Annotated in this window: 51 protein-coding genes and 4 pseudogenes (1 of these 55 running past the window's edge); 38 read left to right on the top strand and 17 right to left on the bottom strand. The window is 63.0% G+C overall.

Going from position 1 to position 56,429, the window contains the following annotated elements; all coding sequences use genetic code 11:
• The 4 genes in view from gmd to HDG37_RS32980 are tightly spaced (at most 45 nt apart) and all read left to right on the top strand, a layout consistent with a single transcriptional unit that may run on beyond the window.
• Positions 1-112: the final stretch of a GDP-mannose 4,6-dehydratase gene (gmd, locus tag HDG37_RS32995; protein WP_184054973.1), read on the top strand. Its footprint begins 1,007 nt before the window's first position; the window shows 112 of its 1,119 coding nt (coding positions 1,008-1,119); its start codon lies off the left edge, out of view; it ends in the stop codon at positions 110-112.
• Between the two features lie 45 nt (positions 113-157).
• Positions 158-1,540, top strand: coding sequence for a hypothetical protein (locus HDG37_RS32990; protein WP_184054971.1), 1,383 nt, complete (start codon positions 158-160; stop codon positions 1,538-1,540).
• Positions 1,525-2,691: a glycosyltransferase gene (locus HDG37_RS32985; protein WP_184054969.1), complete on the top strand. Its 1,167-nt coding sequence runs from the start codon at positions 1,525-1,527 to the stop codon at positions 2,689-2,691. The genes HDG37_RS32990 and HDG37_RS32985 overlap by 16 nt, the downstream gene beginning before the upstream one ends.
• Before the next feature lie 38 nt (positions 2,692-2,729).
• Complete coding sequence (locus tag HDG37_RS32980; protein ID WP_184054967.1) at positions 2,730-3,788, top strand: IS630 family transposase; 1,059 nt, start codon at positions 2,730-2,732, stop codon at positions 3,786-3,788.
• 170 nt (positions 3,789-3,958) lie between these two features.
• On the opposite strand, the gene HDG37_RS32975 is transcribed toward HDG37_RS32980, so the two are convergent.
• Positions 3,959-4,909, bottom strand: coding sequence for a GDP-L-fucose synthase (locus HDG37_RS32975; RefSeq protein WP_184054965.1), 951 nt, complete (start codon positions 4,907-4,909; stop codon positions 3,959-3,961).
• Positions 4,910-5,308: 399 nt separating this feature from the next.
• Between HDG37_RS32975 and HDG37_RS32970 the strand changes: the two genes are divergently transcribed.
• A complete protein-coding gene (locus HDG37_RS32970; protein ID WP_184054963.1) occupies positions 5,309-5,830 on the top strand; it encodes a hypothetical protein in 522 nt (173 codons plus the stop codon).
• Positions 5,827-6,987, top strand: coding sequence for a DegT/DnrJ/EryC1/StrS aminotransferase family protein (locus tag HDG37_RS32965; RefSeq protein ID WP_184054961.1), 1,161 nt, complete (start codon positions 5,827-5,829; stop codon positions 6,985-6,987). The genes HDG37_RS32970 and HDG37_RS32965 overlap by 4 nt, the downstream gene beginning before the upstream one ends.
• Positions 6,988-7,210: 223 nt before the next feature.
• Here HDG37_RS32965 and HDG37_RS32960 read toward each other — a convergent pair whose 3' ends face one another.
• Entirely contained in the window at positions 7,211-7,978 is a 768-nt protein-coding gene (locus HDG37_RS32960) for a class I SAM-dependent methyltransferase (protein ID WP_184054959.1), read from the bottom strand.
• A gap of 490 nt (positions 7,979-8,468) precedes the next feature.
• On the opposite strand from HDG37_RS32960, the gene HDG37_RS32955 reads away from it, so the two are divergent.
• The 3 genes from HDG37_RS32955 to HDG37_RS39745 all read left to right on the top strand — a co-directional run bounded on the left by HDG37_RS32955 (position 8,469) and on the right by HDG37_RS39745 (position 11,008).
• Positions 8,469-9,479: a GlxA family transcriptional regulator gene (locus HDG37_RS32955; RefSeq protein ID WP_184054957.1), complete on the top strand. Its 1,011-nt coding sequence runs from the start codon at positions 8,469-8,471 to the stop codon at positions 9,477-9,479.
• A gap of 434 nt (positions 9,480-9,913) precedes the next feature.
• Entirely contained in the window at positions 9,914-10,438 is a 525-nt protein-coding gene (locus tag HDG37_RS39750; RefSeq protein ID WP_260335192.1) for a hypothetical protein, read from the top strand.
• Positions 10,439-10,480: 42 nt separating this feature from the next.
• The gene (locus HDG37_RS39745) at positions 10,481-11,008 is read left to right on the top strand and encodes a glycosyltransferase (RefSeq protein WP_311541724.1); all 528 of its coding nucleotides are present in this window, start codon (positions 10,481-10,483) and stop codon (positions 11,006-11,008) included.
• A 12-nt stretch (positions 11,009-11,020) separates the two neighbouring features.
• On the opposite strand, the gene HDG37_RS32945 is transcribed toward HDG37_RS39745, so the two are convergent.
• Entirely contained in the window at positions 11,021-11,281 is a 261-nt protein-coding gene (locus tag HDG37_RS32945) for an NAD-dependent epimerase/dehydratase family protein (protein ID WP_260335191.1), read from the bottom strand.
• Positions 11,282-11,431: 150 nt separating this feature from the next.
• On the opposite strand from HDG37_RS32945, the gene HDG37_RS32940 reads away from it, so the two are divergent.
• A complete protein-coding gene (locus HDG37_RS32940; protein ID WP_260335190.1) occupies positions 11,432-11,782 on the top strand; it encodes a hypothetical protein in 351 nt (116 codons plus the stop codon).
• On the opposite strand, the gene HDG37_RS32935 is transcribed toward HDG37_RS32940, so the two are convergent.
• Positions 11,772-12,992, bottom strand: coding sequence for a glycosyltransferase (locus tag HDG37_RS32935; RefSeq protein WP_184054955.1), 1,221 nt, complete (start codon positions 12,990-12,992; stop codon positions 11,772-11,774). The genes HDG37_RS32940 and HDG37_RS32935 overlap by 11 nt on opposite strands.
• Positions 12,993-13,357: 365 nt before the next feature.
• Here HDG37_RS32935 and HDG37_RS32930 point away from each other — a divergent pair.
• Positions 13,358-13,657, top strand: a pseudogene (locus HDG37_RS32930) (IS30 family transposase); the annotation flags it as partial.
• A gap of 802 nt (positions 13,658-14,459) precedes the next feature.
• A complete protein-coding gene (locus HDG37_RS32925) occupies positions 14,460-14,714 on the top strand; it encodes a hypothetical protein (protein WP_184054953.1) in 255 nt (84 codons plus the stop codon).
• A gap of 155 nt (positions 14,715-14,869) precedes the next feature.
• Here the strand turns inward: HDG37_RS32925 and HDG37_RS39740 are convergent.
• Positions 14,870-15,025: pseudogene (locus HDG37_RS39740) on the bottom strand (FAD-binding oxidoreductase); the annotation flags it as partial.
• Between the two features lie 18 nt (positions 15,026-15,043).
• Positions 15,044-15,308: pseudogene (locus HDG37_RS39735) on the bottom strand (NAD-dependent epimerase/dehydratase family protein); the annotation flags it as partial.
• Between the two features lie 352 nt (positions 15,309-15,660).
• On the opposite strand from HDG37_RS39735, the gene HDG37_RS32915 reads away from it, so the two are divergent.
• On the top strand, positions 15,661-15,825 hold the full coding sequence (locus HDG37_RS32915) for a hypothetical protein (RefSeq protein WP_184054951.1): 165 nt from the start codon (positions 15,661-15,663) through the stop codon (positions 15,823-15,825).
• Positions 15,826-15,877: 52 nt separating this feature from the next.
• Entirely contained in the window at positions 15,878-17,395 is a 1,518-nt protein-coding gene (locus HDG37_RS32910; protein WP_409260261.1) for a mannose-1-phosphate guanylyltransferase/mannose-6-phosphate isomerase, read from the top strand.
• A gap of 307 nt (positions 17,396-17,702) precedes the next feature.
• Here the strand turns inward: HDG37_RS32910 and HDG37_RS32905 are convergent, their stop codons facing one another.
• A complete protein-coding gene (locus tag HDG37_RS32905; RefSeq protein ID WP_184054949.1) occupies positions 17,703-18,491 on the bottom strand; it encodes an IclR family transcriptional regulator in 789 nt (262 codons plus the stop codon).
• A gap of 141 nt (positions 18,492-18,632) precedes the next feature.
• Between HDG37_RS32905 and HDG37_RS32900 the strand changes: the two genes are divergently transcribed.
• From HDG37_RS32900 to HDG37_RS32880, 5 genes are all read left to right on the top strand, one after another.
• Positions 18,633-19,907, top strand: a complete 1,275-nt coding sequence (locus HDG37_RS32900) for an aromatic ring-hydroxylating dioxygenase subunit alpha (protein WP_184054993.1) — start codon at positions 18,633-18,635, stop codon at positions 19,905-19,907.
• Positions 19,908-20,008: 101 nt separating this feature from the next.
• Positions 20,009-20,791 carry an SDR family NAD(P)-dependent oxidoreductase gene (locus HDG37_RS32895; protein ID WP_184054947.1) on the top strand — a complete coding sequence of 261 codons (783 nt, stop codon included), beginning with the start codon at positions 20,009-20,011 and terminating at the stop codon, positions 20,789-20,791.
• Between the two features lie 14 nt (positions 20,792-20,805).
• A complete protein-coding gene (locus HDG37_RS32890; protein ID WP_184054945.1) occupies positions 20,806-21,768 on the top strand; it encodes a PDR/VanB family oxidoreductase in 963 nt (320 codons plus the stop codon).
• A 92-nt stretch (positions 21,769-21,860) separates the two neighbouring features.
• Complete coding sequence (locus HDG37_RS32885) at positions 21,861-23,120, top strand: nitrate/nitrite transporter (RefSeq protein ID WP_184054943.1); 1,260 nt, start codon at positions 21,861-21,863, stop codon at positions 23,118-23,120.
• Positions 23,121-23,227: 107 nt separating this feature from the next.
• On the top strand, positions 23,228-24,334 hold the full coding sequence (locus HDG37_RS32880; protein WP_184054941.1) for a porin: 1,107 nt from the start codon (positions 23,228-23,230) through the stop codon (positions 24,332-24,334).
• A gap of 36 nt (positions 24,335-24,370) precedes the next feature.
• Here the strand turns inward: HDG37_RS32880 and HDG37_RS32875 are convergent, their stop codons facing one another.
• The 4 genes from HDG37_RS32875 to HDG37_RS32860 form a co-directional block, all read right to left on the bottom strand.
• The gene (locus tag HDG37_RS32875) at positions 24,371-26,968 is read right to left on the bottom strand and encodes a response regulator (RefSeq protein WP_184054939.1); all 2,598 of its coding nucleotides are present in this window, start codon (positions 26,966-26,968) and stop codon (positions 24,371-24,373) included.
• A gap of 16 nt (positions 26,969-26,984) precedes the next feature.
• A complete protein-coding gene (locus HDG37_RS32870) occupies positions 26,985-28,217 on the bottom strand; it encodes a hypothetical protein (protein WP_184054937.1) in 1,233 nt (410 codons plus the stop codon).
• 297 nt (positions 28,218-28,514) lie between these two features.
• Positions 28,515-29,756, bottom strand: a complete 1,242-nt coding sequence (locus tag HDG37_RS32865; protein ID WP_184054934.1) for a phospholipase A — start codon at positions 29,754-29,756, stop codon at positions 28,515-28,517.
• Positions 29,757-30,545: 789 nt separating this feature from the next.
• Complete coding sequence (locus HDG37_RS32860; protein WP_184054932.1) at positions 30,546-32,549, bottom strand: bifunctional DedA family/phosphatase PAP2 family protein; 2,004 nt, start codon at positions 32,547-32,549, stop codon at positions 30,546-30,548.
• A gap of 151 nt (positions 32,550-32,700) precedes the next feature.
• Between HDG37_RS32860 and HDG37_RS32855 the strand changes: the two genes are divergently transcribed.
• On the top strand, positions 32,701-33,084 hold the full coding sequence (locus HDG37_RS32855; RefSeq protein ID WP_184054930.1) for a hypothetical protein: 384 nt from the start codon (positions 32,701-32,703) through the stop codon (positions 33,082-33,084).
• A 47-nt stretch (positions 33,085-33,131) separates the two neighbouring features.
• The gene (locus HDG37_RS32850) at positions 33,132-33,608 is read left to right on the top strand and encodes an OsmC family protein (RefSeq protein WP_184054928.1); all 477 of its coding nucleotides are present in this window, start codon (positions 33,132-33,134) and stop codon (positions 33,606-33,608) included.
• 70 nt (positions 33,609-33,678) lie between these two features.
• Here the strand turns inward: HDG37_RS32850 and HDG37_RS32845 are convergent, their stop codons facing one another.
• Entirely contained in the window at positions 33,679-33,912 is a 234-nt protein-coding gene (locus tag HDG37_RS32845) for a hypothetical protein (protein ID WP_013091435.1), read from the bottom strand.
• Positions 33,913-33,999: 87 nt separating this feature from the next.
• The gene (locus tag HDG37_RS32840; protein ID WP_018425024.1) at positions 34,000-34,470 is read right to left on the bottom strand and encodes an Lrp/AsnC family transcriptional regulator; all 471 of its coding nucleotides are present in this window, start codon (positions 34,468-34,470) and stop codon (positions 34,000-34,002) included.
• A 153-nt stretch (positions 34,471-34,623) separates the two neighbouring features.
• Here HDG37_RS32840 and HDG37_RS32835 point away from each other — a divergent pair, with 153 nt between their 5' ends.
• Both HDG37_RS32835 and HDG37_RS32830 read left to right on the top strand, forming a co-directional pair.
• Positions 34,624-35,304 carry a LysE family translocator gene (locus tag HDG37_RS32835; protein WP_184054926.1) on the top strand — a complete coding sequence of 227 codons (681 nt, stop codon included), beginning with the start codon at positions 34,624-34,626 and terminating at the stop codon, positions 35,302-35,304.
• A 145-nt stretch (positions 35,305-35,449) separates the two neighbouring features.
• Positions 35,450-35,776 (top strand): YnfA family protein, encoded by a 327-nt coding sequence (locus HDG37_RS32830; RefSeq protein ID WP_184054925.1) that lies wholly within the window; start codon positions 35,450-35,452, stop codon positions 35,774-35,776.
• 35 nt (positions 35,777-35,811) lie between these two features.
• Here the strand turns inward: HDG37_RS32830 and HDG37_RS32825 are convergent, their stop codons facing one another.
• Positions 35,812-36,324: a DUF1993 family protein gene (locus HDG37_RS32825; RefSeq protein WP_090810096.1), complete on the bottom strand. Its 513-nt coding sequence runs from the start codon at positions 36,322-36,324 to the stop codon at positions 35,812-35,814.
• A 311-nt stretch (positions 36,325-36,635) separates the two neighbouring features.
• Here HDG37_RS32825 and HDG37_RS32820 point away from each other — a divergent pair, with 311 nt between their 5' ends.
• The 5 genes from HDG37_RS32820 to HDG37_RS32800 all read left to right on the top strand — a co-directional run bounded on the left by HDG37_RS32820 (position 36,636) and on the right by HDG37_RS32800 (position 41,943).
• Complete coding sequence (locus tag HDG37_RS32820) at positions 36,636-38,195, top strand: protease pro-enzyme activation domain-containing protein (RefSeq protein WP_184054923.1); 1,560 nt, start codon at positions 36,636-36,638, stop codon at positions 38,193-38,195.
• Positions 38,196-38,275: 80 nt separating this feature from the next.
• Positions 38,276-39,940 carry a S10 family peptidase gene (locus tag HDG37_RS32815; RefSeq protein ID WP_184054921.1) on the top strand — a complete coding sequence of 555 codons (1,665 nt, stop codon included), beginning with the start codon at positions 38,276-38,278 and terminating at the stop codon, positions 39,938-39,940.
• A gap of 183 nt (positions 39,941-40,123) precedes the next feature.
• Positions 40,124-40,807: a hypothetical protein gene (locus HDG37_RS32810; RefSeq protein ID WP_184054919.1), complete on the top strand. Its 684-nt coding sequence runs from the start codon at positions 40,124-40,126 to the stop codon at positions 40,805-40,807.
• A 79-nt stretch (positions 40,808-40,886) separates the two neighbouring features.
• The gene (locus HDG37_RS32805) at positions 40,887-41,249 is read left to right on the top strand and encodes a hypothetical protein (RefSeq protein WP_184054917.1); all 363 of its coding nucleotides are present in this window, start codon (positions 40,887-40,889) and stop codon (positions 41,247-41,249) included.
• Between the two features lie 427 nt (positions 41,250-41,676).
• Entirely contained in the window at positions 41,677-41,943 is a 267-nt protein-coding gene (locus tag HDG37_RS32800; protein ID WP_184054915.1) for an RNA-binding protein, read from the top strand.
• A gap of 111 nt (positions 41,944-42,054) precedes the next feature.
• On the opposite strand, the gene nadE is transcribed toward HDG37_RS32800, so the two are convergent.
• Positions 42,055-42,915, bottom strand: a complete 861-nt coding sequence (gene nadE / locus HDG37_RS32795) for an ammonia-dependent NAD(+) synthetase (protein ID WP_184054913.1) — start codon at positions 42,913-42,915, stop codon at positions 42,055-42,057.
• Between the two features lie 450 nt (positions 42,916-43,365).
• On the opposite strand from nadE, the gene HDG37_RS32790 reads away from it, so the two are divergent.
• Positions 43,366-44,313 (top strand): L,D-transpeptidase, encoded by a 948-nt coding sequence (locus HDG37_RS32790; RefSeq protein WP_184054911.1) that lies wholly within the window; start codon positions 43,366-43,368, stop codon positions 44,311-44,313.
• Between the two features lie 36 nt (positions 44,314-44,349).
• Here the strand turns inward: HDG37_RS32790 and HDG37_RS32785 are convergent, their stop codons facing one another.
• Positions 44,350-45,219, bottom strand: coding sequence for a DMT family transporter (locus HDG37_RS32785; RefSeq protein WP_184054909.1), 870 nt, complete (start codon positions 45,217-45,219; stop codon positions 44,350-44,352).
• A gap of 86 nt (positions 45,220-45,305) precedes the next feature.
• On the bottom strand, positions 45,306-46,862 hold the full coding sequence (locus HDG37_RS32780; protein WP_184054907.1) for an AarF/ABC1/UbiB kinase family protein: 1,557 nt from the start codon (positions 46,860-46,862) through the stop codon (positions 45,306-45,308).
• 317 nt (positions 46,863-47,179) lie between these two features.
• Between HDG37_RS32780 and HDG37_RS32775 the strand changes: the two genes are divergently transcribed.
• The 9 genes and pseudogenes from HDG37_RS32775 (at position 47,180) to HDG37_RS32735 (ending at position 56,218) form a co-directional block, all read left to right on the top strand.
• Positions 47,180-47,935, top strand: a complete 756-nt coding sequence (locus HDG37_RS32775) for a DeoR/GlpR family DNA-binding transcription regulator (RefSeq protein ID WP_184054905.1) — start codon at positions 47,180-47,182, stop codon at positions 47,933-47,935.
• Positions 47,936-48,443: 508 nt separating this feature from the next.
• Complete coding sequence (gene phnS, locus HDG37_RS32770) at positions 48,444-49,535, top strand: 2-aminoethylphosphonate ABC transporter substrate-binding protein (RefSeq protein WP_184054903.1); 1,092 nt, start codon at positions 48,444-48,446, stop codon at positions 49,533-49,535.
• A gap of 73 nt (positions 49,536-49,608) precedes the next feature.
• Positions 49,609-50,709, top strand: a complete 1,101-nt coding sequence (gene phnT / locus HDG37_RS32765) for a 2-aminoethylphosphonate ABC transport system ATP-binding subunit PhnT (protein WP_184054901.1) — start codon at positions 49,609-49,611, stop codon at positions 50,707-50,709.
• Positions 50,687-51,649 carry a 2-aminoethylphosphonate ABC transporter permease subunit gene (locus HDG37_RS32760; RefSeq protein WP_184054899.1) on the top strand — a complete coding sequence of 321 codons (963 nt, stop codon included), beginning with the start codon at positions 50,687-50,689 and terminating at the stop codon, positions 51,647-51,649. The genes phnT and HDG37_RS32760 overlap by 23 nt, the downstream gene beginning before the upstream one ends.
• Positions 51,639-52,502: a 2-aminoethylphosphonate ABC transport system, membrane component PhnV gene (gene phnV, locus HDG37_RS32755; RefSeq protein WP_184054897.1), complete on the top strand. Its 864-nt coding sequence runs from the start codon at positions 51,639-51,641 to the stop codon at positions 52,500-52,502. The genes HDG37_RS32760 and phnV overlap by 11 nt, the downstream gene beginning before the upstream one ends.
• A 94-nt stretch (positions 52,503-52,596) precedes the next feature.
• Positions 52,597-53,352 carry a phosphonate utilization associated transcriptional regulator gene (locus HDG37_RS32750; RefSeq protein WP_184054895.1) on the top strand — a complete coding sequence of 252 codons (756 nt, stop codon included), beginning with the start codon at positions 52,597-52,599 and terminating at the stop codon, positions 53,350-53,352.
• Between the two features lie 123 nt (positions 53,353-53,475).
• The gene (phnA, locus tag HDG37_RS32745; protein WP_260335188.1) at positions 53,476-54,738 is read left to right on the top strand and encodes a phosphonoacetate hydrolase; all 1,263 of its coding nucleotides are present in this window, start codon (positions 53,476-53,478) and stop codon (positions 54,736-54,738) included.
• Positions 54,735-55,654, top strand: a pseudogene (locus tag HDG37_RS32740) (aldehyde dehydrogenase family protein). The gene phnA and the pseudogene HDG37_RS32740 overlap by 4 nt, the downstream one beginning before the upstream one ends.
• A gap of 3 nt (positions 55,655-55,657) precedes the next feature.
• Positions 55,658-56,218: a phosphonate degradation HD-domain oxygenase gene (locus tag HDG37_RS32735; protein WP_184054891.1), complete on the top strand. Its 561-nt coding sequence runs from the start codon at positions 55,658-55,660 to the stop codon at positions 56,216-56,218.
• The last annotated feature ends 211 nt before the right edge of the window (positions 56,219-56,429 follow it).

The raw sequence follows: 56,429 nt of genomic DNA, 5'->3' as shown, positions 1-56,429 counted from the left end.
CGTGACGTTCGGCGCTCTTGTCAGGGAAATGGTGTTGTCCGACTATCAGATCGCCAAGCGGGATGCGCTGATCACGCTGGCTGGCTACAGGGCGTTGGAGCATCACGAGTAAGGACGAAGTTTGGCCGAGTCGGCATGTAACTCAGGAGCGTGTGGAATGTCGCCGCGTTTCGTATTTTCACTCGCAGTCTTCACGGTCTTCGCGGCAGGCTTGGCGCAATACGCGGATCAGGCGCTTGGCGCGCTCGGCACCGGAGCAATCAACGTCTGGAACTTAAATTCGGCCGCCATGGATGAAGCAGGTGCTGTCAAGTACGTGAAGGACGCGAGTATCGCCTTGATCGGAGTCGGGTGGCCTCTTGCGCTCGGTTTGAATCGCTTTCGGGGGGGAATGCGTACGTTTATTCTGATGTTCTTCACGTGGATTCTTTGCATCGTATCGGTGGGACTCGTGCCGTTCATCGCAGGTTGGACGCCATTGTTCTTCCTACCTGCGGGATTGCGCTGGGTTCTGCTGATTCATGCGTCATTCGGCCTGTTTGTGTTCGCGAGTTTGCTGCCGGCCGAGAAGCAGGGACAAACGGCCCTCGTCCTCGCGTTGCTCGCGCTTGCCGCATTGGACTTTTACGTTGTCCTGCGACAATGGATACAACTCGGACAAATACAGCAAGTTCTATTTACGCAGGATCGGTACACGGGCCTGTTCAGTAACGCGGCGCTAGCAGGCATGTATGCGATTTCGCTTGCAAGCATGGTGCTCATTCTGGACCGCGCCCGGCTGTGTTATCGGCTTATATTGCTCTGCCTCGCAGTCGCGATTGCCGTCTCTTCGGGCACGCGATTCGCTATGCTCAGTATCGCGTCCATCGTCGGCGTAGTAGTTTGGGAAACGCTTGCGGGACGGCTGAGCCGTAATGATCGGATGCTGCTTGTGGTGACTGCGCTACCGATTGCTATTTGCCTCGCAATCGTTGGCTATTCTCACATGGTGGAAGCGGTCGGCCGCGGTGATGTGCTGACTGATCAACTCGACGAAGGCGGTCGTTTATCCAACCTCGGGAAGATAGCGGAGCAGTTGTCAGAGGCAACGCCGGGAGAACTATTTTTGGGGCGGGGCCTCGGGGTAGGCACGAACACAGCCGTCATGCTCCTCCAGCGTGCGGGCGTCGACCCTGAGCAATACCGGTTCAATCAGATCATCGATAACGCCTTCGTGACGATGCAGTTTCAAATCGGAATTGTGGGTATGCTAATTTTCGCGACGGGTGCGACGGCGTTTTTCTGGCGCATCCGTCCACGTCATTCGAGGCGTCAGTCAGTTCGATATGTGGTGTTCGTTGGGATCACGATTGCAGCCTGCATGGACGTCAACCTATTCGAGCAGTATCCACTGGTGACGACTCTGATGCTCTGCTTTGGGGACATCTACGGGTGCTCTCTCGGCGCGTATTTGTCCAAGCGTCGATCACGTGGCGTTGACTTGCGTGGCACCGAAGCAGGAGTCGCTGACGTGGAGCAGCAGAAATGCTTGTTTTCATAGCGCCTTACAGCGCCTCTAATCGTGGGGCGAATGTGAATCTGGGCGCCGCACGCAAGGTCGAGTTTTTTCTGGCGTTGGCATCGCAACTTTCCAAGGATGTTCTTTTGATCAATACGGGCCACATAGAGGCAGGATGGTCACGTAGAAAATGTCGGGATTCCGTCATCGGCACGCAACGCATTCGGGAGATTTCGCTTCGCTGCTACCCTGTAAGGCCCATCGGCAAGCTGCTGAACCTCTTCGAAGTCTCGGCGCTGAGCGATGAGATAGCGAAGATCGGCAAGCCCGAAGCCGTATGGATCTATAACGCGTACGCGTTCGAGTCGATGCTCGCTCGCGTGCTGACGCACCGGTTCGGTGCGCGTCTGATCCTGCAGTTCGAAGATTGGCTGCTTTCTCGTCGCCGCTGGCATCCGAAGCCGTTGCTCGACTTCGTCGCATGGCGATATCTGTTACCCGCTCCATCGTTATGTCTTGCGGTTAACGATCACTTATCGACACGCGAACATCAACGCAGCGGTTGTCCCGTGGTGCTGTGTCCGGGCGTGGTGTCGGACGATCTCATTGAGGCTTGTGGACAGCGGCGTCCATTCTCGCGAACGGCAGATGCTAGAACGATGGTTGGCTATTTCGGTGGGCTGAGCGTCGAGAAGGGTGCTGACGTGGTTCTCGACCTGATCCGGAAGTCCGGCGGACGCCTCATGTTTCACGTCTGCGGAACGGGTCCGCTGGCACGCGAGTTCGTCAGGCTGTCCGCCGAAGATTACCCGGTGCACTTCCACGGTCGGGTGGACGAAAGAGTCTTGTTCAAATTGATTTCCGACTGTGACGTGCTGGTGAACCCGCATGTTTCGATAGAGAAAATGGGTAACGGGGTCTTTCCTTTCAAGGTTGTTGAATATGTCGCGTCGGGAAGATTGGTCATTTCCACCGAACTTCCCCCGATGAGCATGAAGGAGATTCACGACGCCATATGCTTTGTTTCCGCGGATGCAAGGTCCATCGCCGATGCGTTGGCAAACGCAGAGCAGACGTATCGCCGCAAACGCATGAACATCGAGCGGGCAATGAAAGCAGCCGCCCAACTTCTGACGCGGGACGCGCTGGAAAGGTCGATTTCCAGGGCTTTGAGCAGTCGAATCAAGGACTAGTCCATTGAACCAATGAAATTGCACTGAGCTAATAGTGCATGGGCAAAATGAATCTGAGTGAAACCGAGCGCGAAGAGCTGATGTCGATGCAGCGCAGCCGCACGATGGCCGTTGGCCAGGTGAGGCGTGCGCGGTTGATCCTGCTGCTCGACGAAGGAGCCTCGCGTGCGGCGATCATGGCGGAATTGCGTTGCGATTCGCGTTTCATTACGACGTGGCAAATGCGTTTCACCTGTGAGCGTTTGGCTGGGTTGTACGGCAGACATCCAGGCCGGGCACCGCGACCTGACCTGGCGGTCCTTGAAGCGAGAGTGCTCGACTACACACTGCGACGTAAGCCGGCCGACGGCTCGACACACTGGAGCAGCCGCAAACTGGCGGCACAGTTGGACATGGCCTTCGTGACGGTGCAGCGTATTTGGCGCAAGCACGACATTCGGCCACATCGTCTCGATACCCACATGGTGTCCAACGATTCCGACTTTGAGGCGAAGGCAGCCGACGTGATCGGGCTGTACCTCAATCCGCCGTTGCATGCGGTGGTGTTCTGCGTGGACGAGAAGACAGCCATCCGGGCGCTGGATCGCAAGGACCGGATGTTGCCGCTGTCGCCTGGACGCGCCGAGAGCCATGGCTTTGAATACAAACGCAACGGCACCCTAAGCCTGTTCGCCGCATTGAATGTTGCCACCGGTGAGGTGTTGGGCAAAACCGCCCCACGCCATACCAGTGCCCAGTTTGTTGCGTTCCTCACGGAGGTGGTATGGGCACAGCCGCGCGGAAAGGAGATTCACGTGATCTGCGACAACGTGAGCAGCCACAAAACCAACGCCGTTCAAACATTTCTGGTCGACCATCCGAAAGTGTCGATACATTACACCCCGACGTATTCGTCATGGCTGAATCAGGTCGAGAACTGGTTTGCACGCATCCAGCGCGACGACATTGCGCGTGGCGTATTCGCCAGCACCAATGATCTCAACAAAAAGCTCGTGCGTTATATCTGTCAATACAACAAGCAGGCGCGCTCATTGAAATGGAAGTACTCCGATCCATCGCGGCGAATCCGGTGCAATTCATCCGGTTCAACGGACTAGGCCGACGCTTTGATCAAGCCGCTCTAGCCGGAATGACCTGTCGCGGCCTTGAAAGGGACATGATTTGCTGGCATCGAGGGACAGGAACCGCAGTCGGCAGACGGGTACCCTGGATACCAGGGGCGGAACTTCAATCCGTGGTGCAGGATCGCGCACGCCGCGTGAATTCGTCAGGCGCTGGCGAGCCCGGTACGCTGCACGTCATTCTCGAAGTCGGCGTAGGTTGAGGCGATGCCCTCTCTGAGCGTAATCGTGGGCGCCCAACCCAGAGCGGCGAGCTTCGATACGTCGAGCAACTTTCGCGGCGTCCCGTCGGGCTTGGACGAGTCGAATCTCAGCGATCCAGAAAAACCGACGACATCGCAGATCAGTCGTGCGAGGTCGGCAATCGCTATGTCCTTTCCATATCCGACATTAAACATGCCCTCGACCAGGTCGTTGCTCAGCAGGACGAGAACCGCGGACGCCAGATCGTCTACATGAAGGAATTCCCGTCTCGGCAATCCGGAGCCCCATACCGAGAGCGATTCGAGTCCGTTCAGCTTTGCCTCGTGCGCCTTGCGGATGAGCGCGGCCAGCACATGGCTGCCTTGAAGATCATAGTTGTCGTTGGGGCCATAGAGATTCGTGGGCATCACCGATATGAAGCGCGTTCCGTATTGCTTGTTATACGTTTCACAAAGCTTGTGACCCGCGATCTTTGAGATGGCATAGGCTTCGTTGGTTTGTTCGAGAGCGCTCGTGAGCAGGTAATCCTCTTTTATGGGCTGAGGGCAAATCTTTGGATAGATGCACGATGAACCGAAAAAGACGAGCTTCTGCGTGTGACTCTTGAATGCTGCATGAATCACATTGGTTTCGATGACGAGGTTCTCGTAGAGAAACGAAGCCGGCTGAGTCGAATTGGCATGAATTCCGCCGACTTTGGCTGCGGCCAGGAGGACGACGTCTATATGCTCTCGAGCGAAAAAATCCATCACGGCGCGCTGATCCAGCAAGTCGAGCGACTGTCTCGAGGCCGTGATCACGTGATCATATCCGGAACTGGCAAGGCGCCGAAGGAGAGCCGAGCCGACCATTCCCTTATGTCCGGCGACATAGATGCGAGAGTTTTTGTTCATGTGAATGGCCAATAGTCGAGAGAGACACGTCGGTCGGAACGTGAGTTGCCCCGCCACTTGATTCAAAGGGCTACGACGTGCGATTTCATCAGCTTAGCAACGCATATGGACCATTCAAGGTCATGGCGGACGGTGCCAATATATTGGCGCGGTCCGTGTGCGCCTCTCCGCGGTCGTTGCCGAGGATATAAAGATGCGCGAGGTGACGCCGCAACGTAATACCCCGGTCAGCCAACTTCATTCCGTATTCGGCCATCTGACCGTGTGAGCGCCGAAGCGATCCTATGCTTCGGGGGGGACGCATGAAGGACCTCCGTGGGCCAATTTATGTCGTAAGCGGCCTTGCTCCCGGAAGGTTCGGTGTGTCGGGATACTACGGGCTCTCTTCGAGGAACAAAAATGGAAGCTCTATCGATAACGGGCAACGCAGAGGTCGTTGATGATTCGAATTTCGAAGTAGTCTCGTTCGAAGGTGAAACGCTCGCCATGATCATCCGGGATTCGTTCTCGAGAAGTGGTGTGAGTTTCTTTACTCCGAAGGAGTTTCCTCAGCAACTCGCGTACATGGAACATCCCGCCGGAAAAGTGATCGACGCGCATCTTCACTGCAAGTTGGTGCGGCAGATCGAATGGACGCAAGAGGTGCTGTTCGTCAAGCGTGGCCGTGTCCTGGTGAAATTCTATACGCCCGATAAGGACTACCTGTCGAGCCGTGTACTGTACGCGGGCGATGTCATCTTGCTGGCGTCGGGCGGTCACGGCTTCGAGATGCTCGAGGACGCGTCTTTCTTCGAAGTCAAACAAGGGCCCTATATGGGAGAGCAGGAAAAATTGCGCTTCGCGTCCGCAGACCTGAGCCGATCCAGTGAAGCGAGCAACGGCCCAGGCGTCGAGCTTGAAGTTAAGGACGGTGCGCGATGATTCCGGTCAACGAACCCCTGCTCGACGGAAAGGAGCGCGTCTATCTGAACGAATGCATTGAAAGCGGGTGGATTTCTTCGGACGGGGCGTTCGTCGAGCGTTTCGAGCGTGCGATGGCGGGTTACGTCGGCCGGAGACACGCGATTGCCGTCGCGAACGGCAGCGCTGCGTTGGACGTGGCGGCGGTGGCTCTGCGGCTCGGTCCCGACGACGAAGTTATCATCCCCACACACACGATCATATCGTGCGCATCGGCCATTGTTCGCACCGGTGCCCGCTTGAGACTGGTCGACTCAAGTCCGGATACGTGGAACATGGACGTGACGAAGATCGAAAGCGCTATCACGAGCCGGACGCGGGCGATCATGGCCGTGCACACTTTCGGTCTGCCGGTGGATATGGCTCCGTTGCTGGATATCGCAAGGAAATACGGCCTCGTTGTGATCGAAGATGCTGCGCAGGCAATCGGACAAACCTATAACGAAGCGAAGTGCGGCAGTTTCGGCGATATATCGTGCTTCAGCTTCTACGCCAACAAGCACATCACGACGGGGGAAGGGGGCATGATCGTCTGCGACGACGACGAGCTGGCTACGCGCGCGAGAAGTTTGCGAAACCTGTGTTTCAAGCCTGAGAGGCGATTCGTCCACGAAGAGCTTGGCTGGAATTATCGGATGAGCAACCTCCAGGCGGCTGTCGGGCTAGCGCAATTCGAGAAGCTAGATGCGCACGTCGCGCGAAAGCGCGAGTTGGGCCGCCGCTACGAAAGCCTTTTGCGGGGAGTGCCGGGAATCGGGCTGGCGCCGGTGGCGTTGCCATATGCCGAGAATATCTATTGGGTCTTCGGTATGGTGTTGGACGACAGCTTGCCCTTTGGTGCCGACGAGCTCCGGTCCATGCTGGCGGAGGCAGGTGTCAGCGCGCGGCCGTTCTTCTGGCCGATGCACGAACAGCCGGTTTTTCTCAAGCAAGGGATGTTCAAGGGAGAGAATTTCCCGATTGCCGAATGCATGAGTCGCAGGGGATTGTATCTGCCGAGTGGTCTCGCGCTTACCGAAGCACAGCAGGACTACACGGTGGGCGTGGTGCGCGACATGCTGGCCACCGCCTTTTCGCGAAGTTTCCGCAACAGCAGGTCAAGTTCTGCGCGGTGCTGACCGACTGCTCGCCGCAGCAAATATGGCCCGTCACGCAACGGAACAAACACTTGATCCTGGTGGCAGGTGGTGGCACGCGGCTTTCGGCGGACCGCTTTGACGCGATGCGCTTAGCCAGCGCAGGACTGCCTGGCGGTTCAGGATCGACTCATCGACGAGGCTGGCTATGACATGCCATTCGTTGTATTTTGCGACGTTCTCCCGCTCGGGCTGTTTCCGAGCATCACCGTTTTCTCGCGACGAATGTCGCTGAGAGATCGGTAGCACTCAACTCGCCGCCCATGCACTTCAAACTGTCCAGGACCTCGAATCCGCTGAGGTCCAGCATCAGTTCGATCTCGGGCTTGAACATGTAGCGCATCACATGCGTCTCGAGGACGGTCTCGACCGACTGCGTTTTCAAATCCGTTAGCAGGACGGTGTAATTGAACGCGACAGTATTGTCATGAGGATGCATCGTGGGCTCGGCGATTCGTATCGCCGCGGTTTCTTCGCTGGAGGCGCGTTTGATGCGTACGTCGGGCGGAGCGGCGAGCACCGCGGGACCGTACCAGCAATCGAACACGAACAGTCCTGATGGCCGCAGGTGCGTCGCGGCGGTGTGACACATCGCCATGAAATCGGAGTTGGTCGTTTGATAGCTCGCAACATGGAAGAGCGAGACGACTGCGTCGTAGAGTTCATTGGTGCGGACGATCCGTGCGTCGCCTTGCTGAAACGTCAGTCGCTTCGCTACTGCGCCTGGCAGAGTGGTACACCTGGCAGCGGCTCGGGCTAGCATATCGGCGCTCATGTCAACGCCAGAAACACAAAATCCCGCGGCTGCGAATTGCGCCGCGTGGCGTCCGGTGCCGCAACCTAGATCCATCACGTGACCTCCAACTATTCCGTACCGCCCGAGCAATCCGGTGACAAACGACGCTTCCGCCTCGTAGTTCTTGTCATGATAGAAAAGATCATAGTATTGCGAATATCTCGTGCTGAAGCTCATGAAGCGACTCCATGTCTGGTCGTATGGCGGTGGCGAAGTCCACGCGTGACGCGAACGCACTCTTGTTTATTCGAAGGCAACCAAAGCCAAAGCCAAAGCCAAAGTCAAAGCTCAGGGTGCTTATGAGAAAGGGTATCTAGCGGGGATTTTCAGACTACATGCATGACCGTTTTCAGCAAGGTGTTGACGGCTCGTTTCCTTGCTGAAGCATTCGCCGTCTGATCGGTCTATCGCTCAGCAAGTCCAGTGGGTCGGGAAACCCTGATGAGCGGCTTTATGGTTTTCACTTTCAGCGCTGAAGAAATCAGACGATGTTTTGGTCTTGTCGATACTGGGAGCGACGTTCTCGGCCAGAAACATGCTTTTGGCGGACATCGCGGCAATTGTGGATCGAATATGGCACTAAGCTCACGAGGTCATACGCTTTCCACAGCGTTCCAACGCAAGCCAGAGCAGCGATCCAGAACCGAAGCAAAATGGAGGTAACGGCATGTCCCACGCTACTAGCTTAGGCGATGCAGGAGATAACGGTATTTTCCACCGATTTAAAGAACACGCAGTCAAGCTCATAGGAATTTTGTTGTACGACGGTTTTTCGCTGCTGGAAGCGGGCACCCTTGCCGAGGTGCTTCATATCGCCAACGAGATTCAGTCTCGCAGTCTGAGAAGAAACGCAACTTACAGCGTCCGTCTAGTCTCTGCCTGCGGTGGGATGATAGCCTGTTCGTCATCCGTTTGCGTTTGGACCGAGCGCCTGGGCGGCCAGCGTTTCCAAGGCTTCGACGCACTGTATATTGCGGGCGGACCCGGCGCAAAGCGTGCAGCCGCCGACGAAGTGCTCATTGGGTTATTGACCATAGCATGTTCGCAGACCGGCGTCGTCAACCCTCTCGGCAACGGCGACTTGCTGCTGGCGGCAGCGGGCATTTCTCGGCGCGATTGGGCTTCGGTCGATTCGGGCATCTGGAGTCCGGAGACGTCTAACGTCGCGGCGTCGACCGAAGGCGGCGATGCGCTGATCAACTCGCTCGCGCTCGTGAAGCGGGACCTCGGATACGACATCGCGACAGCGGTTGCCGATCACTTCACCGTCTCCAAAGATCAGAATTTGACGACCATGCTGAGCACCATGGGAACGAACACGCAGGCGGAAAAGGCACAGGAATCCGCGCGCTGGCTCGAGCGAAATTGCGGACGCCCGGTTTCAATAGGCGACGCGACTCGTACGGTGGCGATGAGCGAGCGGAACTTCCTGCGTCTGTTCAAGCGCGAGATGGGAGTGACACCGTCGCAATATCTTTTGCGAGCGCGCCTCGATCTCAGTTGTGAACTGTTGGTCAGAAGCGACTTGCCGATAGACAAGATCGCTCGCAGGGTTGGACTGACGAATGGCGAGCGGCTTTCGAAAGTGTTCAGGAGGCAATTCTCGATGTCGGCGACGGAATATCGCTGTCAAAAGAAAACCGGCGCCACGGCCGATCCTGTGGAGAGGTCCGCTTAGGAACTGGCCAGGTTTCGTGGAGAAACAGATCTTCACGCATCTGTTCGCCTCGGAAGCTCGATGCCCGAGGGTCGCATGAGCGTTATATGAGCCTTGCACAAGGGCTTTTCTCAGGAAGCCGTCGGACCGGCCAAATACCTGCCTTAATCAGTCACGAACGGCACCAGCAAGCTCGCGCAATCTAAATTCAAGCAGAGCGCGAGAACCGTTGTCGAGCGCTGCAATCGTCATATAGATGGCCAAGAAACATGGAGCGAGGAGTGACGAATTCAAACGGTTCCCTGGAACGGCCTATTCGCATGGTCGCATTTATAGACTATGAACATACCTGTGATGGGGTTATCAGCAGGCGAAGAATGCTACCTTGCTGCTAAAGAGTCTTCCGCCGGAACTTTGCGCGGTTGAGTTTGTGACGACGCGGCGATCCACCATCGATGATCTGCGACGCAGCGGCATTGAGCCTATTTTTTTTCCCGGTGCCCCGCTTGCGCGGACTGGCGGCGAGACTCGGTTCAATATATAACCGTGGAGGCCCGCGCGCGTTTCTGCGGAAACCGGGCAAGAGCGCTTCGGTGGACCGCTTGCTTTCGGTGATGCGCGCGGACATGGCGTACTTCACAACGCCGTCCCACCTCGCACTGGCGATTGATCGATTCAACTACCTGTTCACCGTTTGGGATCTGTCATACCGCGACGACGTCGAGTTTCCCGAAGTCCGGATCAAGCACGAATTCGAGCGTCGCGAATTTCTGTACGGATCTGCCTTGAAGAAGGCCTGCGGCATCTTCGTCGATTCGCAGGCCGGCCGCGAGAAGGTTGTCAGGCGATATGGAGTAGACAGCGAACGCGTGCATTTGATGCCATTCTCGCCCGCCCGCGCGACAGTGCTTTCCGAGGAGGCGTACGTGGAGCACTTCGTCGATCTCAAGACGAAGTACAAAATTCCGCGCGATCTGTAATACGTCTACTATCCCGCGCAGTTCTGATCGCACAAGAACCATGTGTTTCTGTTGAAGGGACTGCACGCGCTGGAGTCCCGCTATGGCATCCGTGTAGGTGCGGTCTTCACAGGAAGCGATTTCGGCAACATGAGATACGTGCGTTCGGTCGCCGCCGATCTCGGTCTGGGCGAGCGTGTGTTCTTTCTCGGTTTCGTTCCGGACGGCGACGTGCCTTACTTGTATCGCGAGTCGATCGCGTTAGTGATGCCCACATATTTCGGCCCGACCAATCTGCCGCCACTCGAGGCGTTCAGTCTGGGCGTACCGGTCCTTTACCCGGACCTCGAGGCGCTGCGCGAGCAAGTCGGCGACGCGGGACTGCTGGTCGATCTGGCTCGGCCCGACAGCATGGCGGATGCGCTTTTCAGTCTGATCGACCAGCCTGCATTGCGCCAGTTGATGATCGAGCGCGGCACGCGGCGTCTTGCGAGCAACGATGACGCAGCCCGCTTGTCGACGCTAGAGCGGGTGCTCGAACGATATCGCACCCGTGCGGTGTGTTGGGGAGAGGAAGCCTGGATGAATTAGAGTACGGTGAGGTCACAGACGAGACGGGCGAGATCCGCGATTGCAGTGTCCCCGTCCGTATCCGATATTGAAGACGCCTTCGGCCCCGTCGGCGTCGAGCAAGGCCAGCGCGGCCGACCCGGGGTCGTTGACGTGCAGGAACTCCCGGTTCGGAGAGTCGGAGCCCCAGACGGAAATCGACTGAACGCTTTGTGCGCCCAGGACGGCGAGATGATGGGCGACCGACGCGCCGATGACACCAGCGCCAATCACGATGAAATCGTAGTGGCTCATGTGGACCTCTGTGTGGGCAATGAGGCGAATTCTAGGAAAACGTTGGCTGCAGCAATTTTGTATTAGGCAAACTTATGCCGAGCCAATGCAATTACTCATCCTGCACACCAACCCTGTGAACCCCGGCACCATGCTGTCGTGCCGCACAGGATGACCGGCAAGTCACCCATGCGAGCGGAGCATTTCAAGAGACGAACCCCGACCCCGATCGATCTGCGCGCGCTACAGGCATTCGTCGCCGTGTGCGAAAGCGGCTCGATGACGTGCCGCGAAGCAGCTCGGCCTGAGCCAGAGCGCGGCCCGAATGTAACGGGGCGCGCGTTGGTGGAGTTGGCGGGGCCATTGATCGAGCATGCGCAGATGGTCAGAGCCCGCATCGGCGATGCCTCGCATACGGGCAAGATGCCGGTGCGGCTGGGTTGCGTCGATTCGTTCGCGGCGACTTTGCCACGATTTCACGATTCTTGCTCGTTCTTCCATAAACAGCAGATCAAGCTATAGCCTGGTTGGATACGAGGCGCTCCAGTGCCTCGTCAAACAACGGCCGAAAGTCAAGAAAGTTGTCAAAGCAACTAAGTGCGCGCCTTCGGTAACCTTCGTAATCTTCTGCGATGCGAGAGAGCGCATCCAGTATCTCGGAGGGCTGACTGACAGCGATTCCGCATCCGCTGACATCCATCATTCGCTGTAGCGAAGGCAGATTTCGCACTACGACCGGGATCCCGTTTCGCAGGCAAAATGCCAACTTCCCAGATGCCGCTGCCATCTGGTGAAAGTTTGGCCCTATATCGTCCGCGTAATAAACCACCCCTGCCCATGCGGATGCGTAGATGCTATCGAGCTGGTCATAAGGAACTGGATCAAGTGACAAGATAGCCCGATTCTGGCTCGCGTTCGAAACTTCGCGGATGTACGGATCATCGATGGTACGGCGGCGCCGTTCATGAAATAGCAATCGATAGGGGTCTGGCCACGAAGCTGCGGCGCGAGCCAGTTCAATGGATTGCATTTCTCGAGAAATCATGCCTGCATGTAAGACGATCCTGATATTGGGCGGCAGTGAAAATCGGCGATGAAGAAAAGCAGTGTCGACACCGCCTGGACGACCCATAGGGGAATTAGGCACATATGCTATGCGCTGCTTAGTGAATCCGTTCTCGAGAGCTAGCGAACGCCCCCGCTCTTCGTCTTGAGCTATGACGAGGTCTGCTCCACGACTCAGCGAGATCTCGCGCTTCTTCGCCCAGCGTATGACTGGGTTTCGGATAGTGCTGAGTAGATATATTTCGAGTGACCAGTAAGCCAGGCGACGAACCTTTGATTTACGAGCCACCGCGTTTGCCGCTATCAAACCAAATAGGTCAACACCGAATGCGACGTCGTAGGATCGTCCCCGCAGCTCGTCTACCGCTCCGAACGCGAAATCATGTACGCTAACCGCCAATGCTGCACAATTCAATGCGCTTCGTATCCACGCCGGGCACCATCGTTGGCTTTCTAGGCCCCGGTTCTTTTTCTGCAGAGCTATGATCGTCACACCCGCTGGGAACCCGGGCGCGTCCGGATAGTCCGCACCAAGGTCTCGCACGACTACGTCGACTCGATAGCCATTTTCAGCCAACCGACGGATCGCATTGATGATGCTCGGGGCCGCCCCGATGTACTCTTCCCAAAAACAGATCAGCGCTCGCGGGGCGGGCGGGTTCGGCATGGTGGTCTCCGCATTCGTTTGTAGCGAAATCTTAATGTAACTTCCGGTTCAGCCGGCGATACTGACGGATAATGGCAAGTAGTTGGCCGACGACGCGGCGCGTTTGCAATAGCAATGTGAAACAGACGGCGCGATCAAATCTGAACTGCAACACCTTCCTCGTGTAAGGTGCGCACATGCAAAAAAGAAGAACGTATCAGCAGCTTCAGCCTGAAGAGCGCATGACCATTGCAAGCATGAAGCAGCAGGGTTCGAGTGTTCGGCCATGGCCCGAACTGTGAGCCGCGAGCTGACCAGAAACACGTGTTCTGTCGTGGGCTATGCGTCTGCCCCGGCGGAGTCGCTCAGCACGAGCCGACGCCGGCAATCAGTCTTCCGTCGGCGTGCTGGTTGAGCGCACCAGTCGCCTGGTGCTGCTGGCGAAGATGGAAGACGCCACCGCCGCTTCGGCACTGGCGGGCTTCACTGCCAAAGTGAATTCGATCGCCGCCCCACTGCGCCAGAGCTTCACTTACGACCAGGGTAAGGAAATGACCCGGCATCAGGAGGTCAGCGCCGCCACCGGCGTGCGTGTGTACTTCTGCGTTCCGCACGGTTCATGGCAACGCGGTACCTGCGGGAACACCAACGGGCTGCTGCGGCAGTATCTGCCCAAGAGTACTGACGGCACTATCACGTTGCTGAGACGGTCGGGTAAGCTTGGTACAGAACCATACCTTTGACAGGTGAGGCACAAGCGAGTCCATTAAAAGGCTTCTCGGAATCTCTGTCTCGCCGCAGTCCTCGAAGTTTTTATTCAGTTCCCGACCAATGACAATATCAGGGAGTTTCGCATCGAGGCAACGGCGCAGCGCTTCGATGATCTGTTTATTGAACTCTAACCCACGCTTATAGCACCCTCGAAAATGTGCGCGATATCCAGTTCGCGCATTGAAGAACCAATCGAATAACCCAACGCCCACGGCGAATTGGACAACAGCGCGGGAGTCGTCCGGTTGGGCCTCTGCGTGTTCGCGTCCGAATCGCACTACGCCGAGACCGAACGCCTCATCCAATGCCTTCACGGTTGCCTCCAGCAGTGCGCTTGGCGGTCCTGCCATTTCGAGTGTAAAGGCTCGATTAAGGTCGGAGCATGCTATCTGGTCAAAGCGCCAGCTTGAGTTGTCCGGAAGACCTGTGCACCGGGGATCGGGCATTGCGTAACCCGCATGGCGAGCATCCAATAACAGCTTCCATCTTTCAACGTCCCACTATCCCAACGTTTCTCGCACAAACTGCATAGCACACACGCCGATAGACCAACATGCCAAAACAGTCCGCCTTGAGATGTAAAATCCGCCGAAACGCCGGTTTTTGCAGGTAGCTCGAGCGCCTCTGCATCGCTAAAGGTCAGGGTTTCGGGGATGAAGTTTTGTCAAAAACCCGGCGCTAAGCCCCGTTAGAACAGTGTTGCAGCATGGAGCCATCTTGAAAAAAGTATTCGTCACCGTGTTTTTAGTGTCGCTCGCGGCGTACGCCAATGCCAGTTCGGCCGATACGCCCTCGCAACAGGCCGCTGATAGGGGCTATGGGAACCTGCACAGCCAATCCCTCGCACCCATTAAACCGTCCAATCGGGCTCCGCAATCCGGTGCAAAAACGAGCAAGCTGACGAAGCAGCAAGCGGCAGACAGGATCTACGGAAATATTCACAGCAACAGCATGAAGCCGCTCAACAAGTAAACCGAGCCGGATTGCGGGAAAGGTCAGGGTTTCGGGGATGGTTTTTCAGGGTTGTATATCTCAATGCAAGGCAGCCCGCGACGCGGGCGCGTCAGCCGGTAGGGAAAGCATCGCGGGGAGTCGGTGTGCAACGTTGGAACCCCGGCCCTCTGGCCGACGAAACCACAGGACGCTTCGTCGTCGCCGAGATAGTCAGCGAAATTATTGAACGCCCACCACGAAGCGCGCGCGAGTTCCACGTTCTGGCGCACCGAATAGTGCGTGCGCAACAGGCCGGACGACTGTGACGTGCTGCCCGCGCCGATCATGCCCTGTTCGATAATCAGCACCCCGTTGAGCTTTGCCTCGTGTGCCGTACGGATGAGCGCAGCCAGCACATGCCCGTTCTGCAAATCATCGTTGTCGTTCGGACATCACCGATATGTACCGCGTTCCGTGCTGTCGGTTATACCCCTCGCAAAGCTTGAGCCCGGCGACGTTCGCGATAGCGTAGGCTTCGTTGGTATGCTCGAAGCTGCTCGTGTGCAGGTACTCTTCCTTTACGGGCTGCGGGCAACACTTTGGATAAGTGCATGATGAACCAAAGAAGAGCAGATCGGGTGGTGATAGCCGTGACTGGCAATGCGCCGGAGAACGCCGAACCAACCATACCCTTGTGTCCAGCGACATAGATCCGGGAAGTCTTTATTCATGTTGGTGCCCAATCGTCCATTGAGGCGCATTGATCCGAAGGTGATTTCAAGTGGAGCGTGGATCCTGAAAGGCCCGACGTGCGATTCTCAGGTTAGTGACGGGTGTAGACAGCGTGTGAGACCACCTTGCACCGCGAGACTCGCTTCAGCCAACGTCATGGCATATTCGGTCAACCCGTCCAGTGACCCTGGAACTTGCTCCTATGCTTGCAGACGCGTGAGGTCGTTCTCTTTTCATCAAGCGGGGCCGCGTGATGGTCAAGCTCTATACGGCCGATCGGAAATTCCTGACGAGCCGCGTGCTGTGCGCGGGTGATGTCAACTTGCTGGCCTCAGGTGGGCACGGGTTCGAGGTCATCGACGACGTATCTTTCATCGAAGTCAAGCAGGGCGCTTCACGGCGAACCCATAACCGATGAATCGAATTGGCGATGCCGGGAAGTACGTGTTCGACGCAAGACCAGAGGGTGGATGATGGAAGACGCGGGGAGTTCTGAAGACGCAACGGCAGCGGCGATCGCAGAAGCGTCGCTCGGTCACTCCTGTCGGCGCATCGTCCCGGTCATTCTCGCAGGCGGATCGGGCACGCGCCTCTGGCCGATGTCGCGTGAGCAGTTTCCAAAGCAGTTGATCGATGTGGTCGGACGGGATTCATTGCTGCAGGCTACCGTCACACGGATGGAGGGTTTCGTCGGCGGCTTCGACGTCGACACTCAGCCGATTATCGTGTGTGGGGAGGAACACCGGTTCCAGACAGAAGAGCAGGTGCGGGCGTGCGGCGTCTGCGCGAAGATTATCGTCGAGCCTGCGCGGCGCGATACCGCGCCGGCGCTCACGCTCGCGGCGCTCGCAGCCGTTAATGAGGATGACGACGCGATCATGGTGGTGATGCCGTCTGATCATTCCATCTCAGACATTCCGGCGCTGCATCGTGCGATCGCAATTGCCGCTGAATATGCCGAACGCTCCATGATCGTGACGCTCGGCGTTGCGCCCACACGGCCGGATACCGGCTTTGGCTACATCCGAATCGGCGACGCCTTCGAAAACGGCGCACATCTGATCGACCGCTTCGTCGAAAAGCCCACGACCGAACTCGCCGCGCAGTACGTCGCTGCAGGCACCTACTGGTGGAACAGCGGCATCTTCATCGTGCGAGCGGGCGTGTGGCTCGAAGCGCTAGCCAAGCTCAACGGCGACATGCATGCGGCCTGCACCGCGGCGTTCGCGGAAGGCAAGGCGGACGACAACTTCATTCGTCCTTGCCCGTTTCAGTTCGGCCGTGTGCCGGCGGATTCCATCGACTATGCGGTAATGGAGCACATCGGCGCGGCCGGCTCGCCTTGCAAAGGCGTGGTCGTGCCATTGGCGGCGGGATGGTCGGACCTTGGATCCTGGGATGCCGTGTGGGAAGCGATGGAAAAGGACGGACTCGGCAACGTCGCGAGCGGGCGTGTCGTTTTCGAAGGCGCGACCTCGAGCTATGTGCGCGCCGAGGGCGGGCGGCTGGTTGCATGCGTTGGCACCTCCAACGTAGTCGTCGTCGACACGGACGACGCCGTGCTCGTCGCCGACCGCTCGCACGCGCAGGACATCAAGACGCTGGTGGCGCGCTTTCGCGAGCAGCGCGCGCCTGAAGCCGAGACGCACCGGAAGGTGCGCCGTCCGTGGGGCTTCTACGATGCGATCGAGCGCGGCGAGCGGTTTCAGGTGAAGCGCATCGTGGTTGCGCCAGGCGCTCGCCTGTCATTGCAGATGCACCACCATCGCGCCGAGCACTGGGTCGTCGTGCGCGGCACCGCGCTCGTGACACGGGGCGAGGACCAGTTTCTTCTTTCAGAAAACCAATCGACCTTCATTCCGCTCGGCGTGCAGCATCGGTTGGAGAATCCGGGCAAAGTGCAGCTCGAAATCATCGAGGTTCAATCGGGCAGTTATCTCGGCGAGGACGATATTGTGCGCCTGGACGACTGCTACGGCCGAATTTGACCCTCGGTTGATACGCACGTGAGACACCAACGTCTCACCAACTTCTATCCGCCGGTGTCATGCCGGCCTCATCCTTTATGCGCGCTGCGCCGGACACTGCGATCCGGGAGATGTGCCCCATCTGATTATCGGTTACGTTCAGCAACCCGTCGGCCCTCCGGGCACATCACACTCCAACCTCGTGAATGTCGAACTGCGTGCCATCCGGCTGGTTTCGGCTTCAGCCCTGAATCAGCGGGAGCCTGAGCAAAAGCGTCGACCTTTCTGACGACGCTCCCGGCGTTGGCCAGCGCCTTTGAGGCCGATTTCACCGACGTGCCGTACGCGGCGGCCGTCCAGTTTCCCCTTGATGCCCAAGCGCACGCGACAGATTGCCCACCTCGCGCTTGAGCAACTCCGCGAACTGCGCGACGCGCTCATCGGTTACGCGCACGCTCGGCCCGAAGATGCACACCGAACCTGCCACCTGGTTCGCGCCGTTGAAGAACGGCGCGGCTACCGCGACTGCGCCGGCGATCAGCTCGTGATGGCTGGTACCGAAGCCTCGTGCGCGGACCGCGTCGAGATCGGCGGCTAGCGCCGCGACGTCCTGATCCGGATCGGTCAGATAGCGCCGCAGATCGTCCTCCGACAGCGACATCTGCGAAAGAATCGTGCGGCCGCTCGCGCCGAGCACGAGCTTCTCGCGATAGCCGACCCCGCGCCGGAAACTCAGCGGCTGCGGACTTTCCAGTTCGGCCACGCAGATCCGGTACGTCCCCTCCGGCACGAACAACGCGACCGTCTCCGATGTCGCTTCCCAAAGCTCGCGCAGCATCGGCTGCGCGAGCTGCGCGATCGTATTGTTCGCCATCCACGCGTGCGCGAGTTGCGCGACCGAACTGCCGAGCCTGAAGCGTTGCGGCTCGCCCGACGAGGCGAGAAAGCCGTTCTGTTCGAGTGTATTCAGCAGGCGGTACAGCGTCGGTCGGCTCAGGTCCACGCGGGTCAGCAGCTCCGCGACGGTCAATTCTTTGTCCCCGGGTCGGAACGCCAGAAGAATTTCTAGCGCCCGTTCGACTGCCCGCACATTTTCGTGCGGTTTTTTTTCTTCCATTTGAAATTTCCTTTCTGCGGCGGCCCGCGTCGATTGCACATTGTAGTGAAAGTCCCTAGCCGCAAGAACTTGACGTCGATCAATCTGTCCGTACAATGAGACTACATTCTCATACAACGGACAACGGGATTCGGAGGAATGATGGACAAGAACATGTCGGAAACTCTGGTTCGCACTGGCCCAGGCACGGCGATGGGCGATCTGATGCGCCGCTACTGGGTGCCGGTGCTCCTCGCCAGCGAAATCGCAGAGCCTGATTGCCCGCCGGTGCGCGTGCAGATCCTCGGCGAAAAGCTGCTCGCTTTTCGCGATTCCGACGGCCAGCCGGCGCTGATCGACGAGTTCTGCTCGCATCGCGGCGTGTCGCTGTACTTCGGCCGCAATGAAGAGAACGGCATCCGCTGCTCGTATCACGGTCTGAAATTCGACCGCAACGGCAACTGCGTGGAAGTGCCGTCCGCGCCGCAGGCGTGCAAGCACATGGGCATCACCGCGTATCCGTGCATCGAACGCGCGGGCATCGTGTGGGCGTACATGGGGCCGAAGGACCGCCAGCCGGCGCCGCCGGATCTCGAGTGGTGCAATCTGCCGGAGAGCCACGTGTTCGTCTCGAAGCGGCTGCAGGAATCGAACTACCTGCAGGCGATGGAAGGCGGCATCGACACGAGTCACGTGTCGTATGTACACCGCTACGAAGTCGACGAGGACCCGATGCATCAGGGCACGAAGGCACTCGACTACATCAAGGCGGACGGCAACGTGATCTTCGAGATCGAGAAGCAGCCGTTCGGCCTCACGCTGTTCGGCCGCCGCAACGGCGAGCCGGATTCGTACTACTGGCGCGTCACGCAGTGGCTGTTCCCGTGGTACACGCTGATCCCGCCGTTCGGCGATCACTCGCTCGCGGGCCACGTATGGGTGCCGATCGACGATCACACCTGCTGGGCGTGGAGCATCAACTTCCGCCCGGACCGTCCGCTCGACGAGCAGGAACTGGCCGACCTGAACGCCGGCAAGGGCATTCATTGTGAGTACGAGGAGGGTGGCACGTTCCGGCCGAAAGCGAACAAGGACAACGACTACCTGATCGACCGCCAGGCACAGAAGGAAAAGCGCGCGTACTCGGGCGTGTTCGGCTTCGCGATGCAGGACGCGTCGCTGCAGGAAAGCATGGGTCCGATCCAGGATCACGGCAAGGAAAAGCTGCTGCCGACCGACCGCGCGATCGTGATGGCGCGCCGCATGATGTACGAGGCGGCAACGGCGCTGGTGCCCGACACCGATCCGCCCGCGATCGACGCCGACCAGCAGCGCGTACGTGCTGCCGGCGTGCTGCTGCCGCGCGATCAGAAGCCGCAGGAATGGGCGGTGATCCATCTGCACGACGGCAAGGACCAGCCGATCTACTCGATCTGATGCACCGCGGAGCCGGACTTCGGTCCGGCTGCGCGTGTCGTCGTCTGGTCCGACTGTTCTGCCCATCCCGCAAAAGGAGGCCGGCTGCGCGCCGGCATGCAATGCAGCAACGTAAAAGACTCGAGGACAAGGTCGCGCTGATCACCGGAGGCGGAGGCGGCATCGGTGCCGCGACCGCGCGCGTGTTCTGCGCGGAGGGCGCCGCGGTGGTGCTCGTCGATGCGAACCAGGAGGCGCTCACGCGCGTCGCCGACGAACTGAAGGCGGCTGATCCGTCCGCGCGTGTCGAGACGTTCGCGGCCGACGTGTCGCACGACGCCGATGCGGTGCGCGCGGCGCAACTCGCCGCCGATTCGTTCGGCTGGCTCGACGTGCTGGTGAACAACGCGGCGATGCGCAACTACAGCGCGCTCGCCGACGCGACGCCGGCCGAGTGGCAGGCGATGGTGTCGGTCAATCTGGTCGGCACATCCAACTATTGCAGGGCAGCGCTGCCGTTCCTGCGTCGCGCGGGCCGCGCGAGCATCGTCAACGTGTCGTCGTGCTACGCGGTGACCGGCCGCAAGGGCATGGGCCTGTACGACGCGACCAAGGCCGGCATGCTCGCGATGACCCGCACACTCGCGTTCGAGGAGACCGCGAACGGCGTGCGCGTGAACGCGGTGTGCCCGGGTTCGACGCTGACCGAATTCCACATGAACCGGGCCATTGCATCGGGCAGAAGCGTCGAAGTGCTGAAGACGCAACGCCAGGACACGTCGATGATCGGCCGTTGGGCGTCGCCCGAAGAGATCGCATGGCCGATCCTGTGGTTCGCGAGCGACGAGGCTTCGTACATAACCGGCACGACGCTGATGGTCGACGGCGGCCTGTCGGCGATGTGAGCGGAGGAGGTGGCATGAACATGACCGATTCCACGCTGATGGTGCGTGTCGCCGCACGACGCGACGAAGCCGACGGGATTGCCGGCTTCGAGTTCGCCGACATCGACGGCCGCGACCTGCCGCCGTTCGAGGCGGGCGCGCACATCGACGTCTACGTGCCCGGTGGGCCGGTGCGGCAGTACTCGCTGTGCAACGCGTCTCGCGAGCGTCACCGGTATCAGATCGCGGTGTTGCGCGCCGCCGATTCGCGCGGCGGTTCGCAGCGCATGCACGACGCGGTGAACGAAGGCGACGCGATTCGCATCGGCGTGCCACGCAATCACTTTCCGCTCGCCCGGCATGACGCGAAGCCGCTATTGCTCGCGGGCGGCATTGGCGTGACGCCGATTCTCTGCATGGCGGAGCAGCTGGCGGCAATGGGCGCGGCGTTCGAAATGCATTACTGCGCGCGCTCGAAGAGCCGTGCGGCGTTCGTCGAGCGAATCGCCGCGTCGTCGTGGGCGGGCAACGTGCAATACCACTTCGACGACGCGCACGGCATGCTCGATCTGAATGCACTGCTGACGGACGCCGGCGCGGACCGGCATCTATATGTGTGCGGTCCGCAGGGCTTCATGAACGCGGTGCTCGACACGGCCCGCTCGCTCGGCTGGAGCGACGATCGTCTGCATTACGAATACTTCGCGGCGGCGCAGCCGTCGGGTGATGGCGCGTCGTTCGACGTGCGGCTCGCGCGCTCGGACCGCGTCGTGTCGATTGCGGCCGATTGCACGGTCACCCAGGCGCTCGCGGCGGCGGGCGTCGACGTGCCGGTGTCGTGCGAGCAGGGCATTTGCGGTACCTGCGTCACGCGGGTGCTCGAAGGCGAACCTGACCACCGCGACCTGTTCCTGTCGCCAGAAGAGCAGGCCCGCAACGATCAGTTCCTGCCGTGCTGTTCACGCGCGAAGTCGAGGGTGCTCGTGCTCGATCTGTAACCGTAATCGCCGGCCCGGCCGCCAGGCGCGGTCGGCGCCATCCATCAGAAAGAAAACGGGCGGCCGCTGGCACGCCCGGCATCGGAGGAGTCATGGAGAAGAATCTGGCGTCGTCGGAGGGTATGCCCGCGAGCGTCTGGACCGCGAACGGTGCGAGGGCGGCGAGTAGCGCCGACACGAGCCCGTATCGCTGGGTCGCGCTGTTCATCGTCTGGGCCGCGTTTCTGCTCAGCTATGTGGTCCGCGTCGCGTGGAGTACGGTGGCCGCGCCGGTCGGCGCGTCGCTCGGCATCGGCGTGTCGATGCTCGGTGCGTTCGTCACCGCGTTTTACGCGGGCTATGTGATCGCGAACGTGGTTGGCGGCATGCTGACCGATCTGCTCGGCGGTCGCGCGATGCTCACGCTTGCGCTGCTGCCGCTCGGCGTGCTCACGTTCACGTTCGGCTATACGCATTCGCTCGCATTCGGCATCGTGATTCAGGCCGCGATGGGTTTTGCGGCGGGCGCCGACTACTCGGCCGGCATGAAGATCATTCCCGCATGGTTCACGCGCGACCGTGGCCGCGCAATGGGCCTCTACACGACCGCGACGTCGCTCGCCGTCGTGATCGCGAACGCGGTCGTGCCATCGTTCTCCGCGCGGCACGGCTGGTCGAACGCATTCCATATGCTCGGCATCGTCACGTTCGCGTGGGGCATCGTCACGTTGCTGCTGCTGAAGAACCGGCCTTCGAACGAAGCGAAGCCCGCGCGCAACAGCCTCCAGGAAATGCTTGGCCTGTTGCGCAACCGTAATCTGATCGCGCTGTCGATCGCGGGCTGCGGCGGGTTGTGGGCGACCGTCGGCTTCGGTGCATGGGGCAACGCACTGATGACGCGCCAATACGGCATTGCGCCGATCGTCGCCGGATCGATCGTCGCCTCGTTCGGCATTGGCGCGGTGATCGCGAAGCCGACGCTCGGCTGGATCTCCGACCTGCCTGGTGTGTCGCGGCGGATGATGTCGATCGGCTGCCTGATCGCCTTCTCGATCGCGCTGCTGGTGTTCGGCTACTGCTCGACGGTGCATCAGTTCTATCTGGTCGCGCCGATTCTCGGTGCGTTCTCGTTCGGCTATCTGCCGGTGCTGATGGCTCAGGTCAGCGACGCATCGGGCAAGCGTCTCGCGGGCGCGAGCGCCGGCTGGACCAATGCTATCTGGCAGTCCGGCAGCGCGGTGTCGCCGATGGTGGTCGGCTCGCTGTATGGCGCGAGCCATTCGTTCATGCTCGCGCTCCTCACACTCGCGATCGGACCCGCTATCGCGGTCATCGCGATGTTCTTCGTCAACCCGCACATCGCACGCGAATGACCGATGCTCCGATAGCCGACGCGGCCCCGCGCCGGCTACCGCGACGACAGAGGTCGGACGATAACTAATCCGCATCACAAAACAACTCACTTTCCAGCAGGAGACACATGGTGAAGCACAAGCCTCTCGCCAGGCCGTCGAAGGTCCTTTTTGCATGTGGTATTGGTATCGGCATCAGCGGCGCGGCGCATGCGCAGTCGTCGGTCACGCTCTATGGCATCGTCGACTCGGGGGTGACCTACGTGACTCACGCTGTCACGTCGCAGGGATCGTCGGGCACGCAGGTCGCTCTCGGCACCGGCAACCGGCTGAATTCGCGTTGGGGTTTCACGGGCAAGGAAGATCTCGGCGGCGGACTGCGGGCGATTTTCACGCTCGAATCGGGCATGTCGATGAACACCGGTGCCCTGCAGCAAGGAGGGCGGCTGTTCGGCCGGCAGGCGTTCGTCGGACTCGAATCGGAGCGCTACGGCGCGATGATGCTCGGCCGGCAGATGACGCCGATGTATCGCTACTTCCTCGCGCTCGACCCGCTCGGTTATTCGAGTTACGGCCTTTCCGCGCAGGACGCGCAGTTCGTCGGTCGCGCGGATAACGCGGTGTCGTATCTCGGCCATGTGGGACCATTCGAGCTGAATGCGCTCTACAGCCTCGGCTATGACGCAGTCACCTACAACGTGCCGGTGGCGGGCTCGTTCCGCGTCGGCAAGCAGTACGACATCGGCGGACGCTATGTGCAGGGGCCGCTGAATCTGACGTTCGTGTACGAGCAGCGGCAAGGCTCGGCCATCGCGTCATCGGGCGACAGCGAGCGCCGCTACGTGGCCGGCGGTTCGTATCAGATCGGCAAGGCGACGCTGTACGGCGGCTACGAATTGCTGCTGAACGACGTCCGGTCGACGCTCGCCGCATCGCCGCCGCAGTCGATGGCGTTCGCGGGCGTGCGCTACAGGGTGACACCGGCGCTGGACCTCGCAGCCGCGACTTACTACCACGCGTATCGCCAGGTCGACGCGCACGCATTGAGCACCGGTGTCAACGCGGACTACTGGCTGTCGAAGCGCACGGCGCTGTACACCGACATCACGTATGTGATCAACAGCTCGAAGGCCGCGCTGAGTGCGACGGGGTGGGCGACTTCGGTCGCGACGACGACCGTGAAGACCGGCGCGAACCAGCTCGCTGTTGCGGTCGGCGTGCTGCACAAGTTCTGACTTGATGCTGCAAAGAGGGCGACCGAGGCCGCCCTCTCAATCGCTCAGTGCGTCGCGATGATCGCGCCGGCCTTTCGCCGACGCGTAATACCGCTGCAAGGCGTCGGTCGAGCGCGCGCCCAACGCGCGGATCTGGGCGTGCCAGTCGGTTTCCACTGGCCACTCACCGGCGATCACGCGCGGATAGATCTGCCGCGCATAGCGATGCAGTGCCTTCGCGCCGATGTTGCCGCTGACGCCAAGCAACGCATGCAAGCTCGCGTGCGTCGCCTTGATATCGACGGCCGCGCTGTTGCCTGCGAGGCGCACGACGAGCGAGCGAATCTGTTCGATGCCGTTCAGGAACGATTCGTCAAGCAGATCGAGCGAGACTAGTTCCTTGAGGTGCGCTTCGTCGAGCAGGCTTTCTTCAGCGATGGTGGCGGCCGCGGGCGCGTTCGCAGTGGGGGGCAATGCCACCGGCGTCGCCGCAAAATCCGTTTGCGCGGCTCCGCCCGCGGTTTCCGTGATTCGTTGCGGAGCGTCCGCAACCAGCGCGCCGCGGGTGCCGAACTGCCGCGCGAGACATGCGTACAGCGAGCCGGCCTGCACCGGCTTGATCAACACCTCGTTGATCCCGGCGGCAACGCAGGCCTGCACCGCTTCGGCATCGGTGTGACTGGTCAGCGCAATGATAGGCAGCGTCGCGTAGGCATCGGTGCGCGCGCGAATCGACTTCGTCGTCTCGATGCCGTTCATGCCCGGCATGTTCACGTCCATCAGGATCGCGTCGATGAAGCCGTCTTCGTGCAGTTTGGTCAGCACCGCCTGACCGTGGTCGGCCTCGACGACGCTCGCGCCGCAGCGCTCCAGATACGCCTTCGCGACAAGCCGGCTGTAGGTGTCGTCGTCGGCGATCACAAAGGTTCTGCCGGCGAAGACATCGGGCAGTTCGCCCGGCTGATGATGCGCACCGTTGTCGAAGAGGGTCTGCAACGCCGTGAGCAGCTCCTGCACACTCGACGTCTTGCTGATGATCTCGTCCATGCCGGCGCGCCGCGCGCGCAGTCGCACCGCGATGCCCGGTTCGGCGGTATAGGCGGCGATCAGCACGTTGCGGTTCGGGCAGTCTCTGTCGGCGCGGAGGCGCTCGGTCGCCGTGTAGCCGTCCATCGCGGGCATGCTGATGTCCATCAACACGAGGTCGTAGAGCGGCGCTCGCCGCAACGTGGCGAGCGCAAGCTCGCCGCCCGACGCCTCGCTGACATAGGCGCCGGCCTGCGTCAGCACGCGGCGGGTGCGGGCGCGCAGCGTGTCGTCGTCGTCGACGACGAGCACGCGCTTGCCCTTGAACGCCGGCATCGCCCGTTCAAACAGGCGCCGCTCGTGCTCCTCGACCTCGTCGGCCGCCACCGGTGGAAAGCGCAGCGTGAACGCGGTGAACTTGCCGAGTCCCGATTCGCAGTCGATGCTGCCGCCGAACGCGCGCATCGCGCGCTGGCAGTACGCGAGCCCGAGCCCGGTGCCGCCCGAGTTGCCGGCCGTGCGAAACGGCTCGAACAGATGCTGCAGGATCTCCGGCGCGATGCCGGGGCCGGTGTCGCGTACGATCACCGAGTCGCGGTCGACGGTCAATGTGAGTGTCGCCTGCGGATACGCGACGATGTGATGCAGCGCGTTCTTGATCAGGTTGAACAACGTGAACAGATAGACCGTCTCGTCGACCTTGAACACGAAGTCGCGCCTGACGACGACGCTCACCTTCGCGCGTTCCTTGTCGTTGTCGAAGCCGTATTCGGCGAGCGCCTTGCGCGTGGTCGCGCCAGCGTGGAGGTAGCTGAGACTATCCGGGCGGATCGATTTCGCGGCGACTTCGTCGAGCGTCATCGCGATGATGCGCAGGCCGCGCTCGATCGACAATTGCCCCTGCGCGAGGTGGTTGTACATCAGCGAGGCCGTGCCGTCGGTCAACGTCGGCGCCGCGCCCGCTTCGGTCGCCGCGGGCAGTGCTTCCTCGACGCGGTCGAGCACGTGCCGCAACTGGCTCAGCGGATTGCGCATCTCGTGCGCGATGGACCCCGCGAGCGCCTGCAAGGCGCGGTTCTTTTCGACGAAGATGCGTCCCTTGCTGATCGCATGACTGAACGCCATGCTGCACAGCACGACCACCGGCAGCAACGCGAGATTGGACTTGTCCTGCGCGCTGAGAACGACCGGCGTCGGCGCGCTCAACACGCCGGCGAGCCCGCCGGAAAACACGCCAATACCGATGCACGTTATCAGCAGCAGGGGGTTGTCGATACACAGCGCCAGAATGAAGATCATCATGACCTCGGTCATCATCCACATCGTGGAGAAACCATTTCTGACGGTCAGGAACGTGCAGACGAACGGCAGCACGTAAATCAGACAGCAATGCCAGTAGATCAGCAGCGCAGGGTTGTAGCGCCTCGGCCAGCGCGCCTGGAACAGCAGTGGAACGCAGACGGCCGCCGCGCTGAGCCGCAGCAGCAGGTTGTCGTAAGGCTGCGGAAGGATGTAGGTCCAGACGACGTAATAGATGGGGTGACACAGGAGGCCCAGTGCGCCTCCCCATCGAATTGCGAACCTGCTTCGTTCCAGCATATCCCGCATGCTTTCGCGCGGTATCGCCATCAGGCCTCCGAGTTCATTAGGAACCCATCATTTCATGCGTATTGAATTGCTGTGATTCGACGCCTTCGGCGAGCGAATCGCCGTTCTTGCCGTGAAACGGTCCGACCGAAAAGCCATACTTCTTCAGCAGACCATGAGTATAAGAGACCGACCACACGGGCGGGCTGCCAATGATGAAATCGGAGGCGATACCTTCCTGCCATGCCGAATAGCCTTCGGCGAAGCAGGTATAGCAGTCGCGGGTGGATGGCAGCCTGAACGGGAACGCGGTGTCGAGTCCGGCGGGCCCGCGCGCGAAGCATTCAATATAGAGCGTATGACCGCGAGAAGCGAGTTCCGCTTCGACGCTTGCCGCGCGCGGATGGGAGTCGTCGATCCAGAATTGCGCGCGTTTGAGATCGGCCGCGCTCAGGTAAGGCACGCTCGTGCTGCTCGCGAGAATCGCGCCGTCGAAGTCCGGCAGGGGCGTGTCCGGGCTGAACGTATGCACCGATACTTTCGATTTGCCGAGCAGGTCCGACGCGAGCAGCTCGTTCGCCTGATCGATCAGCAGGTTGATCTTGTCGGGCAGATCGATCAGCACCAGCTCCTTCGGCGCATCCTTGTAGAGCAGATACTTCGCGACCGTCGTGCCGAGCCGGCCGGCCGCGCCGAACAGCGCGAGCTTCGTGTTGCCGAACTCGAGGTCGAGCTGTTCGCAGCAATGGATCGCCCAGTCCTTCAGCATCGCCGCGGTCGCCGCGTGACCCGTCGTGATGTGAGGCGGCTTGACCGGCCGGGGCAGCGCGCCGTAGTTGCACGCGTAGGGCGTCGACGCGCCCATCGCGACCATGTTCAAGCCCGCCTTTCGGGCGAGCTCGAGCGCCGGAAAGAATTGCGTCTCGCGAAAGCGCTTGATGCCGCGCGGGCTGCCGAGCCACATTTCGAGCGGCACCGGGCAGGCGATATTCGCGCCGATCACCTGCGCGCCCGAATAGATCGGCGATGCGATGAAAGGCCTGGTTTTCCACAACTCCTCTTCGAACGATTCGCTTCGTTCGCGAACGTTGTGAAAAGAAAATGAAAGGGTTTCCCAATCGGTCGCGTGGAACAGAAAGCCGACTCCCCCCTGACGGGCCGGCAGGCTATCCCGGATCTGTTCCGGGTGAATTTCGTGCTTGAGCGCAAGCGGTGCACTATTCCGATGCAAAAGAAGTCCGGTTGGCTCGTTTGAAACAGGCGACACGTCTTTAAGGAGAGCGGTTTTCATTGGTTTTTCCGTGGTTTTGATTAGACGCTGGAAAAGTCAGCGCGCGGCGTGGCCAGCCGGTTGGACCGGCGACCCTTCAACTCTAGAGAAATCCACACCAATATGCCCGTCTGTTCGTGCACACAGCATTCACGAGCGGTCCATGACGGGTTGCCCGCCGGGTGGAGGTCGGCTTTGGGCAAACTTTTGAAAGGATTACGGCAGAAGTTTCGATGTGTTACGGCGCGTCGGGGGCCGTCATCGAATGGAAAAGGGCCGCTCGGCGGCCCTTTGCTTGCATGCCAGGCGAATTCCGGATTAGCGTGTGATGCTATAGCCGATTCGCGCGATCCAGCGATGCTGGTTGTAGTCGAGAATGTCCTCGCCATAACCACTGAAGAAGCCGAGCCACAGATAACCGCCCCAGCGGCTATTGATCAGCTTCGCCAATGGATAGGTGAACTGCGTATCGACGCTGCCTTTGCCGCCTTGCGTTCCTTTGCGCAGCGTCGTGTCCAATTGCGCGCCGTCGGGGCTGCCGTAGATGAACCGCAGATCCACATAGCCGCGGTAGTCGGCGATGTCATGGTTCTCGCCGGCGATGTGCGTATAGTAATAAATCTTCGGCTCGATGGTCAGATGGTAGCTGTGGATGTCGCCGAAATCCCAGATCGGCTTGACGAACACATAGTCGACGCCGCGCGATTCCGGACCGTCGCGTCCATTCGATTCGTGTTCGTAGCCAGCCATCACGCCCATTCTGCTCCACCACGTGCTCTTCCAGCCGGTGTCTTCGAGGTAATAAAAGAGTGCCGGCATATAGCTGGTGTCGCGGAACGGCGCAGAGTACTTCTTGAGATCCCACAGCGACGTTTGCGTATAGGCGAAGTACAGGTTGTCCGCGAAACCACGCGAGCGCGGGTCGTCCGGAACGACGAGGCGGAACTTGAAGCTGAGCTGGAATTTCGCGAGGGACTCGCTACCGCCGCCATCGGCGAAATACATCGGTTCGAAGGCGGAGAAGCGGTTCAGGAAAGTGTTGATTTGCGGCACCGGCGCATCCGGTCGTGACGGCGCGGGCGACGACGCGATCAGGCTCGTCGACGACGGTGCGCCGCTCGCGGTGCCCGCCGCCGCTGCTCCATTGGCGCTCCCGGCCGACGCGAGCGCCGCGTCCTTGCCGGAGCGCGGCGGACGCGTCAGCAGCACATACGATGGCGACACGTCGAGATCCGGCACGTCGATCTGCATTGCGCCGCGCGCCCATTCGGGCCACGTGCCGGTATAGCGCACTGCCTTCAGTTCGCCGGCGGCGAGCTTCAGATGCTCGGGTGCGCCGCTTTCGCGCGTGAGCGCGAGCCGATGCGGTACCACGTCGGTATTGCTGATCGCGATATTCAATTGCGCCGGCACGTCGACTTCGGTGCCACCGGGTTGATCGCCGGCATAGACGATCGTCACTTCGAGTGGACTGCTCGATAGCGCTTCGCGCGGCGGACGCAATACGGAAACGCCGGCGACGCCATACGCGGAGTAACTGCCGAGCACCAGCGCAGTCATGCAAAGCGATAACCGGGGGAGAAGCCTGGAAAGCGAACTGGAAACCGAGCCGGAAAGCGGACTTGAAGATAATCGGGAAACACGCGAGCGGTGGCTGCGAACGGCGGACTGGCGGTCTTTCTTCACGCGAGACATCGATCGATTCCGCACACGAAGCTCCTGGTGGTCTACGAGAGTTCAGGTCGCAAAGAGACGATAGCGTTAATGCGTGTAATTGGGTAGAAAATCGCGGCCGCCGTGTTTCATTGCGGAAATGGCGACGCATGCCGGTTACCGCTATCTGGCATTCTGCTCATTCTGCCAGTGCGATTACCGATTGCGTGAGTGGAAAATGAATTAGGAGCGCTATCGGTGCAAATAGCGGAGGGACGTGGGGATAATGCCGGTGTGTCGTTGCATCTGCGCAACGAAGGCTTAAATGTCAAATCGATTGTCATTCGCGACCCGGTGTATCCCCGCGTTCGCCTCAGTCATTTCCGTTATGGCAATTGCGCTTCAATTAGCGATTCGCTTTCGTGACAATTCGTTGCGCGGCCAATGCGGCGACTGAATGCTTTCTTCAATAGACGAATTTCCGGTATTGCTCCGGCGCGCTTGCATTGTCGAGTTCGCTCACGCGCGGCATATGGCGCAGCAGGCGTTTCGCCCGTGGCGGCAATTGCTGATAGACGGCGCCGGGTACGTCGATGTGGACTTCCGAAGCGGCCCACGGTTGTCTCCTTTATCCAATCGTCGCGTTGGGGATGCCTGAGATGCCTGAAGTTGCCTGGATGTGCCTGGATGTGCAGCTCATTGCCTCGGCGAGACCAGCAGCGACACCGGCACGCCGTGACAATCGACCTCCGCGAGAACCGTCGCGCCGAGCTCGGCGCCCGACCTGGTGGGCGAGTCGAACGGGCTCGCGTCGTGATCGATGCGCAGAATGTTCAGCGGCCAGGACGGCCGCGTCAGCCGCTCGTGCGCGAACGCGCCGACCCAAAGCGGCGCCGCGGAGGTGCCGTTGTCGACCGCGTAGCCGCTCGGCCAGAAGCGAAGCACGTAGCGTTCCTCGCGCGAATTGCCCGGTCGCATGAAGACCAGCGACGACGGCACGCCATTGTTCAGCTTCGGCAGCACCGGCAGCGACACCGCCGCGACGTCGGGCGAAGCGAGCGACAGCAGGCTGTGCGCGGATACGTCGGTGCCCTCGACCCAGCCCTGCGCGCGCAACTGCTCGCGTATCGAAGCGGGCTCGGAGGCCCATTGCAGCGTCAGCGGCTCCTTGCGATCGCCGCCCATGTCGGAGCGAAAGCACGGCAGCCGCCTCCACCCGGAGAGCTTCCACTGCGTCTGCGTGAACTGCACGAGGGGTGGTTGCGGCGCGCCGTCCGGCGGCGTCGGCATTGCGAGGCCGAGCTGCAGGCCGACACTGAGCGCTACGACCGCGAGCACCACGAGCGGCATGAAACGGCGCGGCGGCGGCGGCCGCGGATGCCGCCAGATCGCCGTCAGCGCAATCAGCGCGACCCACACAGACGCGAGCGCCGCGCCGCCGATCGCGTCGGACACCCAGTAGCGGCCGAAGTAGACGCCCGCGAGCGCGACCACGATCACGACGATGATGCTGGCGCCGGCAACCAGCACGCCTTCGAGCTTGCCGACCCGGCGCGCGAGCAGAAACGCGAGAAAGCCGTAGATGATCACCGTCGCGGCGACGTGATTGCTCGGAAACACGAAGTGGCCACTCATGAGTTCGTTGGGCGGGGCGCGGCGCATCGCGAGTTGCAGGCCGAGAATCAGCAACTGCGAAAATACGACCGCCGCGAGCCAGTAGACGATCGTGCGCCAGCGCCGCTCCCACACCATCCACAGGGCAACCGTGACGACCAGCGCGAACAGTGTGATGCCGCTGCCGAGCGTCGCGAGCGCCGCGAGCAACGTGTCGCCCCACGGCGTGCGTATCGATTGCAGAAAGTGATAAACGGACAGGTCGATGGTCGTCAGCGGATCGCCGCTGACGACGTCTTCAAGGACCCCGAAGAAAAGCGCGCCGGCCGCCAGCACGATCAGCGACGTCGCGAGCAGGTGGGTCGCATCGGGCGTGTCGGGGTCGAGCATGCGGCGCGCGATGCGGCCGAGCGGACCCGGATGGCGGCATGCCCAGCTGCCGAGATGACGGCCTGCCGCGCTCGACCACGCATTCGCGTGCGACACCAGAAACCCCGCGCCGCGAAAGCTGAGCCACACGATGCACGCCAGCATCGCGATGATCACGACGAGCCGGAACGACACCGCCCCCGCGAGCAGCACCGACGCGCCGAACACGACGCCGGGCAGGATGTGCGCGGGCGCCCACAGCAGCGCGGAGAGCACGTTGATCGAGAGGAAGCGCAGCGGCCGCATGCCCATCATGCCAGCGACGACCGGCACGATCGCCCGCAGTGGGCCGATGAAGCGGGCGAGCACGACGCTCTTCGCGCCATGCTTCAGAAAGAAGCGCTGGCCCGCGTCGAGTACACCGGGGTGTGCGCGGAACGGCCACAGAGTGACGATGCGCTCCCTGTAGCGATCGCCGAGCCAGAAGCTGGCGCCGTCGCCGGCGACCGCGCCGACGATGGCCCACACGAAGACCCAGGCAAGGCTCAGCGAGCCGGTGCCCGTCAGCGCGCCGGCGAGGAACATCGCGGTGCTGCCGGGGACGAAGGTGCCGATGACCGCGATCGCTTCGAAAAAGGCGGCGAGGAAAACGACCGCGAGCATCCACGTCGAGTGGCCGGCGAGCAGATGCAAAAGGTGGATGTAGGCGTGCTCCATCGTGCGCGATCGGCCGTTCGGGCGTAACGATCGATCATAACGCGCACGGACACGCAGTGGGCGCGGGCGGGAGCGGCGCCGCTGCATCGGTCGCGCGATCGGCTCAGAATAGATACCGTGCTCGGCGGATCGATGCGGTTGGAGGGTAGCTATGAAGACAGCAACAGGTGGGATCGTGTGGTCGGCGTTGCTTGCGGCGCTGCTGACGGTGGGGGCCGCTGCAACGGTAGAGGCCCAGCAACCGGGCCATCCTGGCGGCAGCCAAAACGGCACTCATGCGGGCACGAACGCGGGCACCAGCGGGGGCAGCGGCAATGCGGCTGTCGGCGGCGCGATGGGCATCGGTACCGGCGTCAGTCCGAGTGCCATGCCGGGGCCCGGCATGTCGGCGGGCGGCTCGTATGGGCTCGGCTCGGGTGGCGCGACCGGCTCGGGCGCCGCGCTCAACAACATGCGCGCGAACGGCACGGCGCTCTATATGAATCCCGACCCACGCGCGCCGAACGTGACCGGCCGCGCGGCGCCGCCGCGCTAGCGTGGCACGGATAGAATGCAGGTCCGATCCGACCAAAGGGGAAGCGAATGGCGCACGGCGAGCACAAGTACCACGTATCGGTGAAATGGACCGGCAACCGCGGCAGCGGCACCTCCGGCTACCGCGACTACGACCGCGATCACGTGATTTCTTCCGGCGGCAAGCCCGACATTCCGGGCTCGTCGGATCCGGCGTTTCTCGGCGACGCGACGCGCTGGAATCCCGAGGACCTGCTGGTCGCGTCGGCGAGCGCGTGTCACAAGCTGTGGTATCTGCATCTGTGCTCGGAGGCGGGAATCGTCGTGCTCGACTATCGCGACGACGCCGAAGGCACGATGCTAGATACCGCGCAGGAAGGCCGCTTTTCGCAGATCGTGCTGCGCCCGCGCGTGACGATCCGCGCGAGCGGCGATGTCGAGCTGGCCACGCATCTGCATCACGCCGCGCATCAGAAGTGCTACGTCGCGAACTCCGTCAATTTTCCGATTCTCTGCGAGCCGGTGGTGGAGACGGACGCGCGTTAAGGCGCATGCGGCGGCGCGAAGCGTGCGAGCCGGCTGGCGAGCGTGGCGCCGGCCAGACGTTCGCTAGCGCTCAACGATTGCCGTCGAGCAGATCGCCGAGCAGTTCGTCGAACGCGGCTTGTGCGTCTTCGAGTTCCTGCAGCGCGGCGTCGAAAGTCTGCAACGCAAATTGCGAGGGCTTGCCGCTGCCTGCCGGCGGGAATTGCGATTGCAGCGACGCGAACGCGGTCTGCACCCGCTTGGTGGCGGTCAACACGCGTTCCATTGCGGCGGTTTCTTCGGCTCGCGCCTTGTCGTGATCCATGAGAACTCCGGGGTCGTCGGGTTGCGTCGGAACGGCTCGTGCCGCTTCAAAAGGGGACTAAAGGGGGGGACTATGCCACGTTCGCGCTCAGGACAGCGGCAGACCGCCAAACGCTTTCACTTCGCGCAACGATAAGGCCGATTCCACCGACGTCACGCCCGGCAGGCCGCGCAGTTCGTCGCGCATGAACGTGCCGTAGTCGTCGAGGTCGCGCGCGACGATCTGCAGGATGTAGTCGGCGCTGCCCGACACGTTGTGGCACGACAGGATCCGCGGGATCGCCTGCACCTCGCGCTCGAAGCGCGTGGCCACCACGCGGTCGTGCACGGCGAAGCGCACGAGCACGAACGCGATCACGCCCAGACCGAGCCCGGCGCGCGACAGCACCGCGCGGTAGCGGTCGATGTAACCATCGTTCTCCAGACGTTTCAGACGCCGCGCGCAAGGCGTCTCGCTGAGGCCGACCATCTCGGCCAGACGCGCATTCGACATGCGGCCGTCGTTTTGCAGCGCGGCGAGAATCGCGCGATCGGTTTTGTCGAGATCGTCCGTGGACATGGTCGGGAGGGGGGCTGAAGGTGGTGGAAGGCGTCGCCAGATGTCGAAATATTAGCGCATTCCGCTATTTTTTGAATGCAGAGGAATGAAAATCGCCAGCAAACGCTCCGCATCCGATAGCAACATGGAGCCTCGAACAACAAGGAGGCTCCGATGATTTCCGCTCACCTGCTGGCCGTCTACATGGCGGCATTGATTGTCGTTTATGCGGTGCCCGGGCCGGACATGGCGCTGATCCTGCAAACCAGCATCGCGCGCGGCGTGCGCAGCGGTTTCGCGGCCGCGGCGGGGCTCGGCGTATCGCGCGCGACGCACGTGACGCTGTCGGCGTGCGGCATGGCGGCGCTGCTGCGCAACGCGCCGTGGCTGTACGACGCGGTGCGCTATGCCGGCGCGGTCTATCTCGCGTGGGTGGGGATTCAAATCTTCCGCTCGCCCGGCTTCGCATTGCCGGCCGGGTCGCGCGACAAGCAAGCGGCCGGTGCGCCGCGAGTGGAATCCACTGCTTCGAGCGATGCGGGCAATGCGGTGCGGCCGTTGCGGACCGCGTTCGTCAAAGGTCTGCTGACGAACCTGCTCAACCCGAAGGCGCTACTGTTCTGCTCGGTGCTGTTGCCACAATTCGTGCGGCCGGAAGCGGGGTCGGTAGCGTGGCAGATGATCGAGCTTGGTGTCGTGCTGCTCGTGATCGGCGCATGCTTCGACGCGTTGTATGCGATCGGCGCTGCGCGCATCGCCAACTGGATGCGCGTCCATCCTTTGGCGCAGACCGTACAACGGTGGACCTTCTCGGCTGCGTTGATCGGCTTCGCGCTGCGGCTTTCGCTGGATTGAAACTCGGAGCTGGCTTTTGCATTCGTCGCGCGTGCGCATACAGCCGATGCAAAGGCCGCGGTGCCAGGTGATTGTGTTAATAAAGCCGATAGCGCAGCCGGCCGCGCGCACGCGCGGCGACACAACCACCTTCTCACGCTCATCGATGAAAACCTTCCTGCTGTATGTCGTGACCGCTGTCGCCGAGATTCTCGGCTGTTACCTGCCGTGGCGCTGGCTAAAGGAGGGCGGCTCCGCGTGGCTGTTGCTGCCAGGCGCGGCAAGCCTCGCGCTGTTCGCGTGGCTGCTGACGCTGCATGGCACCGCAGCGGGCCGCGTGTATGCGGCCTACGGCGGCGTGTACGTGGCGGTTGCGATTGCGTGGCTGTGGGTCGTGGACGAGGTGCGGCCCACGCTGTGGGACGCGGCAGGCGTCGCGCTGACGCTGGCCGGCATGGCGGTGATCGCATTCCAGCCGCGCCTGCACACGTGAGGGCGGCCGCACGATCGACGACCCGCCTGCTCCGTTTACTGCTGCATCCCGCCCAGATAGTCGAGCTTACCGAGCTCGACACCGTTATGACGCAGGATGTCATACGCGGTCGTCACGTGGAAATAGAAGTTCGGCAGCACGAAACCGAACAGATATGACGCTCCGGTGAACTCGATCGGACCCGGCCGCAGTTTCAGCGTGATGGTGCGGCTTTCCGAACCGTCGATCTGCGCCGCGTTGAATTCCTTCAGGTAATCGATCGTTTTCTGGATACGGGCCTGCAGTTCATCGAAAGTCTGCTCGACGTCGTCGAACTTCGGCGGCTCGACGCCGGCGAGGCGCGCCGCGCAACCCTTCGCGGTATCGCTCGCGATATACACCTGGCGCACGAACGGCAGCATGTCCGGCGCGAGCCGGGCATTCGTGAACACCGACGGTTCGATCTGCTTTGCGGCCGCGTGCGCTTCGGCCTTGCCCAGGATGGCCTGCAGGTTCGTGAGGCCGCGAATCAGCACAGGCAGTGATGCTTGATACATCGAAATTGACATGGGTTCCTCTGATTTCTCGATCGTGCGCGCAGGCGGCGCGCGCGGCAATGAAACGGCGGGAATGCCGCTCGAGCATCATAGCGTGTCGCATCCACGCCGCGCATTAGACCCTGGCCATGCGGACGACTGTCGCGCTGGCCGGAACTGTGTTCGAATGCTTTGGTCGGACGCGTGGACGAAGTTCTTGAACAACCCCTGCCGCGTATCGCCACGATGCGCTTCATGCAGGCGCGTGGCGTGCCTGGCCGCCGCCGGGCCGCGCGGTCGTGCATGACCGCGTGCGAAGCCACGCTAACAGGAGAGTCGATACCATGGTCACCAAGCATCCATTGCCGGGCAGCGAGCGAAAGGTCGCGCAGGGCACGACGGTCATCGGGCAATGCGATCCCGCCGAGCGGATCGAGGTCTTCGTGATGCTGCGCCGCCAGCAGCAGGCGCAGTTCGACGCCTTGATGAAACGCATCGAAGCCGGCGACGCGAGCGTGAAGCCGCTGTCGCGCGAGGCGCTCGCCCAGGACTACGGCGCCGCGCCCGATGACATCGCGAAGGTCCGCGCGTTCGCGGCCGCGCATGGGCTCACCGTCGCGCGCGAGGATCCGGCGGCGCGCTCGGTGCTGCTGAGCGGCACGATCGCGCAATTCCAGAGCGCGTTCGAGGTCAAGCTCGAGCTCTACCGGCATCACGCGGCCGGCCAGTTCCGTGGCCGCACCGGCACGATCAGCGTGCCGGACGATCTGCATGGCGTCGTGGAGGCGGTGCTCGGACTCGACAACCGGCCGCAGGCGCGTCCGCACTTTCGCATCCGGCCGCCGTTCGTGCCGGCGCGCGCCGGGCAGACGTCGTACTCGCCGCCGCAGCTCGCCTCGCTCTACCAGTTTCCGCAAGGCGACGGCGGCGGTCAGTGCGTCGGCATCATCGAGCTCGGCGGCGGCTACAACACGTCGGACCTCAAGACCTATTTCTCGAGCCTCGGTGTAAGCGAGCCGACCGTGACCCCGGTCGGCGTCGATCAGGCTGGCAACGAGCCGAGCGGCGATCCGAACGGGCCGGACGGCGAGGTCACGCTCGACATCGAGATCGTCGGCGCAATCGTGCCGGGCGCGGCCATCGCCGTGTACTTCACGCAGAACAGCGACGCCGGCTTCATCGACGCGGTGAGCCGCGCGGTGCACGACACAACTAACAAGCCGTCGGTGATCTCGATCAGTTGGGGGGCGCCGGAATCAGTGTGGACCAGCCAGTCGATGCAGGCGCTCAACAGCGTACTGCAATCGGCGGCGGCGCTCGGCGTGACCATCTGCGCGGCCTCGGGTGACAGCGGATCGAGCGACGGCTCGGGCGGCGGCGACGCGGTCGACTTCCCGGCGTCGAGCCCGTATGTGCTCGCCTGCGGCGGCACGCACCTCAGCTCGTCCGGTTCGGCGATCACGCGCGAGGTCGTGTGGAACGACGGCGAGCAGGGCGGGGCCAGCGGCGGCGGGGTGAGCAGCGCGTTTCCGGTGCCGGCGTGGCAGCAGGGTTTGTCGGTCACGGCGACGGGCGGCGGCAGGCAGCCGCTCGGCGGGCGCGGCGTGCCGGATGTCGCGGGCGATGCCTCGCCGTTGACCGGCTACGACGTGCTGATCGACGGAATGCGAACGGTGGTGGGGGGCACCAGCGCGGTCGCGCCGCTGTGGGCGGCGCTGATCGCGCGCATCAACGCGGCGAAGGGACAGCCGGCCGGCTTCGTCAACGCCAAGCTGTACAAGGCGCCGGGCGTCTGCAACGACATCACGCAGGGCAACAACGGCAGCTTCGCGGCGTCGAAGGGGTGGGATGCCTGCACGGGACTAGGCAGCCCCAATGGCGGGAAGGTGGCGGGCGCACTATAGTCTGCAACACAGCGCATAACACAACAACGAGACGTAAGAACGAGGACGCATGGCAAGTAAAACGAACCCTTGGAGCGATCATGACGAATACAGAATCAGCTTCCGGTAGCCAGCATTCGCCGCACAACACGCATGCCACGGCCTCGGCAGGCGCGTCCACCGCCACGAGCGCGCCGCACAAGGCCGGCGACCAGCCGCTCTTCGACCCGGTCGCCTATGGCAACGGCCCGGACGATTCGGTTACCGATACAGTCGAGACGGCCGCGATCACGCATCATTCGGTGACGATCGGCGGTCACAAGATCGACTACACGGCGACCGCGGGCCATCTGGTGATCGTCGATCCGAGCAGCTCGCAACCGTCGGCGAGGATGTTCTACGTCGCGTTCACGCAGGACCATCAGAAGGAAGAAACGCGGCCGGTCACGTTTTTCTATAACGGCGGACCGGGGTCGTCGTCGGTATTCGTGCTGCTCGGCTCGTTCGCGCCGCGCCGCATCAAGACGTCGATGCCGGGGTTCACGCCGCCTGCGCCTTATTCGCTCGAAGACAATCCGGACAGTCTGCTCGACAAGAGCGACCTGGTGTTCATCAATCCGGTCGGCACCGGCTATTCGGCGGCGATCGCGCCGAAGAAGAATCGCGACTTCTGGGGCGTCGATCAGGACGCGGATTCGATCAAGCAGTTCATCAAGCGTTTTCTGACGAAGAACAGCCGCTGGAATTCGCCGAAGTATCTATTCGGCGAGTCCTACGGCACGGCGCGCAGCTGCGTGCTCGCGTACCGGCTGCACGAGGATGGGGTCGATCTGAACGGCATTACGCTGCAATCGTCGATTCTCGATTACACGCAATCGGGCAATCCGGTCGGCGCGCTGCCCACGGCGGCCGCTGACGCGTGGTATCACAAGAAGCTCGGCGTCGCGCCGCGGCCGACCGATCTCGGCGCGTTCGCCGAGGAGGTCGCGCAGTTCGCGCGCACCGACTACCTGGCCGCGCTGCGCAAGTTCCCGACCACAGATTCCGCGACCACCGAAAAACTCAGCGAATACACCGGCATCGACAAAACGACGCTGCTCGCGTGGAGCCTCGACATCGCGGGCTACGACAGCCGCGGCAATTCGCTGTTCCTGACCACGTTGCTGAAGTCGCAAGGCCTCGCGCTCGGCGCCTACGACGGCCGCGTAACGGCGATCGACACCGGCATCGCCGGCAAGATCGACCCGAACTCCGGCGGCAACGATCCGACGATGACCGCGGTCACCGGCGTCTACACGACGATGTGGAACGTGTATCTGAACGAGCAGTTGAAGTACACGTCGAACTCGTCGTTCACCGACCTCAACGATCAGGCGTTCAAGTACTGGGATTTCGGCCATATCGATCCAACCGGCGCGCAGAAGGGTCTCGACTCGACAGGCAACATCATTCTGTACACGGCCGGCGACCTTGCCGCCGTGATGGCGCTCAATCCCGACCTCAAGGTGCTGTCGGCGAATGGCTTTTTCGATTTCGTCACGCCGTTCTATCAGACCGTGCTCGATCTGCAGCAGATGCCGCTGGTCAGTCAGCAGGTGCGGCAGAACCTGTCGGCACGGTTCTATCCGTCGGGGCATATGGTGTATCTCGATGGCGGTTCGCGCACCGCGCTGAAAGCCGACCTCGCAAAGATGTACGAAGAGACGGTGTCGAACGCGCAGGCGCTCGGGCGGATCCGCGCGTTGCAGGCGCGGGTGGCGAAGTAGAGGCGGCGCGGCGCCCCACTCATCGCGACGTCGCGCTGGGCTGGTCCGCGCTGGCTCGCGGCGGCTGCCGCGAGCCAGCAAACGCCGCGCCCTCATGTCCGGCTTTTGTACTTATCCATATTGGATGTGTTTTAATTGGCTTGCGAATTGAACTACCGCGTGCCGCCGCCGGCGCGCCGACGAATGAACGCAGGCATCGCAGACACCCATCGGCGCGGTCTTTCCCGCGACACGACCAGCAGCAATGACGCGGCCGACGCGCCGCGGCTCGGACGCACGCGCGTCCTTCGTCCGCGCGTGCGCATCACGCACCGTGCGCTGCTCGTCACCGTTGGCGCACTGCTCGCGCTGCGCATCGGAGATGCCGCCGCGCAACCGAGCGCCGTGCTCGACGAACGCGTGACCCAGCAGTCGATCAGCCAGACGATTTGCCGCCCCGGTTATGCGGAAACCGTCGCGCCGCCGTTCGACGAACTGATGGCGCACAAGGATCGTATGCTGGCCGCACGCGGCATCGACGCGGATGACGTCGCCGCGTTCGCGCTCGACCGGCGTGTGCCGATCATGCTCGGCGGATCGCCCGATGCGCCGGACAATCTCGATCTGTTGCCGTGGTCCGGCCCGCAGGGCGAGCGCCGCAAGGCACGCGCGGCGGCGATGCTCAAGCGCTGCGTCTGCGAAGGCAAGCTGAGTCTCGCGCAGGCGCAAGCGGTGATCGTCGGCAACTGGTCGACGGTGTATGCGGGCTTTGGCCAGGCGTCCTGCGACGTGAGCCGGCTCGAGTTCGCGACTCGCGACGACGATGGCGTCGACAGCGAAGACAGCGAAGACAGCCGACGCGGCGACGCGGACGCCCGCCAGCGTTGAGCGCGCCGCGCGTGCGCACGCTTGCGCATTCCTCGCGGAACCACGGTTCGCGGCCCCTCACTTTTTTCGGAGAAACACGATGACCCATTCCCGTCTCGCCGCCGTCGCGCTGACGATCGGCTGCCTGAGCGGTTGCCTGAGCGGCAGCGCCGCCGCAGTTGCCATCGCGCCCGCGCATTGCGCGCGCGCCAATGCGCTCGAGATTCGCGGCGACGTGCCCGCGGCGCTCAGCTTCGACGTGTATCGGCAACTGCGCCCGCTGGATGCGCAGCGAATCGCGCTGTTCGAGGCCGCTGGCGAAGTGAAGCGTCTGCCCGACGGCCTGCCGGTATGCCAGATCGCCGATGACGGCGTCGAGGATCCTTCCGCGGTGCTGGTCCGTCTGCCGCAAGGTAAGAATGCGTGGTGGGTGAGCGCGGCGAACGTGCAAGCGGCGGACTGATCGGCGCGATCAGTCCGCCTTTGCCCACGTCCCCCGCACGCTGCCTTCGACGATAGGTCTGCGTGCCGGGCCGGGGCTGGCCAGGCATGCAAGGTGCCGAGGCAGACGATGTCTTCCCAGGATTGGCGCGACCGATTCAGGTACAGTGCATCGACGGGGACGTTTCGCCATTGCCTACGACACTGCGTCACAGTGTGTTCGCTGTCGAAGCGGACTATCCTGACCAGAGGATGCAATTCGCACAGGAGATTTGAACGATGGCCTTCTACTTGTCATGGCTCGCTATGGGGTTAGCCGGCGCGACCGGCGTCGTCGCACTTCGCGCACTCGGCGCGACTCAGACGAAGCAGCGTGCCGCGCTGCGACCGGTGCGTATCGCAAGCCCTGACCGACGGACGGACCGCCAGGCGCGGCGAGGGTAGGCCGCATGAACCTGACCGTGCGCAATATCGCCGAATCGTGCAGCGAGCAGGACGTGCGGGAATTTCTGAAGCGCGAACTCGGCCGTTACGCGAAACACGTCGAGGTGGTGGACGCCGGCAAGCCCGGCGCCTACGCGACGATCGAACTCGACGCGAGCGTGCCGTATGTCGGCGACGTGATCGCGCGGCAGATTCACGGCAAGCAACTGGGTGGTCAGCCGCTCGAAGCGAGCGCCGATCTGTTCAGCGACGAACCGCCGCCCGAGCAGTAAGCGCCGCGGTTGGTGTAGTAAGCTCTATCGTTTTCGAAGGCGGTGGACAGGCGCGACGACGCGCGCGTGTCCACCGCCTTTATTCGTTTGAGAGCGCCGTTCGCGGGCGCATCATTGCCCAACCGGCGACGCCGGCCAATCGAACGGCGTATACGGCAGCGCCCGCTTGTGACGCGTCGCGTTGTAAAACTGCAGGACCACGTCACGCACGGCATCGCTGACCGGCTTGCCTTCGAGAAAATCGTCGATCGCGTCGTACGGGATGCCATACGCGTCTTCGTCGGGACGAAGCGGCCGCAGCATCTCGAGGTCGGCGGTCGGCACCTTATGCGCCAACGCGTCGGGCGCGCCGAGCGTATTCGCGACCGCACGCACGCGGCGCTTGCTGAGCCCGGCGAGCGGCAGCACGTCGGCGCCGCCGTCGCCGAACTTCGTGAAAAAGCCCATCACCGATTCGGCCGCGTGGTCCGTTCCGATCACGACGCCCGAGCGCGCGCCAGCCACCGCGTATTGCGCGATCATCCGCTGGCGCGCCTTGATATTGCCGTGCACGAAATCCCGCTGGGATTCGTCCTTGAACGACACGCCGCTTTTATCGAGCGACTCGAGCATCGCATCGGCTGCGGGTTTGATATCGATAGTCAGATTTTCGTCGGCGCGAATGAAGCGTAATGCATCGAGCGCATCCGCTTCATCGCGTTGTTTGCCGTAAGGCAGACGGACGGCGACGAAACTCGCGTCGTAATGGTTCGCCCGCAAACGCTCGACCGCGAGTTGCGCGAGACGCCCGGCCGTAGTCGAATCGACGCCGCCGCTAATGCCGAGCACATAAGTTCTCAGGTGGCTGTTGCGCAGATAGTTCGCCAGAAAATCGACCCGGCGCTCGATTTCGCGGCTTGCGTCGAATTCGGCGGCGACGTGCATTTCGGACGCGATGCGGGCCTGGCGCGCGGCTGGATCGGATTGAGCCATGATCGTTGTTGTCCTCGCGAGAGAAAAAGCGCTTGAAGTGGCTTGAAACAGATTGCAAGCAGGTTGAAAAACGGCGTGAGTATCGGCACGTGCCGCCGTCTTCGGTCTACCTTTCGTCGAACGAAATCGTATATTGCCTTTTGGGGTTTGATTTTCCGCTGACCGATTTAATTGCGTATTAATTGCGTTTTCGCTGGCATGTCGATTGTCGAAAAATAGCCGATCATTTTTGAAGAGTTCGCAGGTTAGAAGGTATTTTCATCGACACGCCTCGCTTCGCTGAGTAACATCGGTCGTGCCGAACGCCGCAGAGACCCGGCGTGCGATCAATAATAATCATGTTTGCTCCAAGACGCGATGAGATACCCAGATCGGCCTGGCCAGCCTGGATTGAACCGCCTGAGGATTTGCGCGTGGGTTTGCGCAGCCGTCGTCTCGAGTGCCGGTGCGATGGCGGCGCCGGTTCATGCGGCGGCGCCCGGTAGCGCTCAGTCACCTGCATCCGCGACATCAGCGGCGCATACGGTGAATCCGGCCAATCCGGCCAACGCATGGAATGGCGCGAGCCGGCCGTTGCCCACGATCGACGCCGCCACCATCGCCGCGCCCGACGCGGCTGGCGTCGTCGATCCGCGCCGCGCGTTCCTGCTGCGCGACGTATTCGCGCGGGACGTGACGCGCCGGCTCAGACTGCCCGTCGCGGCGCAGCGAGCGTACGCCGACCGTCTGGAGAAGGCGCTCAATGAGAACGAGCTTGGCAATCTGTCGGGCGAGTACGTGGTGCTCGTCGATCGCAACGCGAACGTGCAGGCGCTCCTGATTTACTTCCGACCGGCGCCCGCCGACAACTGGCAGATGATCGGCGCATCGCCGGTATCCACGGGACGGCCCGGCGAGTACGACCACTTCATCACGCCGCTCGGCGTGTTCGAACATACGCCCGACAACATGGATTTCCGCTCCGAGGGCACGCAGAACGAAAACCACATTCGCGGCTACGGACGGCGCGATATGCGCATCTTCGACCTCGGCTGGGCGCAGGGTGAACGCGGCTGGGGCAAGGGCGGCATGTCGCAGATGCGCTTCCAGATGCACGCGACCGACCCCGAGCGGCTCGAACCGCTGCTCGGCATTCGTCATTCGAAGGGCTGCGTGCGGATTCCCGCATCGCTGAACACGTTTCTCGATCACTACGGGATTCTCGACGCAGCATATGCGCAGCTCGTCGATTCCGGCCAATCGCTGTGGGTGCTGAAAAGCGACCGGCAGATCATGCCGTGGGCGGGGCGTTTTATCGTCGTGGTCGATTCGCAGCGCAAGAGTCGGCCGGCGTGGTCGCCAGCACCGGGCGCGGTTGCGCGAGCGAAAATGCCCGCGCGCGCGGATACGGCCGACTGACGGGCGCCTGGTGGCAATACTGGCGCGCGGCGCCCCTCACGACCTCGCCAACAACACGCCGGCCAGCGCGAGCGCAAATCCGGCGATCTGCACTGGCAGCAGCGTTTCGCCGAACCCCAGATACCCTTCGAGCGCGGCAAGCGGCGGCGCAAGAAACAGCAGAGCAGTCGCGCGCGCCGCATCGCCGCGCCGGACCATCCAGACGAGCAACGTGACGCTGACGCCGGACAGCATCACGATGCCCCACGCGAGCGATGCCCACAGCGTCGGCGACGCGATCCAGCGATGCTCACCGAGCGCCAGCGCCAGCACCCCCGCGACGATCGCCGCGCCGACGTTCTGCACGGCGCTCGCGCTGCGAATATCGGCCTTTGCGAGCGAGATCTTCTGGAACAGCGTGCCCGCCGTGATCGCCCCCACCGCGACGATCGATATCAGCACGACCAGCCACGCGGGTGCGTTGCCGTGCGTGGGCGGCGTCGCGGCAGCGAGCTTCGGCGCGAGCACCAGCACGACGCCGGCGAGGCCCAGCGCCATGCCGCTCCAGCCGCGCCGCGACAAGCGCTCGCCGAACAGCGGCGCGGCGACCGCGGCCGTCGCGAGCGGCTGCAGCGCGCCGAGCAGCGCCATCACGCCGGCGCTCAGACCTTGCGCGACGGCCCAGTAGCCGGCGCCGAGATAGACGCCTTGCAGCAGCGCGCCCGCGGCCAGGTGCTTGCCGAAGTCGCGTCCGGTCGGCCAGGCTGTGCGCGCGACCAGCGTGGCCAGCGCGAAGACCAGCGCGGTGCCGCCGAAGCGGGCAAGCAGAAACAGATTGGGATCGGCATAAGGCGTGATCGCGCGGGCTACCACGAAACCGGTCGACCACAGCACGACGAAGACGGCGGCAAGAAAGGAAGCGAGCATCGAGGCGGGAGGCGTGAAAAAGCCGCCATGTTGGCGGCACGGGCGGCGCGCGTCTTGTTCAAAACTGCAAGGCGCGCGCGGGACCGTCACCACGCGAGCAGCGTCATCCCCGCTCCGAGCACGCCGCCACAGACGACGCATGCCCACAGCAGCCAGCGCGTGCGCCGGTATTCGCGCGCGAGATCCGCGAGCAGTTGCGCGTTCTGCTGCGGGGTGCCGGTGCGATCGTGCTGCTGCAGATAGCGCACCGCCAGTTGCGGCACGCGCGGCAGCATATGCGCGAGATGCGGCAGCTCGTGTGACAGTCGCTTGAGCCAGCCGCGATGATTGAGATCGCGTCGCGCGATATCGGCGAGCACGCCGCGCGCGATGTTCCATGTATCGATGCCCGGATGCAGCGCCCGCGCGAGCATCTCCGCCTGCTGGAACGAGCGCTGCGCGGTCGCGAGCGCGCCCGGCACGTGGCCGTCGAACGGTTGCACGCCGTGCAGCAGATGGTGAAACAGCGAACTCGCCGAGCGATCCGCGGGCGCCGCCGCGAAGTGCGCTTCGGCGCGCGTGCGCAGCTCGGCTTCGAGCAGCTCGGTGCGCGTGTCGTCCGGCACGTGGCCGGCCTCGCGATGCATGTCGGCGAGCCGCCCGTAGTCCTGGTCGAACAACGCGGTCGCGCCGTGCACGAAAAATTCGCGCTCGTCGCTCGACAGCGTCGCCATGATCGAGAACTCCGCGAGCACGAGGCGCCCGAGCGTGTCCGGCTCGATGCTGACGCGCACGCGGCGCGCATCGAGCGTCGCGTGGAAGAAGCCATGCTCGAATGCCTGCTCGGTGACGACCTCGACGATATGCGCGGCGAGCGGCGCCAGCTTGATGCCGTGCGCGTGCAGACCGGGCAGGTCGCTCGCGGACAGCGTGTTGACGCGCTGCATCGTCAGCGTGTGGTCGGTGCACAGCTCCCAGATCACGTCCGGCACGACGATGCGCTTGTCGCCGTCGAAATGGTGGCCGGTCTGGCTCAGATTCGCGGCTTCGGCGCGCAGGTCGAAGCGGCGCAGGATGTCGTCGGTGAAGGTTTGCGCGAGCGCGCGCAACTGCAGCCGGCGCGCGACGCGCGACAGCTTTTCGAGCCAGCGCGCGACCCAGCGCAACAGGCCGAGTTCGTCGCCGATCTGCTGCAACTGCTGCGCGCGCACGAGCTTGACGGCGACTTCGTGATGACCTTTGAGCGGCATCGCGAGCCGCGCGAAATGGGTCTGCTCGGCGAAGCCGCTGCGCACCGGCACGAGGTCGACCGCGCTGAACAGCTCGCCGAGCGGCCGGCCGAACGCGCGAGTCAAAGCCAGCGCGGAGTCGTCCGGCGACAGCGGCACTTCCATGTGATCGATGGCGTCCAGCGCGTCATGCAGCGTGCCGCTCGCGAGCTCGGGGCGCCTGGCGAGCGTCTGCGCGAAGCGGCTCGCGAGCGGACCGAGCGCCGGCAGCAGACCATGCAACTGCGCGCCGCTGCGCTCCGACGCATGCACGCGGCCGATCAGTTCGATCATCCAGTGCAGCTTGTGGTCGGGCGGGGCGGCGAGCCAGATCAGGCGCGCGCCGTAACGCAGCGCATGGAACAGCAGCAGTAGACGGCGAAACAGTGGCGGCATCGGCGGTTCGGTTGACGGGCGAGGCGTTGTGCGCGGGACTCGGCCGGGCGGCGGCGTTGCGTTCGCCGCATGGCCGGCGGGTCCAGCCGTCAAGGTTAGCAGGTCGGCGCGATGGCTGGCGTGTTCGCGCGCGAGGGCGGCTCGATGCAAGCCGAGCGCGCCATGAACGCGCCCTCACGCCACCCTGAACGCCACCTGCACGCCACCTGCACGCCGCCTGCACGCCAGCACCGACGACGCGCAATACGCGTAATACAATACGGCGGCCTTCCTCAACCACGGCGAAACCCAAGCGTGCCGGCTTCCGGCCTTCCCAGATGCTCGCAGAACAACGTCATCAATACATCCTCGCGCAAGTCGCAAAGCACGGCGCGCTGTCGGTCGCCGAACTGGTGCGCGAACTGAACGTATCGCGCGAAACGATCCGTCGCGACCTCAACGCGCTGGCCGGCCGCGGCCTGCTCGTGACGACACACGGCGGCGCGTTGTCGAGCGATCGGCGCGAGCCCGATCTCGATACGCGCGAAGCCGAGAACGCCGGTGCGAAGCGTGCGATCGGCGAGCGCGCGGCCGAGTTCGTGCCGGACGGCGCGTCGCTGATCATCGATTCGGGCAGCACCACGCAGTCGGTCGCGAGGGCGCTGCTCGACCGGCATCGGCTGACGGTCTACACCAACGACTGGCGCATCGCGCTGCTGCTCGGCCGACGCAACGACAATCGCGTGACGCTGCTCGGCGGCGAGTTGTCCGATATCGAAGACGCGACCTTCGGCCTCGACACGGTTCAGCAGCTCACGCAGTACCACGCCGATTTCGCGTTCATTGGCGCGGGCGGAATTTCGCCGGACGGCTATCTCACCGATTACAGCCGCATGGCGGCCGAAGTACGCAGCCGCATGATCGTCGCGGCCGACATGGTGGTCGTCGTCGCCGATCATTCGAAATTCGGACGCGTGACGCCGGTGCGCATCAACGGGATCGAGTCGGCGCGGTATCTGGTCACCGAACTGGCGCCCGAGCGCGCGCTTGGCACGGCGATCACCGCGCGTGGTCCGGAGATTCTGATCGCCTGAGACGGCCTGGCGGGGTGGTTCCCGCCGCGTTCGTACGCCGCTCGCGCTGAGCGACATTCCGCGCCCGCCAAAATCCAAATAAAAAAAGCCACCCGCCCCCTCCGCATTTTCCCGACGCACGATGCATACATCGTCATTTTCGCCATGTACGATCCACACGGGATCGGCGCGCGGGGCTCCGTTTTTGGGTGGCGCGACGAATTCCATCGGTTGGCCTGAGTTGGCAATTTGTGTCTTTTTTTGGAATTCGGCACAATCGTCATGGCCCTGTCATCGAAACCTGTGATTCTTGCCGTGCCCGTTCAGGCGCGGCAGGCAGCGCGGGTGTGGTAGGGGGCTGTCAGTCAGGCTGGGCGAGAAGCGGCAAAGTTGTCGGCAATCTGCAATCCACGACAGACCGGCGCGGCAACCGCAGCGGGCAACCCGCAAGCGGCGCGTGCCGCCGTTCGATCACTACAGGTATGGGTTATCCCGACCGTCTGGTTTTTAGCCTTTCGGAGAGAGCGACATGAAAAAGACGAATTCCCTTCACGCCGCGGCCGGCCTCGCGCGCAAACTGCTGCCGGCGCTGGTCGCCGCGGCCGCGTTCGGCGGTGCCGCGATGCAGGCTCATGCGGCCGACGCCGTCGTGCTGTACACGGCCGACGGCCTCGAAAATCTGTACAAGGATGTGCTGCCGGCCTTCGAAAAGAAGGAGGGCGTGAAGGTCAATATCGTCACGGCGGGTAGCGGCGAAGTCGTGAACCGCGCGACCATCGAGAAGGATCAGCCGAAGGCCGACGTGCTCGTCACCCTGCCGCCGTTCATTCAGCAGGCCGACCAGAGCGGTCTGCTGCAGGCGTACCAGAGCGCCAACTACAAGAACGTGCCGGCCATCGCGAAGGCGCCGAACGGCGCGTGGGCGACCTTCGTGAACAACTACTTCTCGTTCGCGATCAACCCCGAAGTCACGAAAACCGAGCCGAAGACGTTCGCGGACCTGCTGCACCCGGACTTCACCGGGAAGGTCGCGTATTCGAATCCGGCGACCGCCGGCGACGGCATGGCGGTGATCATCCTGACCACGTCGCTGATGGGCGAAGACCAGGCGTTCGACTATCTGAAGAAGCTCGAACAGAGCGCCAAGTTCCACACCAAGGGCACGGGCTATCTCGACGTGCTGCTGTCGCGTAACGAGATCGCGGTCGCCAACGGCGATCTGCAGATGGATCTCGACGACGCGGCCAACGGCGGCCTGTCGCTGAAACCGGTGTTCCTCGCCGCCACGCCAGGCGGTCAGCCGACCACGTTCCAGCTGCCGTACGCGATCGCGCTGATCAAGAACGGTCCGAACCAGGCCGAGGGCAAGAAGCTGATCGACTATCTGATGTCGACGCAAGTGCAGTCGAAGGTGCCGGACATCTTCGGCATTCCGGGTCGCAGCGACGTGCCGCTCGCCGGCAAGAACGGCGAAGCGGTCAAGCAGGCGATCAGCGGCGTCAAGCTGATTCCGGTCGACTGGAACCACGTGATGGCGAAGAAGGCCGACTGGACCGCGCGCTGGAAGAGCGACGTGATCGGTTCGTCGGGCAAAGAGATCGAAGTGGTCAAGCCGAAGTAAGTCGATTCAGGCGGCGCTTCGCACGTAATGCGCGGCGCCGCATCAGCATTGATCCTGTTGGAGGACGACTCCGGTGAATACGGCCAGTCTCGCTCACCCCACTGCGCCTGGCGCTCCGCTGGATGCGCTCGACGCCGCGCGTTCGGACGCGCCCGGCGGCGTGCAGATCGATCACCTGACGGTGCGCTTCGGCGCGCGCACGGTGCTCGACGATCTGTCGTTGACCATCCGGCGCGGCGAGTTGCTCACCGTGCTCGGGCGCAGCGGCTGCGGCAAGACGACCTTGCTGCGCTTCATCGCGGGCTTCATCGAGGCCGACGGTCTGGCCGGCACGTTGACGGTGGCCGGCCGCGATCTGACCCACATGCCGCCGCACAAGCGCAACCTCGGACTGCTATTCCAGAGCTACGCGCTGTTTCCGCATCTGACGGTATTCGAGAACGTCGCGTTCGGGTTGCGCGCGCGGCGTATTCCGGCGCGCGACGTCGCGCGCCGCGTCGCCGAGGTGTTGAAGCTCGTGCAGCTCGGCGATGCCGGTCACGTGATGCCCGCGCAACTGTCGGGCGGCATGCAGCAGCGCGTGGCGCTCGCCCGCGCGCTCGTGATCGAGCCCGACGTGCTGCTGCTCGACGAACCGCTGTCCGCGCTCGATGCCAATCTGCGCGCGTCGGTGCGCTCCGAACTGAAGGCGCTGCATGAACGCCTGCCGAATCTGACGATCGTCTGCGTGACGCACGATCAGGACGACGCGCTCGTGCTGTCCGACCGCACGCTGCTGATGTGCGATGGTCATATCGCGCAGCTCGGCACGCCGCAGCAGCTGTACGACTCGCCGGCCGACGGCTTCGTCGCGCGCTACCTCGGCGCGGCCAATCTGCTGCCGCCGCAGGTCGCGTTTGGCATGGACGACGCGCGCTACAACGAGCGCGAACGTGTCGCGTGTCTGCGTCCGGAGGCGCTGCGCATCGTGCCGCTCGGAGAGGGGCAGTTGCACGGCGCGATCGCGTCGGTCGAGTGGTACGGCGCGGCCTTGTCGGTATCGGTCGTGCTCGATGCGCTGCCGAACGACCCCGTGCTCGTGACGCTGCAGCGTGGTCTCGGCATGACGCCGGAGAAAGGCGCACGTGTTTCCCTGCGTTACGAGGCTGGCGATGTCGTCCTTATCAAGCCCTGATACGTCCAACCCGCTCGACCTTGCCGCGCAAGCCGAGGTCGAAGCCGCCGCCGCGCGCCGTCTCGCGAGCGCGGCGGCGCACGCGGCCGCCGTCAAGCGGCGCGAGCGCCTCGCGCAATGGCATCTGCTGTTCATTGCAGTCGTGGTGCTCGGACCGCTCGTCATCTATCCGCTGGTGCGGCTCGTGATGCTGAGTCTGACCGGCGCGCATGGCCTGTCTGGCCACGCGTACGTAACGTTCTTCGGTAACCCCGAAACGCGCGGCGTGATCGGCACTACGCTCGGCATCCTGTTCGCGAGTGCGAGCCTGGCGTCGCTGCTCGGCGTGGCGCTCGCGTCGCTGCTGTTCTTCAAGCCATTTCCGGGCGCGCGCCTGGTCACGCGCTTTCTCGAACTGTTCGTCGCGTTCCCGTCGTTTCTGGTCGCGTTCACGCTGATCTTTCTGTACGGCTCGCAAGGCTCGGTCAGCATCGGGCTGCAGCGGCTGTTCAATCTGCAGGCGCCGCCGCTCGATTTTCTGTTCGGCATCGGCGGCGTGATTCTCGCGGAAGTCGTGTTCTATACGCCGTTCGTCGTGCGTCCGACGTTGGCATCGTTCGCGCTGCTCGACCAGCGACTGATCGAAGCCGCGCGCAGCCTCGGCGCGAGCGGCCTGATGGTCGCGTTCAAGGTGATCCTGCCGCTCGCGTGGCCGGGCATCGCGGCCGGCACGATCCTGTGTTTTCTGCTGACGCTCAACGAGTTCGGCATTCTGCTGGTGCTCGGCAGCGCCCATCTGATCACGCTGCCGGTCGCGATCTACAGCGCCGCCACCGTCGATCTCGATCTGCCGACCGCCGCCGCCGGCGCGGTCGTGATGCTGCTGATGTCGTTGTCGTTGTACGCGTTGTACCGGCGCGTCAATCGTCGCAAGCTGAAAGGAGCCGGTCATGGCCGTTGAACTCGATCCGACCGTGCTGCCGGTCATGCACAAGAAGGGCCGGCCGGTGCGGCACAGCCTCGCGGTGCGACTGCTCGGCGGTCTGTTTCTCGGCTTTGCCGCGCTGCTGTGCTTCTGGCTGTTCGTGCTGCCGGTGTTGGTCGTCGCGCTATCGAGCGTCGCGTCGCACTGGTCCGGCACGATCCTGCCCGACGGCTTCAGCTTGCGCTGGTTCGAGCGCCTCGGTTCGAGCGACTTCGGCGCGCTGACCACCAGCCTCGAAGTCGGCATGGGCGTCGCGGTGCTCGGCACGATCCTCGGTTTGTGGCTCGCGCTCGCGCTCGAAGGACGCGACCGGCGCGGCCTCGGCGCCGTCATCGACACGATCGCGATGATGCCCAACGGCGTGCCGAGCGTCGTGCTCGGCCTCGCGGTGCTGATCGCGTATCACAAACGGCCGCTCGATCTGTCGAGCTCGGCGGCGATCGTGGTGTTCGTGCAGCTCGCACTGGTACTGCCGTTCTGCTACCGCTGCGCGGCCGCCGCGCTGCGCCCGGAGCTGACCGTGTTGCGCGAAGCGGCCGCGAGCCTCGGAGCGCCGCCGTCGATGGTGCTGCGCCGCGTCGTGTTGCCGCAACTGGTGCCGGCGATACGCGCGAGTCTCGCGCTCGGCTTTGCGCTGTCGCTCGGCGAACTCGGCGCGACGCTGACCGTATATCCGCCAGGCTTCGCGACGGTGCCGATCGTCGTCGTCGGGCAGGTGGAACGCGGCTATTATCTGCCGGCTTCCGCGCTGTCGCTGATTCTGCTGCTGGTCTCGCTGGTCGCTCTGCTGCTGATCGCGGCGCGCGCTCCGCGGCGCCGGATCGACTGAGCCGACTGAGCCGAGTGATCGGCGAGCGATTTGGTTGATCTGAAGCACGCGCGAACCGGTGAGCATCGATGTAGATGTGGCAAAAGTTGCCAAAATGACCGAATATATGCACTCTGCGTCCGTCGATCCGATCGAGATCCTGCGCCGCCATTCGCTGACGACGCTGGTGCGCGACGAGATCGAGCGGCATATCGTCGGCGGCATGCTGGCGCCGGGCGACAAGCTCAACGAAGCCGACTGGGCGGCGCGATTGCAGGTGTCGCGCGGGCCGGTGCGGGAGGCGTTTCGCGCGCTGGAGCAGGCGGGTCTGGTGCGCACCGAGAAGAATCGCGGCGTGTTCGTGCGGACGGTGTCGCTCGCGGAGGCGGACGAGATTTACGCGGTGCGCGCGGTGCTCGAAGAGGGGGCGTGCCGGATGCTCGCGTCGAGCATCGATGCGGGCAAGCTCGCGGTGCTGCGCGACTGGGTCGACGCGATGCGCGCGGCGCTCGCGTTGCACGATCACGATGCGTATGCGCGCGCGAACGTCGCGTTTCACGATGCGCTGGTCGCGGCGGCGGGCAACACGAAGTTGTACGACACGTATCGCAGGCTCGTCAGCGAGCTGAGGCTGTTTCGGCGTGCGGCGCTAGGCGTGCAGGCCGACGCGATGGTGCGCTCGCTCGCCGAGCATCGCGCGATTCTGACAGCGCTCGCGTCGCGCGATGCGGAGCAGGCCGCGCAGTTGATGCGCGCGCATGTGCAGGGCGGGTTGCAGCGCGCGCATGCGGCCTGCGAGGCGGCGGGCGATGCGGCGCACGAGCAGCGCCTCCCGGCAGGCGCGGGTGCGGCTGGCTCGCGCGGGCGATGACGGCGCGGCGATGAAGCCGAGGCAAGCGTACCGGCAAACGCCGCGGCAGAGCTTCGCCCCACGAACAGACAACCCGGCGATTAAGACTTTGCAATGACAACCCCGGCAATGGAAAACCACGCCATGACACACCCCGAGCAACGCACGATCGAGGTCAACGGCCGGCGCTACCGGCTGCCTTCGCAACCGACGGTCGTTGTCTGTGTCGACGGCTGCGAGTTTGCGTACCTGGAAGCGGCGGTCGCGGCCGGCGTCGCGCCGTTTATCGGTTCGATGCTCGAGGGCGGCGCGGCGTTTCGCGGCGACTGCGTGATCCCGTCGTTCACGAACCCGAACAACCTGTCGATCGTGACCGGCGTATTGCCGTCCGTGCACGGCATCTGCGGCAACTACTTCTGGGACACCCACGCGAACGACGGCGCGGGCGCGGCGGTGATGATGAACGATCCCGCCTACCTGCGCGCGCCCACGCTGCTCGCGGCCGCCGCCGACGCGGGCGCCGCGGTCGCCGTCGTCACCGCGAAGGACAAACTGCGCGGGCTGCTCGGCTCGCAGTTGAAGGGCATCTGCTTTTCGGCGGAGAAAGCCGACGAGGTGACGCGCGAGGAAAACGGCATCGACGACGTGCTCGATCTGGTTGGCCTGCCGTTGCCCGACGTGTATAGCGCGGGGTTGTCGGAATTCGTGTTCGCGGCCGGCGTGCGGCTCGCGCAGACACGCAAGCTGGACCTCATGTATCTGTCGACGACCGACTATATCCAGCACAAATGGGCGCCCGGCACCGAAGGCGCGAACGCGTTCTACGCGATGATGGACGGCTATCTCGCGAAGCTCGACGCGCTCGGCTGGGTGATCGGCCTCACCGCCGAGCACGGCATGAACGCGAAGCACGATCCGCAGACCGGCGAGCCGAACGTGATCTATCTGCAGGACTTGCTCGACGACTGGCTCGACGCGTCGACGGCGCGCGTGATTCTGCCGATCACCGATCCGTACGTCGTGCATCATGGCGCGCTGGGTTCGTTCGCGACGGTCTATTTGCCGCGCGAGGTCGATGCTGCGTCCGTGACGCGGATCGGCCGCCTGCCGGGAATCGAAGTCGTGCTCGATCGACGCGCCGCGTGTGCGCGCTTCGGGCTGCCTGAGGATCGCATCGGCGATCTGGTCGTGATCGGCACGAAGCATGTGGTGCTCGGCACGCGGCGCGACGAGCACGACCTGTCCGGGCTCACCGTGCCGTTGCGCTCGCACGGCGGGATTTCCGAGCAGGAAGTGCCGCTGCTGTTCAACCGGCGCGTTCAGCCATCAGCCACCGGCAGCGAAGGCAAACGGCTGCGCAATTTCGATATCTTCGACGTCGCGCTCAATCGCGTGTCGACATCGTGAACACGGCGCCGCGGGACCATCCTGAGTTCCGCGCCGAAGCGCTGCGGCTGAGCGGCGAGCGCGCGACGCGCGCCCGGACGCTCGACGTGTTCGATCCTTATACCGGCATGCGCGTCGGCACGGTGCCCTTCGCCAGCATCGACGATGTGCGCGCCGCGTTCGACTACGCGCTCGCGTATCGGCCGACGCTGTCTCGCTACGCGCGTTCGCAGATTCTCGAGCGCGCGGCGGTGCTGCTGCGTGAGCGGATCGAACCGGCGTCGGATCTGATTTCGCTCGAGTCGGGTCTGTCGAAGCAGGACTCGCGCTACGAGATCGGCCGCGTCGCCGACGTGTTCCGCTTTGCCTCGTTCGAGGCGTTGCGCGACGACGGTCAGAGTTTCTCGTGCGATCTGTCGCCGCATGGCAAAAGGCGTCGCGCGTTCTCGCCGCGCGAGCCGCTCGCGGGCGTGATCGTCGCGATCACGCCGTTCAATCATCCGATGAACCAGGTCGCGCTAATGAGGCGGTGGCCGCGGGCGCGCGCCTGCGCCTCGGCAACGAGCGCCGCGGCGCGTTGTATGCGCCGACCGTGCTCGACAACGTCGATCCGTCGATGACGCTCGTGCGCGAGGAAACCTTCGGGCCGGTATCGCCGGTCATCGCGTTCGACACGCTCGACGATGCGATTCGCATCAGCAACGGAACACCGTTCGGGCTGTCGTCGGGCGTGTGTACGAACCGGCAGGACGCGATCACGCGTTTCATTAATGAGCTGCGCGTGGGCACCGCCAACGTGTGGGAAGTGCCAGGCTATCGGATCGAGCTGACGCCGTTCGGCGGCATCAAGGATTCGGGGCTAGGCTACAAGGAAGGCGTTCAGGAAGCGATGAAGAGCTTTACCAGTCTGAAGACGTTTTCATTACCTTGGGAGTAACAGGTGGCATTGAGTCTCGACGATATCCGTGTGCTCTTCGAGCGACACGGCAGCCTCGCGTATAGCGGCGAGCCGGTGACGCAGCTCGAGCACGCGTTGCAGAGCGGCGCGCTCGCCGAGGCGGAAGGCGCGAGCGACGAACTGGTCGCCGCGGCGTTCTTGCACGACCTCGGCCACCTGCTGAACCTGCAAGGGGAGACGCCGACGGAACGGGGTGTCGACGATCTGCATCAGTATTTCGCCCTGCCGTTTTTGCGGCCGGTGTTGTCGGATGCGGTGCTGGAGCCGATTCGTCTGCACGTCGACGCGAAGCGCTGCCTGTGCGCGATCGACGCCACCTATTTTGGCCAGCTGTCCGCCGACTCGGTGCGCAGCTTGCAATTGCAGGGCGGGGTCTTCAGCAGGGAAGAGGCGCAGGCGTTTATGCAGAAACCGTACGCCGAAGACGCGATGCGTTTGCGCCGATGGGACGATCGCGCGAAAGAGAAGGATCGCGCGACGCCGGGGATTGACCATTATCTGGCCGTGGTCGAACGGGCGATGCGCGCGCATGCGACTGCGTGAGTCGAGGTGTTTTGGGTCGCGGTAGGTTGCGCGCCGAGCGGTCAAAATATCGCTTGCAAGTCCCGATGTCGGCGACTAGAATTCCGCTCTTTCGCGCTCCGGACGCCGGGGTGCGGAGAAGCGGGAAGCCTTTGATGGCGTGGGCTTCAGCGGCGTGGGCAGGTTAAGCGAGTGATAAAAACCTGTTGACGATCCGACGGAAGTTCTCCAT

This window comes from Paraburkholderia sp. MM5384-R2 (assembly GCF_014201025.1).
GTDB classification, from domain to species: domain Bacteria; phylum Pseudomonadota; class Gammaproteobacteria; order Burkholderiales; family Burkholderiaceae; genus Paraburkholderia; species Paraburkholderia tuberum.
This window is presented reverse-complemented; position numbering and strand designations above follow the sequence as displayed.

Excerpts from the sequence above, each read along its gene's own strand:
- HDG37_RS32990 (WP_184054971.1), top strand. The coding sequence starts at position 158 with ATGTCGCCGCGTTTCGTATTTTCACTCGCAGTCTTCACGGTCTTCGCG.
- HDG37_RS32985 (WP_184054969.1), top strand. The coding sequence starts at position 1,525 with ATGCTTGTTTTCATAGCGCCTTACAGCGCCTCTAATCGTGGGGCGAAT.
- HDG37_RS32980 (WP_184054967.1), top strand. The coding sequence starts at position 2,730 with ATGGGCAAAATGAATCTGAGTGAAACCGAGCGCGAAGAGCTGATGTCG.
- HDG37_RS32975 (WP_184054965.1), bottom strand. The coding sequence starts at position 4,909 with ATGAACAAAAACTCTCGCATCTATGTCGCCGGACATAAGGGAATGGTC.
- HDG37_RS32970 (WP_184054963.1), top strand. The coding sequence starts at position 5,309 with ATGGAAGCTCTATCGATAACGGGCAACGCAGAGGTCGTTGATGATTCG.
- HDG37_RS32965 (WP_184054961.1), top strand. The coding sequence starts at position 5,827 with ATGATTCCGGTCAACGAACCCCTGCTCGACGGAAAGGAGCGCGTCTAT.
- HDG37_RS32960 (WP_184054959.1), bottom strand. The coding sequence starts at position 7,978 with ATGAGCTTCAGCACGAGATATTCGCAATACTATGATCTTTTCTATCAT.
- HDG37_RS32955 (WP_184054957.1), top strand. The coding sequence starts at position 8,469 with ATGTCCCACGCTACTAGCTTAGGCGATGCAGGAGATAACGGTATTTTC.
- HDG37_RS39750 (WP_260335192.1), top strand. The coding sequence starts at position 9,914 with ATGATCTGCGACGCAGCGGCATTGAGCCTATTTTTTTTCCCGGTGCCC.
- HDG37_RS32945 (WP_260335191.1), bottom strand. The coding sequence starts at position 11,281 with ATGAGCCACTACGATTTCATCGTGATTGGCGCTGGTGTCATCGGCGCG.
- HDG37_RS32940 (WP_260335190.1), top strand. The coding sequence starts at position 11,432 with ATGACCGGCAAGTCACCCATGCGAGCGGAGCATTTCAAGAGACGAACC.
- HDG37_RS32935 (WP_184054955.1), bottom strand. The coding sequence starts at position 12,992 with ATGCCGAACCCGCCCGCCCCGCGAGCGCTGATCTGTTTTTGGGAAGAG.
- HDG37_RS32915 (WP_184054951.1), top strand. The coding sequence starts at position 15,661 with ATGGTCAAGCTCTATACGGCCGATCGGAAATTCCTGACGAGCCGCGTG.
- HDG37_RS32910 (WP_409260261.1), top strand. The coding sequence starts at position 15,878 with ATGATGGAAGACGCGGGGAGTTCTGAAGACGCAACGGCAGCGGCGATC.
- HDG37_RS32905 (WP_184054949.1), bottom strand. The coding sequence starts at position 18,491 with ATGGAAGAAAAAAAACCGCACGAAAATGTGCGGGCAGTCGAACGGGCG.
- HDG37_RS32900 (WP_184054993.1), top strand. The coding sequence starts at position 18,633 with ATGGACAAGAACATGTCGGAAACTCTGGTTCGCACTGGCCCAGGCACG.
- HDG37_RS32895 (WP_184054947.1), top strand. The coding sequence starts at position 20,009 with ATGCAGCAACGTAAAAGACTCGAGGACAAGGTCGCGCTGATCACCGGA.
- HDG37_RS32890 (WP_184054945.1), top strand. The coding sequence starts at position 20,806 with ATGAACATGACCGATTCCACGCTGATGGTGCGTGTCGCCGCACGACGC.
- HDG37_RS32885 (WP_184054943.1), top strand. The coding sequence starts at position 21,861 with ATGGAGAAGAATCTGGCGTCGTCGGAGGGTATGCCCGCGAGCGTCTGG.
- HDG37_RS32880 (WP_184054941.1), top strand. The coding sequence starts at position 23,228 with ATGGTGAAGCACAAGCCTCTCGCCAGGCCGTCGAAGGTCCTTTTTGCA.
- HDG37_RS32875 (WP_184054939.1), bottom strand. The coding sequence starts at position 26,968 with ATGGCGATACCGCGCGAAAGCATGCGGGATATGCTGGAACGAAGCAGG.
- HDG37_RS32870 (WP_184054937.1), bottom strand. The coding sequence starts at position 28,217 with ATGAAAACCGCTCTCCTTAAAGACGTGTCGCCTGTTTCAAACGAGCCA.
- HDG37_RS32865 (WP_184054934.1), bottom strand. The coding sequence starts at position 29,756 with ATGACTGCGCTGGTGCTCGGCAGTTACTCCGCGTATGGCGTCGCCGGC.
- HDG37_RS32860 (WP_184054932.1), bottom strand. The coding sequence starts at position 32,549 with ATGGAGCACGCCTACATCCACCTTTTGCATCTGCTCGCCGGCCACTCG.
- HDG37_RS32855 (WP_184054930.1), top strand. The coding sequence starts at position 32,701 with ATGAAGACAGCAACAGGTGGGATCGTGTGGTCGGCGTTGCTTGCGGCG.
- HDG37_RS32850 (WP_184054928.1), top strand. The coding sequence starts at position 33,132 with ATGGCGCACGGCGAGCACAAGTACCACGTATCGGTGAAATGGACCGGC.
- HDG37_RS32845 (WP_013091435.1), bottom strand. The coding sequence starts at position 33,912 with ATGGATCACGACAAGGCGCGAGCCGAAGAAACCGCCGCAATGGAACGC.
- HDG37_RS32840 (WP_018425024.1), bottom strand. The coding sequence starts at position 34,470 with ATGTCCACGGACGATCTCGACAAAACCGATCGCGCGATTCTCGCCGCG.
- HDG37_RS32835 (WP_184054926.1), top strand. The coding sequence starts at position 34,624 with ATGATTTCCGCTCACCTGCTGGCCGTCTACATGGCGGCATTGATTGTC.
- HDG37_RS32830 (WP_184054925.1), top strand. The coding sequence starts at position 35,450 with ATGAAAACCTTCCTGCTGTATGTCGTGACCGCTGTCGCCGAGATTCTC.
- HDG37_RS32825 (WP_090810096.1), bottom strand. The coding sequence starts at position 36,324 with ATGTCAATTTCGATGTATCAAGCATCACTGCCTGTGCTGATTCGCGGC.
- HDG37_RS32820 (WP_184054923.1), top strand. The coding sequence starts at position 36,636 with ATGGTCACCAAGCATCCATTGCCGGGCAGCGAGCGAAAGGTCGCGCAG.
- HDG37_RS32815 (WP_184054921.1), top strand. The coding sequence starts at position 38,276 with ATGACGAATACAGAATCAGCTTCCGGTAGCCAGCATTCGCCGCACAAC.
- HDG37_RS32810 (WP_184054919.1), top strand. The coding sequence starts at position 40,124 with ATGAACGCAGGCATCGCAGACACCCATCGGCGCGGTCTTTCCCGCGAC.
- HDG37_RS32805 (WP_184054917.1), top strand. The coding sequence starts at position 40,887 with ATGACCCATTCCCGTCTCGCCGCCGTCGCGCTGACGATCGGCTGCCTG.
- HDG37_RS32800 (WP_184054915.1), top strand. The coding sequence starts at position 41,677 with ATGAACCTGACCGTGCGCAATATCGCCGAATCGTGCAGCGAGCAGGAC.
- nadE (WP_184054913.1), bottom strand. The coding sequence starts at position 42,915 with ATGGCTCAATCCGATCCAGCCGCGCGCCAGGCCCGCATCGCGTCCGAA.
- HDG37_RS32790 (WP_184054911.1), top strand. The coding sequence starts at position 43,366 with ATGGCGGCGCCGGTTCATGCGGCGGCGCCCGGTAGCGCTCAGTCACCT.
- HDG37_RS32785 (WP_184054909.1), bottom strand. The coding sequence starts at position 45,219 with ATGCTCGCTTCCTTTCTTGCCGCCGTCTTCGTCGTGCTGTGGTCGACC.
- HDG37_RS32780 (WP_184054907.1), bottom strand. The coding sequence starts at position 46,862 with ATGCCGCCACTGTTTCGCCGTCTACTGCTGCTGTTCCATGCGCTGCGT.
- HDG37_RS32775 (WP_184054905.1), top strand. The coding sequence starts at position 47,180 with ATGCTCGCAGAACAACGTCATCAATACATCCTCGCGCAAGTCGCAAAG.
- phnS (WP_184054903.1), top strand. The coding sequence starts at position 48,444 with ATGAAAAAGACGAATTCCCTTCACGCCGCGGCCGGCCTCGCGCGCAAA.
- HDG37_RS32760 (WP_184054899.1), top strand. The coding sequence starts at position 50,687 with ATGTCGTCCTTATCAAGCCCTGATACGTCCAACCCGCTCGACCTTGCC.
- phnV (WP_184054897.1), top strand. The coding sequence starts at position 51,639 with ATGGCCGTTGAACTCGATCCGACCGTGCTGCCGGTCATGCACAAGAAG.
- HDG37_RS32750 (WP_184054895.1), top strand. The coding sequence starts at position 52,597 with ATGACCGAATATATGCACTCTGCGTCCGTCGATCCGATCGAGATCCTG.
- phnA (WP_260335188.1), top strand. The coding sequence starts at position 53,476 with ATGACACACCCCGAGCAACGCACGATCGAGGTCAACGGCCGGCGCTAC.